Raw genomic sequence first — 41,696 nt, 5'->3', positions numbered from 1 at the left:
TGCTGCGCGCGGGCGCCTTGCATCCAGCCCCTTTGCGGGGCAACGCGACCCCTTGGATAGTGTGAACAGGCCCTAGTGCCCTCAGCCTGCGCCATAGGCCGGTTGCGGAAATTCCAGTTCGACGCGCCGGCACGCGCGCGGGAAGATCGTGGCCACCGAACGCCACGAAGGAGCCCGCGATGCACCTCTCCCCGCCATTCCCCCACCGCGCCCTGCGCGCGATGCTCCTCGCGGTCGCGTTCGCCGCGGCCGCCAGTGCCTCGGCGCGCGACACGGCCGTGGCGGTCACGCCCGAACAGCGCTTCCAGCTCGCGCTCGAGGCCCAGTCCGCGCGCGACTACCGTTCGATGATGTCGCTGCTGCGCGAGGCCGGCGCCTCGGGCCACCGCGAGGCGCAGGAGATGCTCGGCGTGGTGCTGCTGGCCGGGCCGCTGCTGTACGGCAACGGCGTGCCCGCCGACCGCTGCGAGGCCCGCCACTGGGCGCGCGAGGCGGCGCGCCAGGGCAGCGAGGTCGGCCAGCACCAGCTGCACCTGCTCAACCGCGCGCGCAACGCGCCCATGGGCAGGGAGGCCTGCGATGCGCAGCGTTCCTGAGTTCGCGCGCGGGCTGCTCGCGCGGCACGGCGCGGTGGGCCTGCTGCAGGCCTGGCGCATGCTGCTCGCGGCGGTCGCGGTGGCGGCCTTCGCGGCATCGGTCGATGCGGGCAGCGACGAAGCACCGGCCGCCACCTGCACGACGGGCGACTGCGTCCGGACCGCGGCCTGCGAGCATCCGTCGCGCTAGCGATCCGCGTCGAGGCACGGGGGCGACAATGGGGCACGCCCCACTCGCCGCCCCCGCATGTCCTCCACCACGATCCTCTCCGTCTTCGCCCACCGGCCGATCGACGGCCTGCTCGAGAACCACGCGGCCTATGCGGCGCGCTGGGGCTACGCGCACGAGGCCAGGGACAGCCTGCACGTGTTCGGCGACCGGCAGGCCGAGCTCTACAAGTACCACGCGATCTATGGCGCCCTGCTCGCGCTGCCCGAAGGCGGGCTGCTGCTGGTGCTCGACGAGTTCTCGGTGGTCTACGGCCGGCAGAAGCTCGAGGACGTGGCGCTGGGCCATGACTTCGTGGTCGTGTCGCAGGAACCCGGCGCCGGCCTGCCCACATCGAGCGGGATGATCCTGCGCAACACCGCCGAGGTCCGCGAGCGGCTGCGGCTGCTGGTGTTCCGTCTGTCGGTGAGCGTGGCGGGCGACCCGGACACGCTGGGCAAGTCCGCCGGCGAGCACCTGGGCGAGGCCTTCGCCGTGCATCCGCTCGAGAACCGCCTGGCCAACGGCTACTACAGCAGCATCCAGGCCGTCTGGGACGGCGGCGGCCGCGTCGCCATCGACCAGTTGCCGAAGGTGGTGCCGCTGGTCGCGCATGCCGCGCCGCGCTGGGAACGCCAGCATGGCGTGTGGCTGCCGACCTATGGCTACGACTTCCGCTACGTCAGCGTGCTGCTCGAGCAGGCGCGGGCCTTCGAGGAGGAACGGCCGCTCGACCTGCCGGCGCAGTGGGAGCAGGCCGCGCAGGAGGCACGGGGAGGCGAGTTGCACCTGAACCCGCAGGCGAAGATCGCCTTCGTCTCGTTCTACGACGCCAAGGTCGCGGGCTACGGCCGTATCCACGAAGACAACCTCGCGCGCTACTGCGAGCGCCACGGCTATGCCCATCACCTCTATCGCGAGCTGCCGGCCTTCGTGCCGGCGGGCGTGCAGGCCAACTGGGCCAAGATGCACCTGGTGCGCGAGCATCTGGCGCAGCACGAGCAGCTGTTCTGGATCGACGCCGACATCCTCGCGATCAACCAGCGTCTCGGCGTCGAGGACGTGCTCGGCGCGCGCGACTTCGTGATCGGCATGGACCACAGTGCCTGGCCCGCGAACTCGGGGCTGATGGGCTTCAGGCCCGGGCCGCGCATGCGGCAGTTCGTCGACCATGTCTGCGCGGCCATCGAAGCCGCGCCCGACAAGTCGAACGTCTATGCCGGCGGTGGCGACCAGGCCAGCGTGCTCGCGGGCATGCGCCATTTCGGGTTCGAGAACGCCGAGCACGTGATCGACGCGATCTCGCTCGCGCCGGCGCCGATCTACGCGACCCGCGACAGCCGCTTCGTGCACTTTCCGTCGCAGATCAATGCCTACCGGGCCGAGGCGATGCGGGCCTGGGACCGGTGGAGCCACGAACGCTGAAACCTCAGACGTTCTTCGCAAAGATGATGAAGCCCGTGCGGTCCGCGACCTTGTCGTAGAGCCGCTGCCCCGCGAGATTGGTCTCGTGCGTCTGCCAGTAGACGCGCTTCACGCCGGCCTGCCGTGCGCGCTCGTACACGCCCTCGATCAACTGCCGGCCCACGCCCTGCCCGCGCAGCGAGGGCAGCGTGAACAGGTCCTGCAGATAGCAGGTCGGCTCGATGCGCGTGGTGCTGCGGTGGAACAGGTAGTGCGTGAGGCCGACCAGCCGGCCCTCGTGCTCGGCCACGAGCGCATGCACGGGCTCGTAGGCGTCGAAGAAGCGCTGCCAGGTAGCCTGCGTGATCGCGTCAGGCAAGGCCGTCGGGCCCTCGCGCTCGTAGAAGGCGTTGTAGCCGTCCCACAGCGGCTTCCAGTCGGCGTAGTCGTCGCGCGTGGGCGGGCGGATCACGAGGGTCGGGTTCATGGCGTGTGCAATGGCGCGGGTGCGCGTCGGGCGAAAAGCCGGCATTGCAACACGAACGGGCTGGGGCGCGGCTAAGGATTCGCTGAAGACGTCACGCTCAGGAAGAATTCCTCGAGTGCCGCTGCCGGCAGGTGGCCGCGCAGCCCGATCGCGACCACCGCCGCGCCTTCGGCATCGAGCGGCGCGGCAGCCCGCCGCAGCATGCCGTGGCGGCCCGCGTACTGGACTTCGGACCAGGTCTCGACACCGCCCTCGGCCTCGATCTTCAGCAGGCCCTTGAGCCGCAGCACGCCGGGCGGCATCGCGCGCATCCAGGAGCGCAAGGCCTCGGGCGCGAACGTGGCCGAAGGCCGGGCGCTCCAGGTCGCGAACTGCGCACCGTGGTCGGCGTGATGGCCATGATCATGGTCGCAGCCCGGCACATCGCAATGCGCATGCGGCCTTGCCTGCCCATGCAACCCCGAGGCCAGCGCGAGCGGCAGCTCGGACTGCGTGGTCGCGACTCGCGGCGTGCCCGGCGCGGTCGCGTCGAGCCAGGCCGTGGCCGCGGCCAGCGCGGCATCGTCCGCGATGTCCGTCTTGTTGAGCACCACGAGGTCGGCCGACTTCGCCTGCCGCGCCAGCGTGTCGGCCAGCAGCGGATCGCGCGACTGCGCGGCGACCGCGCTCGCATCGACCAGCACCAGCACGGCCTGCAGGCTCAGCTCGGGCGCGGCCATGCCGATCTGCGCGATGCGCCAGGGGTCGGAGACGCCGCTGGCCTCGATCACCACCGCGTCGAACGGCGGCTGGGCGTCGATCGTGCCCTGCAGCGCGCGCCCGAGGTCGTCGCCGATCTGGCAGCAGACGCAGCCGTTGGTGAGCGCGACGGTGTCGCCATGGCGCGCGGCGATCAGGCCGGCATCGATGTTGAGCGCGCCGAAGTCGTTGACCAGCACCGCCATGCGCAGGCCCTCGGCCTCGGCCAGCCAGCGGTTGAGCAGCGTGGTCTTGCCGGCGCCGAGGAAGCCGCCGACGACCGTGAGCGGCAGGCGCTGCGCCGTCATCGCGGTCATCGCGCCCTCATGCCTCGAACACGCGGCCCGACAGCACCGTGCCCCAGACGCGCAGGTCCTTGAGCCGCATCGGGTCGATGGCCAGCGGATCCTCCTCGAGCACGCAGAAGTCGGCGCGCTTGCCGCATTCGATGCTGCCGATCTCGCCATCGAGCTTGAGGGTCCAGGCCGCGCCCAGCGTGATGGCGCGCAGTGCCTGTTCGACGGTGATGCGCTCGGCCGCGCCGAGCACGCGGCCCTTGGGCGTGACGCGGTTGACCGCGCACCAGGCGGTGAACAACGGCCCGAGCGGCGTGACCGGCGCGTCGGAATGGATCGCCAGCGGCACGCCCGCGGCGAGCGCGCTGCCGCAGGCATCGAGCCGGTTGGCGCGGTCGGGGCCCATGGTCATCTCGTAGTGCTGGTCGCCCCAGTACCAGATGTGGTTGGCGAACAGGTTGGCGCACAGGCCCAGCGCGGCCATGCGGCGGAACAGCGGCGCGTCGATCATCTGGCCGTGCTGCAGCGTGTGGCGGTGGTCGGGGCGCGGCGCGCGCGCGAGCACACGGCCGATGGCGTCGATCGCGACCTCGCTGGCCTCGTCGCCGTTGGTGTGGGTGTGGATGGTGAGGCCGGCGCGGTGGTAGGTCTCGAAGTCGGCCTCGTACTGCGCGGGCGCGGTCACCCAGATGCCGTTGGGCGCGCCGTTGAAATGGCCGGGCCAGCGCAGCCGCGCCGAGAAGCCCTGGATCGAGCCGTCGAGCATCATTTTCACGAGGCCATAGCGCAGCCGGTCGGTGTTGCGCGGCATCAGCGCCTTCACGTGCTCCGCGCCCTGCGCCGCGCCGTGCGTGCCGTGGAAGGCCTGGAACGCGGGCAGGATGCGCACCGCGAAATCCTCGGCGCCGGTGGCGCGCTCGAGCACGCCGCAGTCCTCCTCGGTGAGCTTGTTGACCAGGTCGGTGGCGGTGGTCACGCCCTGCATGCAGGCCAGCCGCGCGAAGGAGCGCACGCCGGCCTCGGTCATCGGCGCCAGCAGGCCTGCATTGCCGATCCTGCGCAGCACCAGGAACATCGCGGCCGGCTCCTGCAGCTCGCCGGTGGGCTCGCCCTCGGCCGGCCCGGCGGCGAACTTGACCACGCCCTCGACCTCGTTGTCGCGCGTGATGTCGGCGATGCGCAGCATCGCGCTGTTGACGTTCATCAGGTGGCCGTTGGCATGGCCGATGACGATCGGCCGCGTGGCGCTCGCGCGGTCGACGTGTTCCACCGTCATGCGCTCGCCGCCGAAGTAGATCGGATCGAAGCCCCAGGCCACCAGCGGCTCGGACTCGGGCCGGCCCTCGGCCTGCATGCGCGCGGCGATCTCGGCCAGCCGCGCGACCACGGCCTCCATCGAGCGCAGGCCGCTCCAGACCTTGCCCTGCGGATCGCGCCGGTCGAACCAGCCGAGATACGCCCAGTCCCACATGCTGCCTTCCTTGAGGTGGCAGTGGCCCTCGACCAGCCCCGGCATCAGCACCTTGGACGCGAAGCGCTCGTCGAGCGCGAAGTCGCCCCAGGCGCGCATGTCGTCGAGCGAGCCGACCGCGAGCACGCGCCCGTCGCGCACCGCGACATGGGTGGCCTCGGGCTGCATCGGGTTCATCGTGAGGATCTTGCGGGCGCTGTAGACGGTGGTGGCGGTCATGGGTTCGGGAAGGAGGATGGACGGGGCGCGACGCGATGTTCGCGCGGATTCAATCGGCTTGCAGGCGCAGGGGCGGCAGCGGCTGGCCGTCGGCCAGCCCGACGCGGCGGCAGCGCACCCAGTGGCCGGGCACCACCTCGCGCAGCGGCGGCGGCTCGGCCGCGCAGGCCGGCTCGGCCACCGGGCAGCGGCCGGCGAAGCGGCAGCCATGCGGCGGATCGATCGGGCTCGGCGGATCGCCCGTGAGCTTGATGCGGCCCGCGGCGCGGCGCCGGCCGCCGCCCACGGTGGGCACGGCCGACATCAGCGCCACGCTGTAGGGATGCAGCGGCTGCGCGAAGAAGGCGCGCCGCGGCGCGCGCTCCACGATCTGGCCCAGGTACATCACGGCGATGTCGTCGCAGATGTGCTCGACCACCGCCATGTCGTGCGAGATGAACAGGTAGGTCAGGCCCAGTTCGCGCTGCAGCCGCGCGAGCAGGTTGAGGATCTGGGCGCGGATCGCGATGTCGAGCGCCGACACCGGCTCGTCGCAGACCACGAGCTCGGGGTTGGTGGCGAGCGCGCGCGCGATGTTGATGCGCTGGCGCTGGCCGCCCGAGAACTGGTGCGGAAACAGCTGCTGCTGCTCGGGCCGCAGGCCCACGGCCTCGAACAGCTCGGCCACGCGGCGCGTGCGCTGCTCGGGCGTGCCCACCTGCATCAGGTCGAGCGGCGCGCGCACCGCAGCACCGGCGCGCTCGCGCGGGTTGAGCGAGGAGAACGGGTCCTGGAAGATGATCTGCATGCGCGTGCGCGAACGGCGCAGCGCCTCGCCCTCGAGCGCGCCGAGGTCGGTGTCGCCGAGCCGGATGCGGCCACCGGTCAGCGGCGACAGCCGCATCACGGCGAGCGCGGTGGTGGTCTTGCCCGAGCCAGACTCGCCGACCACGGCGAGCGTGCGGCCGCGGCGGATCTCGAAGGACACGCCGTCCACCGCCTTCACCACCTCGGGCTTGCGACCCCAGCCGGCCCTGGCGCGCGGGAAGTGCACCTGCAGGTCGTCGACCGCGAGCAGCGTGTCCGCCGGTTCGATCAGGCTCATGCCGCCTCCTCCGCCAGCGCCTCGGCATGCAGCCAGCAGGCCGCGCCGTGCGAGCTGCCGCCATCGCCCTCGCCGGCCAGCGCGAACATCGGCGGCACCTCGTGCGCGCAGCGCGGCATGGCATGGCGGCAGCGCTCGCGGAAGGCGCAGCCGCTGCCCAGTTCCCAGATCGAGGGCACGACGCCGGGGATCTCGGCCAGGTCCTCGCGCGTGTCGTCGTCGAAGGCCGCGCTGCTGCCGAGCTCGGGCAGGCAGTCGATCAGGCCGCGCGTGTAGGGATGGCCGGGCGCGGACAGCACCTGGTCGGCGCTGCCCTGCTCGATCACGCGGCCCGCGTACATCACCATCACGCGGTCGGCCATCTCGGCCACCGCGCCCATGTCGTGCGTGATCAGCAGGATCGCCGTGCCCTTCTCGCGCTGCAGCTCGCGCAGCAGGTCGAAGATCTGCGCCTGCACCGTCACGTCGAGCGCGGTGGTGGGCTCGTCGGCGATCAGGATGTCGGGCCGGCAGGCCAGCGCCATCGCGATCATCACGCGCTGGCGCATGCCGCCAGAGAGCTGGTGCGGATACTCGTCCACGCGCCGCTCGGGCGCCGGGATGCCGACCTGGCGCAGCATCTCGATGGCGCGTTCGCGCGCGGCCTGCGCATCGAGGCCCGCATGCAGCCGCAGCGATTCGCCGATCTGGTCGCCCACGCTGAACACCGGATTCAGCGAGGTCATCGGTTCCTGGAAGATCATCGAGATGCGGTTGCCGCGCACCTCGCGCATGCGCGCGTCGGTGGCGCGGACCAGGTCCTCGCCCTGGAACAGTACGCGGCCGTCGCGGATGCGCCCTGGCGGCGAGGGAATGAGCCGCAGCAGCGCGAGCGCGGTCATGCTCTTGCCGCAGCCCGACTCGCCGACCACGCACAGCGTCTCGCCGGCGCGCAGCTCGAAGTCCACGCCGTTGAGCACCAGCGCCTGGCCGCGCCGGGTCCGGAATTCGACGTGCAGGTCCTGCACGCGCAGCAGTGGCTCGCTCATCTCAGCGCTCCCTCAGCTTGGGGTTGAGGGCATCGTTGAGCCCGTCGCCGATCAGGCTGACCGCGAGCACGGTGACGAAGATCGCGGCGCCGGGAAAGGCCACGGCCCACCAGCACGACAGCACGTACTGGCGGCTCGAGCCGATCATCAGGCCCCAGCTCATCTGGTTCGGGTCGCCCAGGCCGAGGAAGGACAGGCCGGCCTCGAACAGGATCGCCGCGCCGATCGCCAGGGTGGCCGACACCACCAGCGGCGGCAGCGCATTGGGCAGGATCACCTTCCAGATGATGCGGGCGTCGCGCGCGCCGATGGCGCGCTCGGCGCGCACGAACTCCAGCCCCCGGTACTTGAGGAACTCGGCGCGCGTGAGCCGCGCGGTGCCGGTCCAGCTCACGACGCCGATGGCCAGCGTGACCGTGACCAGCGTGGGCGAGAACAGCGTCACCACCACCATCGCGAACAGCAGCGCGGGCAGCACCTGGAAGAACTCGGTGATCTTCATCAGCACCGCGTCGACCTTGCCGCCGTAGTAGCCGGCGAAGGCGCCCAGCGTGATGCCGATCAGCACCGACAGCAGCGCCGCCACCGCGCCCACCAGCAGGGTGGCGCGGCCGCCGTAGATCAGCGCGGTGAGCACGTCGCGCCCGAGGTAGTCGCTGCCGAGCCAGGCCTCCTCGCTGAACGGCGGCGTGAGCGGCGCGGCCTTGATCTCGAAGGGATCGGCCGGATAGAGCCAGGGCCCGGCGATCGCGACCGCGAGCACGATCAAGAGCAGCACCATGCCGGCGATGGCCGCGGGGTTGCGCAGGAACATGCGCGCGGCCTCGATGCCGGGGTGTTCGGCGCGCGGGCCGGCGGTGGCGCTCGTGCGCGCGGGCGCCACCGGCTTCGCGGCGGGCGCCGGGTCTGGGTCGAGGGTCATCGTGGAGGTCGCATTCATCGGGGAGGCGTCACGCGGTCTTGATGCGCGGATCGATCAGGCGGTAGCAGAGGTCCGTGAGCTGGTTCATCACCACCACCACGATGGAGGAGAACAGCAGCACGCCGAGGATGGTCGGGTAGTCGCGCCGCAGCACCGAGTCGAAGGCCAGGCGGCCGAGCCCCGGCCAGTTGAAGACGGTCTCGACCAGGATCGCGCCCGCGAGCACGTTGCCGAACTGCAGCCCCAGCACCGTCACCACCGGCAGCAGCGCGTTGCGCAGCGCATGCTTGTAAAGCACCACGCGCTCGGCCAGGCCCTTGGCGCGCGCGGTGCGGATGAAGTCGGAGCCGAGCACGTCGAGCATCGACGAACGCGCGAGCCGGCTGTACTGCGCGAGATAGACCAGGCTCAGCGTGATCGTGGGCAGCACCAGGTGGTGCGCGACGTCGAGCACGTCGGCCAGGCCGCCGCCGGTGGCGTCGATGGAGCGCATGCCGGCCACCGGCAGGATCGGGAATACCGAGGCCAGCAGGATCACCAGCATGATGCCGATCCAGAACACCGGCGCCGCGAAACCCACCAGCGACAGCACGGTGATGAACTGCGACAGCAGCCCGTTGGGCCGGCGCGAGGACAGCACGCCGAGCGCCGTGCCGACCACGAAGGCCAGCAGCACCGAACTCAGCACCAGCAGCAAGGTGGCGGGCACGCGCTCGGCGATCATCTGCGTGACCGGCAGGTTGAAGAAGTAGGAATAGCCGAGGTCGCCGCGCAGCACCTTGCCGAGGTAGACGCCGAGCTGCACCGGCAGCGGCCGGTCGAGGCCGTACTGCGTGCGCAGCTCGGCCATGAGCTCGGCCGACATGCCGCCGCTCGCGCCCGCGATGGTCTCGACCGGATCGCCCGGTGCCGCGTGCACCAGCACGAAGTTCAGCACCACCACCGCGAGCACCAGGGCGAGGCCCTGCAGCAGACGCGAGGCGGCGTAGCGAAGCATGCCCATGTGCGCCCTGCCTTACTTGATGTAGACCTCGTCGAGCGGCGACAGCGGTCCCCAGATGGTGGTGGGCACGTTGCCGACCTTCTTGCTGGTGATCGTGTGGTAGGGCACCTGGTTGATGAACTCGATCGGCAGCTCGTCGGTCACGATCTTCTGGAAGGTGGCGTAGTAGGCCTTGCGCTGCGTCGGGTCGGTCAGGCCGCCGGCGGTGTTGAGCAGCTCGTCGACCTTCGGATTGGCATAGGACTGGGTGTTGGTCCAGACGATGGGCTTGATGTTGGTCGACAGGTAGGTGCGGTGCACGCCGATGATCGGATCGCCCCAGTTGAAGACCGCGTCCATCGACATGTCGAAGTCGTGCGTGGCCAGCCGCTTGGCCCAGGCCGGGAAGTCGGCCGAGGCGCGCACCTCCACCGTGATGCCCACCTTCTTGAGCTGGCCGCGCACGTACTCGGCCACGTTCTTCTGCTGGTCGTCGCCGCCGGGCAGGTAGTCGATGGTGAGCTTGAAGCGCTCGCCGTTGGCGCCGGCCTTGTAGCCCGCGGCATCGAGCATCTCGCCGGCCTTCTTGAGGTCGAGCGGATAGCGCACCAGGTCGTTGACCGCGAACGGGCTGCTGGCCACCAGCGGGCCGTCGGACACGGTGGCGAAGCCGCCCATCAGCGCCTTGGTGATGAAGTTCTTGTCGATCGAGTGCGCGATGGCCTTGCGCACCTGCAGGTCCGACAGCGGCTTCTTCGCGGTGTTGAAGGCCAGCCAGTTGAGCGGGCCGATGCCGTCGTAGCCCTTGGGCGTGAGCGACACGCGCGGATCGCTGGCGAAGCGCTTGAGGTCGGTGGGCAGGGTCGCGAAGGGCAGCATCTGGATGTCGCCGCGCTCCACGCCGAGCACCAGGCTCGCCATGTCGGGCGTGATGCTCACGATGACCTTGTCGAGGTAGGGCTTGTTGGGCAGGAAGAACTTGTCGAAGCGCTCCATCACGATGCGCTGCGAGGGCTTGAACTCGGTGACGCGGAACGGGCCCGAGCCGACCACGTCGGTGCTGTTGCGCGGATGGTTCTTGAGGTCGGTGCCGTCGCCGTAGATGTGCTTGGGCAGGATCGGGCACAGCGCGGGCGACATCGCGAGCACGATCGCCGGATGCGGCGCGCTCATGCGGATGATGGCGGTGTAGGGATCGGGCGTGTCGACCTTCTCGACCGGGCCCAGCATGGTGGTGAAGGGATGGTTGGCCTTGATGGCCATGATCGAGAACGCGACGTCGGCCGAGGTGATGGGCTTGCCGTCGTGGAACACGGCGTTCTTGCGCAGGTTGAGCGTGAGCGACTTCGCGTCGTCGGCGAGCTTCCACGATTCGGCCAGGTAGGGCTGCGGGTTCCACTTGTCGTCGAAGCGCAGCGGGCTCGCGAAGATCTGCGCCGAGGGCAGCGCAGTGGCGATGCCCGACTGCACGGCGCCGTTGAGGTGGCGCGGCGTCTGCGTGCTGCCGATCACCAGCGTGCCGCCACGCTTGGGTTCTTGCGCGGCGGCGGGCAGGGAGCACAGCGCGAGCGCGGCCAGCGAGGCCGCCGACAACAGGGTGACACGGCGCGTGAAGCGGGAGAGCGGAAACGGCATGCGGGACCTCTGGATGGCTACTCGAAGATGAAGCGGCGCGCGGTGCGGCGCCGACGAGATCGACGATAGGCCCGCGAGCAGGTGCCACGAAGAGCCACGTGGCACCGATCCGCAGGGCCAGACGCTGCGGGTTTGCCCCGTTGTGCGGCGTGCGATGCGCCGTTTGCGGGAAGGCGCACCGGATGCGGGAGCGCGATGGCGCTCGCGCGCTACTTCTCGTCCTTGAGCCAGTACCACTTGTAGAGCATGCGCTGGCCCATGCGGCGGAACGGCGCGAAGGCCTGCGACTCGACCAGGCCCATCACGTTGGGGAAGGGCAGCGGCGAGTCGTAGATCGGCAGCTCGAACACCTCGCGGCCCGCATCGCGGCCCGCGATGCGCTCGGCCAGGCGCTTGCCGGCCCAGGTCGAGAACGAGACGCCATTGCCGCCATAGCCCACCGCGTACCAGATCTTCTTCGACGCATCGGGCTGCGTGATGCGCGGCATCATGTCGTGGCTCATGTCGACCCAGCCCCACCACGAGTGGTCGATGCGGATGTTGGCGAGCGGCGGGAACTTGCGCGCGATCGCGTCGGTGAGCAGCTTCAGGTGCACCGGTGCCTCGGCATCGGCGCCGCTGACCGAGCTGCGGCTGCCGATCTGCAGCCGGTTGCCCTCGAGCAGCCGGTAGTAGAAGCGCAGCGTGCGCGTGTCGGTGAGGAAGGTCTTGGAGCGGAAGTTGGTGGCCTTGAGCTCGGCCTCGGTGAGCTCGCGCGTGACCACCGAGTTCGAGAGGATCGGCATCACGCGGTTCTTCAGCAGCGGGCTCAGCGCCTGGCCCGTGTAGCCGCCGGTGCACACCGCCACGCGGCGCGCGCGCACCGTGCCGCCGGGCGTGCGCAGGTGGTGCACGCCGTCGATGGTCTGCCAGCCCTGCACCGGGCTCGAGGTGTGGACCTTCACGCCGAGCGCGCGTGCGCGCCGCAGCAGGCCGAAGGTGAACTTCAGCGGATGGATCCCCACGCCCTCGGCCTCGAACATCGCGCCCACGGTCTCGCGCTCGTCGCAGTAGTCGCTGCGCACTTCCTCGGCGCTCATCATGCGCGTGGCATAGCCGAAGGTGTCGCGCATCAGCGCGGCCTCGGCGGCGAGCACCGGCAGCTTCTCGCGGCGGTGCGCGAGGTAGAGATGGCCGCCGTCGAAGGCATCGCAGTCGATCTGCTGCGTGAGCGCCTTGAAGTTCTCGAAGCCCGCGCGGATCTCGGCGTCGAGCTTCTTCGCGGTATCGAGGCCCCAGCGCGCGATCCACTGCGAGCGCTTGAGGCGGCCGCTGGCGTTCTGGCCCTGGCCGCCGCTGCGGCTCGAGCAGCCCCAGGCCGCCTGGTTGGCCTCGAGCACGGTGGCGCGGATGCCGTGCTCCTGCGCGAGGTAGAGCGCGGTCGACATGCCGGTGGCGCCCGAGCCCACGATCGCCACGTCGACGTCGATGTCCTGCACCAGCGGGCCGTCGTCCTCGGGCGGCGTGCCCGCGCTCGCAACCCACCAGGTGGGCGCATAGGCGCGGCCGGCGCCGGGGTCGGGCGCGAGCAGCGGGTCGTAGCGCGGGTCGTAGGGCCGCGAGGGCGTGGCGGGCACGGGCTCGGCGGAAGCGAAGTGCGTGGCGGTACCGGTCGTCATGGCCTTGTCTACTTGGCCGCGGGCAGGTTCGGCCTTGCCTTGCGGAACACGTTCTTGAGCTGGATCTTCCCGTCCTTGAAGGTGAAGACGTCGATGCCATCGGTCTCGATGCGGCTGCCGTCGGCGGCGGTGCCGGTGAAGGTCCACTGCGAGGTGCCGAAGTCGCCGTGCACGAAATGCACGCCGTCGATCCACTGCGCGTCGGGCACGGCCTGCCAGGCGGCCGCGAAGGCCTTGCGCACGGCCTCGGTGCCCGTGTGGCGGGTGCCGCAGGCATCGGGGCCGGCGGCGGTCTGGAACACGCAGTCGTCGCTCATGAAGCTCATCAGCGCATCGATGTCGTGGCAGTTCCAGGCCGCGCTGAAGGCGGCGAGGGTGTCGGTGGTCACGGGCGGGAAAGAAGAGGACATGGCGCTCGGATTGAAGTCTTTGGGGAATGAATGGAGCCGAGGGTAGGCAGCGGGCGGGACGCGCGATAGGGCCAGATGCGGGGATTCGACCGAGCCAGAGCGCACCGGCATGCGCGCTCGCCAGAGGCCTGCCCTAAACTGCGGCGACCATGGCAAGCCATCCCCGAGCCACCCAGTGGGCGCAGCTCTTCGCGCTGCCCGACCAGCCCGCGCTGCCGCTGCAGGCGCGGCTGCGCGCCGCGGTGGTGCAGGCCATCCTCGAGGACCACCTGAGCCCGGGCGCGTCGCTGCCCTCCTCGCGCGAGCTCGCGGTGCTGCTGGGCCTGAGCCGCAACACCGTGACCTCGGCCTACCTGCAGCTGATCGACGAGGGCTTTCTCGAGGCGCGTCCGCGCAGTGGCGTGTTCGTGGCGCGCAATGCGCGCCCGCCCGCGGCGGCACCGGCCGAACCGCTGGTGGGGCGCAGCGGGCAGTCGGGCCAGCCGCCCGACTGGTCGCAGCGCGTGCTGCGCTCGCTGGTGGACCAGCCCACGCTGTCCAAGCCCGAGCGCTGGCGCGACTATCCCTATCCCTTCGTCTACGGCCAGCACGACCCGCTGCTGTTTCCGACCGAGGACTTCCGCGAGTGCTGCGCGCGCAGCCTGGCGCGCTCGCAGCTGCAGCACTGGACGCCCGACTTCGAGACCGACGACGTGCCCGACCTGATCGAGCAGATCCGCACGCGCCTGCTGCCCAAGCGCGGCGTGTTCGCGCTCAAGGAGGAGATCATCGTCACGCTCGGCGCGCAGCATGCCTACTACCTGCTGGCCGACACGCTGTTCGACACCCACACGCGCGTGGGCCTCGAGGAGCCCGGCCATCCGCATGCGCGCAACAGCTTCTCGCTGCGCCAGCCCAGGTGGGTGGAGGTGGCGGTGGATGAAGACGGGCTGGTGGTCGATGCGCTGCCCGCGGCCGACTACCTGTTCGTCACGCCTTCGCACCAGAGCCCGACCACCGCCACGCTGAGCCTGGAGCGCCGCCAATGGCTGCTGCGCAAGGCCGAGCTGCAGGACTTCGTGATCATCGAGGACGACTACGAGGCCGAGAACCTCTACGAGGGCACGCCGATGCCGGCGCTCAAGAGCCTGGACAAGACCGGGCGCGTGATCTACGTGGGCTCGGTGTCGAAGAGCCTGTCGCCCGCGTTGCGGCTGGGCTTCATCGTGGCGCCGCGCGCGCTGATCAAGGAGCTGCGCGCCATCCGCCATGCGATGGTGCGGCATCCGAGCGCGTTCCTGCAGCATGCCTATGCGCTGTTCCTCTCGCTGGGCCATCACGAGTCGCATGCGCGGCGCGTGAACCATGCGATGCAGGAACGGCTCGCGCTCGCGGCGCAGGCGCTGCGCGACCACCTGCCCGATTTCGAGTTCAGGCTGCCGCAGGGCGGCGCGTCGCTGTGGGTGCGCGCGCCGGCCTGGGTCGACGCGGGCGAGCTGTCGCTGATGGCGCGCAGCCACGGCGTGCTGATCGAGGCCGGCGACGTGTTCTTCGCGAAGCCGCCCTATCCGTGTCCGTTCTTCCGGCTGCGGCTGTCGTCGATCCCGGCGGCGCAGATCTCGGCCGGCATTCGCGCGCTGGGGCTGGCGGTGGAAGAACTCGCGGCCGCGCGCGGCGAGCGGCGCCCCGCGGGCGGACGCACGCACTGAGGAAGCGCCCATGAAAAAGGCCGCGACATGCGCGGCCCCGTTGCTGGGCGATCGGCAGCCGGTCAGCTCGGCTCGGGCGTCTTGAACAGCGCCGGGATCTTGCGCTTGCTCTTGATGTTGCTCGACACGCCGGTGCGCGCGGGCGCGGACTTGGCCGCGGCTTCCCAGGCCGGCGCGGCCTCGCTGTTGCTGTTGCCGGGCTCGTAGGGCTTGTCGAAGAAGGGATCGCGGGGCGCCGAGGGCGCGCGATGCGGGCGTCCGCCGCCGCGCCGCGCATCGCTGCCGTAGCCGCGTTCGCGCGGCTGGTCGAGCACGTCGCGCGCGTCGCCGGCCTCGCCCTCTTCGCGCCAGTGGCGGCGGCCGTCGTTGATGCGGCCGCGCGGGCGGTCTTCCTCGAACTCGACCGGCTCGAGCTCGATCTTCTTCTTGATCAGCTTCTCGATGTCGGCCACCAGGCGCGCATCGTTGCCGCCGCTCGCGAAGCTCACGGCCAGGCCCGAGGCGCCGGCGCGGCCCGTGCGGCCGATGCGGTGCACGTAGTCCTCGGCGTTGAACGGGATGTCGAAGTTGAAGACCGCGGGCACGTCCTTGATGTCGAGGCCGCGGGCCGCGACGTCGGTGCACACCAGCAGGTCGACCTCGCCGGCCTTGAAGGCGGCAAGCGCCTTCAGGCGCTCGTCCTGGCTCTTGTCGCCATGCAGCGCCGAGGTGCGCAGGCCGTCGCGCTCGAGCGTGCGCGCGAGCCGGGCGCAGCCCAGCTTGCTGTTGACGAACACGAAGGCCTGGGTGATGCCGCGCTGGCGCACGATCTGCTTGAGCGCGCGGCGCTTGTCGTCGTCGGACACGCTGTAGAAATGCTGCTCGACAGTGGAGGCGGTCTCGTTGGGACGCGCCACCTCGATGGTCACGGGGTTCTGCAGGTAGCTGCCGGCCAGGCGCTTGATCTCGGGCGAGAAGGTGGCCGAGAACAGCAGCGTGGTGCGCTGCTTGGGCAGGTAGCTGAGGATGCGCTGCAGGTCGGGCAGGAAGCCGATGTCGAGCATGCGGTCGGCCTCGTCGAGCACCACGTACTCGACCTGGTTGAGCACCGCGTTCTTGGCCTCGATGTGGTCGAGCAGCCGGCCCGGCGTGGCCACCAGCACCTCGACGCCCTTCTTCAACTCCAGCGTCTGCGGCTTCATGTCGATACCGCCGAACACCACCGTGCTGCGCAGGTTGGTGTACTTGGCATAGAGCTTGATCTGCTGCGCCACCTGGTCGGCGAGTTCGCGCGTGGGCAGCAGCACGAGGGCCCGCACCGGATGCCGCGCGGGCGAGGTGGAGGCGTTCTCGTGCTTGAGCATGCGCTGCAGCAGGGGCAGCGAGAACGCCGCGGTCTTGCCGGTGCCGGTCTGCGCTGCGCCCATCACGTCCTGGCCCGAAAGCACGACCGGAATGGCCTGCTCCTGGATCGGCGTCATGGTCTCGTAGCCCATTTCGGCCACGGCACGCGCCAGCGGAGCCGCCAGCGATAGGTTGGAGAAGGAACTTGTCATTGAGCCCGCTATTGTCGCACTGCCGCAAAAAACGGCAGTGACCGCGCGATGACAACGTCCGCTTTCACGGCATTGCTATTTATTCAATAGCAAACAACGGAGCACTGGCGCGCGGTCCAAGATGTCGCGCTGCCAGGCAATCGTGTGCAACCGTCAGAGGCTGCGCGCGTTGAAGGTGTCGCAGGCCTGCACGCTGCCCGTTTGATAGCCGGTTCCGAACCAGCGCTGGCGCTGCGCGCTGGTACCGTGCGTGAAGCTGTCGGGCACCACCGCGCGCCCCGCGGAGCGCTGCAGGGCGTCGTCGCCGATCTTCTGCGCGGCATTCATCGCGGACTCGATGTCGCCCGGGTCGAGCCACTTCTTCGACTCCTGCGAGTGGTGCGCCCAGATGCCCGCGAAGCAGTCGGCCTGCAGCTCGACGCGCACGCTCATCGCGTTGTTCTGGCTCTGGCTCAGGCGCCGGCGCATGCCGTCGACCTTGGCCGTGATGCCGAGCTCGTCCTGCACGTGATGGCCGACCTCGTGCGCGATCACGTAGGCCTGCGCGAACTCGCCCGGCGCGCCGAGCTGGTTCTTGAGCGTGTCGTAGAAGCCGAGGTCGATGTAGACCTTCTTGTCGCCCGGGCAGTAGAACGGCCCCATGGCCGATTCGCCGGTGCCGCAGGCCGTGGGCGTGGCGCCGCGGAACAGCACGAGGCGCGGCGCGTGGTAGGTACCGCCGTTCTTCTGGAAGATGTCGCTCCAGACCACCTCGGTGTTGCGCAGCACGGTGCTGACGAAGGCGGCCTCGCGGTCGTTGGCCGGCGGCTTGGGCGCCGGGCCCTGTTGCTGCTGCTGCACCGGTGCCGGGCCGCCGCCACCGCTGAGCAGGCTCAGCACGGTGAGCGGATTGATGCCGAAGACCCAGCCCGCGATCAGCGCGACGGCGATGGTGCCGATGCCGATCCCGCGGCCGCCGATGAAGCCGCCGCCACCACCGCCACCCTCGCCGCGGCGGTCTTCCACGTTGTCGGATTGCTCGTTGCCTTCCCATCTCATCGCACGCTCCTTGCCGGCCTCTTGCTGGGGTTTTGGCCGGTGATCGCCGGATGGTAGCGGCCCCGAGGCGCGCCGGGGTAACCGGGCGTCAGCGCAGGCCGCGTGCGCATGGCGGAGGCGCGCTCGAACGCCGGATCAGGTCTTGGGCAGCGTCACGCCGCGCTGGCCCTGGTACTTGCCGCCGCGGTCCTTGTAGCTGGTCTCGCAGACCTCGTCGCTCTCGAAGAACAGCACCTGGGCGCAGCCCTCGCCCGCATAGATCTTGGCCGGCAGCGGCGTGGTGTTGCTGAACTCGAGCGTCACGTAGCCTTCCCATTCGGGCTCGAAGGGCGTGACGTTGACGATGATGCCGCAGCGCGCATAGGTGCTCTTGCCCAGGCAGATGGTCAGCACGTTGCGCGGGATGCGGAAGTACTCGACGGTGCGCGCCAGCGCGAAGCTGTTGGGCGGGATGATGCAGTAGTCGCCGTGCATGTCGACGAAGCTCTTCTCGTCGAAGTTCTTCGGGTCGACCACCGTGCTGTGGATGTTGGTGAAGACCTTGAATTCGGGCGCGCAGCGGATGTCGTAGCCGTAGCTCGAGGTGCCGTAGCTGATGATCTTGTGGCCGTCGGACTCGCGCACCTGGCCGGGCTCGAAGGGCTCGATCATGCCGTGCTGCTCGGCCATGCGCCGGATCCATTTGTCGCTCTTGATGCTCATATGCGGTCGCTGCTGCGGGGGGAACGGGCGCGAATTGTGGCACGGCAGGCAGCGCCGCCCTGCCCCGCCTATCCGGCCTGCGAGATCACCGTGCGCTCGACCAGCCGGTCGTCGCCCAGCACGATCAGCGCGAACAGCAGCTCCTCGAGGCCGCTCGCCCGTGCGGTCTTGCGCTCCAGCAGCGGCGTGGCCTTGGGGTTCAGCACCAGGAAGTCGGCCTCGCAGCCCGGCTGCAGGTTGCCGACCACGCCGTCGAGCCCCAGCGCGCGCGCCGCGCCGCCGGTGTGGCGCCACCAGAGCTCCGAGGGCGCGATGCTCAGGCCGGCCTTGGTCTGGCCCTCGCGGCCCACGTAGTAGGCGGCCATCATGGTGTGGAAGGGGCTGAAGCTGGTGCCGCCGCCGACGTCGCTGGCCAGGCCGTAGGGGTGGCCCACCCGGTCGGCCTTCCCGAAGTCGAAGAAGCCGCTGCCCAGGAACAGGTTGCTGGTCGGGCTCACGGCCGCGGCGGTCTTCGTCTCGCGCAGCAGCGCGCGGTCGGTGTCGTCGAGGTAGATGCAGTGCGCGTAGACGGCGCGCTCGCGCATCAGGCCGAAGCCGGCATAGACGTCGAGGTAGGAACGCGCCTGCGGATACAGCTCGCGCACCCAGGCCACCTCGTCGCGGTTCTCGGCCACGTGCGACTGGATCCAGGTGTCGGCGTACTTCGCGGCCAGCTCGCCGGCGCCGCGCATCTGCGCGTCGGTGCTCGCGGGCGCGAAGCGCGGCGTGATGGCGTAGCCGAGCCGGTCGACGCCGTGCCACTTGCGGATCAGCGCCTCGGAATCGATCAGGCTCTGCTCGGTCCGGTCGCGCACGCCGTCGGGCGAGTTGCGGTCCTGCAGCACCTTGCCGGTGATCATGCGCAGGCCGCGGCGCCGGGCGTCCTCGAAGAAGGCATCGACCGAGGCCACGTGCGAGGTCGCGAAGGTCAGCGAGGTGGTGACGCCGTTGCGCAGCAGTTCGTCGAGGAAGAAGCCGGCCACTTCCTTCGAATGGGCCGGGTCGGCGAAGCGGCTTTCGGCCGGGAAGGTGTAGTTCTCGAGCCAGGGCAGGAGGCCCGGCGAGGGCGAACCGATGATGTCGGTCTGCGGGAAATGGATGTGCATGTCCACGAAGCCCGGCGCGAGGATGCGCCCCGGCAGGTGCGTGGTGTGGACCTCGGGATGGCGCGGCGCCACGGCGGCGTGGCTGCCCGCATCGAGCACGCGCTGGCGGCCGGCGGCATCGGGGCCGACGACCAGCAGGCCGTCTTCGTCAAACTGGGGAAGACCTGCGGCGTCGAAGCGCAGCAGGGAGGCGCGGTAGGCTTTTTTCATCGTGGAGACCGAGCGTAATGCAGCCTCGCGCCGCCGCAATTTCCATGCGCATATGAGCGCTATATGGCGCGCCGCCTGCGGGTTATCCCGAGGCCGGGGCCTGGAAACGGCGAAGCCGGGCCATGGCGGCCCGGCCGGAAAACCCCGATGCCCGCGGTCTCAGGACTTCGCGAGCACCTTGCCGAGCGCGAACACCGAGTTCGGCACGTTGGTCGGGCGGGCGACGCTGGGCGCGGCCTGGCGCGAGGTCGCGTGGCGGACCACCGCGGGCGCCTTGGCCTGGGTCGCGTTGCGCGCGAGCTGCTCGTCCATCAGGTGCTGCAGCGTGACCGAATCGAGGAACTCCACCATGCGGCTGTTGAGCGATGCCCAGAGCTCGTGCGCGGTGCAGCGCACGCCTTCTTCCTCGCTCGCGGAGGCCGAGGACGGCGCCGCTTCGGCGGCATCGACCGCGAACACGATGTCGGCCACCGTGATGCGGGCGGCCTTGCGGCCCAGCGAGTAGCCGCCGCCCGGGCCGCGCGTGGAGGCGACCAGTTCGTGCCGGCGCAGCTTGCTGAACATCTGCTCCAGATAGGACATCGAAATCTTCTGCCGCAGGCTGATGGCAGCCAGCGTGACCGGACCGGTGGTCTGGTGCAGGGCCAGATCGATCATGGCGGTGACCGCAAAGCGGCCCTTGGTGGTGAGACGCATCTCATCTCTCCTTCGTGCTTCTTGTAGACGTGAGGCCATTGCGGCCCCGGGGCGAAGCTTCCTTTGTTGTTATGCGTTCTTCCAGAAACTCGACGCCGGAGTATCGGGCCTCGCGGACCGACTACCGGCAGATCCCGCCATTGTCGGCGAAAGATCTGCCTTTTTGGCACCGGAAAAGCACTGAAGCCTTCCCGAACACCGGCATAGGCCTGTCCGACACGAAAAACGGCATTCGGTTCCCGAACCCGCCGACGGGCGTTCCGCTCAGCGCGCGATCCGCCCCTGCACGCCCTCGGCCAGCCAGTTCATCCGCAGGATCTGCTCGTCGGACAGCTGGCTGCCCTTGGCGATGACGGTGCGGCCCTCGTTGTCGCGCACCTCGGCCGCCACGGCGCGGAACGGCTGCAGCCGGCCGGCCGCGATGTCCTGCTGGCGCGCCAGCACCTCCTGCTGCACGGCCTGGGGCACCCTGGTGCCGAAATCGCCGACCCGGATCATTCCTTCCTTCACGCCGCCCCAGAGGTTGGCGCTCTTCCAGCTGCCGTCGAGCACCGCGCGGGCGCGCTGCGTGTAGTAGCCGCCCCACTGGTGCGTGACCGCGACCACCTGGGCGTCGGGCGCGATCCTGCGCATGTCGGAGTGGTAGGCGATCGCCAGCTTGCCGCGCTCCTGCGCGGCCGCCATCACCGCGGTCGAGCCGGTGTGGAAGGCGATCACGTCCACCGACTGGTTGAACAGGGTCATGGCCGCGTCGCGCTCCTTCGGCGGATCGAACCACTCATCGAGCCAGACCACGCGCACGGTCGCCTTCGGGTTCACCGAGCGCATGCCGAGCGTGAAGGCGTTGATGCCCTGCAGCACCTCGGGGATCGGGAAGCCCGCCACATAGCCCGCGACGTTGCTCTTCGTCATGCGCCCGGCCGCCACGCCGGCCAGGTAGCGGCCCTCGTAGTAGCGCGCGTTGGCGGTCGCCACGTTGGGCGCGGTCTTGTAGCCGGTGATCGACTCGAACTTCACCTCGGGGAAGTCGCGCGCCACCTTGAGCGTGGGCTCCATGTAGCCGAAGCTCGGCGTGAAGATCAGCCGGTGGCCCTGCTGCGCGAGGTCGCGGATCACGCGCTCGGCATCGGCGCCCTCGGCCACGTTCTCGACATAGGTGGTCTTGACGCGGGCGCCGAGCGCCGCTTCCACGGCCTTGCGGCCCTCGTCGTGCTGGCGCACCCAGCCGGCCTCGGTCAGCGGCGTGACGTAGACGAAGCCGATCTTCAGCGGCGGCGCGGGTTGGGGTTGGGAGTGGGCCCGGGAGTGGGCGGACAACAGAAAACAGGCGGTCAGCCACGCCACCAAGGCGCGGCCCGCGAGGTTTTTGTACATGGTGTTCCTCTACATGGCCCCGGAAAAAGAAATCCCCGCGCCGGCCGGGACGCCCGGCGCAGGGGCGGGCATTCTACTTGTCGAAGGCCGGGTCGACCGGCACCCGGTAGCCATTGACCAGCCGGTTGGTCTCGTTGGCCATGCCGACCACGGCCATCAGCTCGGCGAACATCGCCGGCGTCATGCCGGCCTTCTCGGCGCCCGCGTGGTGGCTCGCGATGCAGTAGTTGCAGCCGTTGCTGACGCTCACGGCCAGGTAGACCATCTCCTTGACCACCGGGTCGAGCGCGCCGGGCGCCATCACCTCCTTGAGGCTGGACCAGGTGCGCCGCAAGGTGGCGGGGTCGTTCGCGAGGTACTTCCAGAAGTTGTTGACGTCGGGCACGTTGCGCGTGGCCTTGATGTCGTCGAACACGGCGCGGACCTCGTCCGGGGCGTTCGCGTATTCGATGGGCTGGGGTTTCATGCGGTGTTCTCCTGGGTGTCTGTGGCCGGACGCCCATTAGAGCGAAAGCCGCGCGGCCGCGCCGCCAGCCGTGCACAGCCGCGATGGCTGCCGCCGCCAATCGGCAGGCGCCGGCGCGCGCGGGCGGCGGGACAATCCCGCCACCCCATGACGACCGACGCACAGCCCTCCTCCACCGCCGCGTTCACGCATTCCACCCACTGGCGACGCAACCTGGTCGTCTGCATGTTCGGCTCCTTCACCACCATCGTGGCGATGACGCTGCTGCTGCCCTTCCTGCCGCTGTACGTGGAGCAGCTCGGCGTGAAGGACCATGCGGCGATCGTGCAGTGGTCGGGCGCGGCCTATGGCGCGACCTTCCTCAGCGCGGCGCTGGTGGCGCCGCTGTGGGGCTGGCTGGCCGACCGCTACGGGCGCAAGCCGATGCTGATCCGCGCCAGCCTCGGCATGGCGGTGGCGATGGCGCTGATCGGCGTGGCCGGCAACGTCTGGCAGCTGGTCGGGCTGCGGCTGCTCGCGGGCCTGCTCGGCGGCTATGCCTCGGGCTCGATGGTGCTGGTCGCCACGCAGACGCCCAAGGACCGCACCGGCTGGGCACTGGGCACGATGTCCTCGGCGATCATGGCCGGCAACCTCGTGGGGCCGCTGGTCGGCGGCGCGCTGCCGCCGCTGATCGGCATCCGCGCCACCTTCTTCGCGGCCGGCGCGATCATCTTCGTGGCCTTCCTCGCCACGGCCTTCCTGATCCGCGAGGAGAAGAAACCGCGCGCCGCCACGGCCAAGGGTGGCGACGCCGGCGCCGGCTGGGCCGCGGTGCCCGACAAGGGACCGCTGGTCGCGATGCTGTTCACCGGCATGCTGCTGATGCTCGCCAACATGTCGATCGAGCCGATCATCACGGTCTACGTGGCGACGCTGGTCGAGGACCCGGACCGCGTGACCATGATGGCCGGCTTCGTGATGTCGGCCGCCGCGCTCGGCAGCATCCTGTCGGCCTCGCGGCTGGGCAAGCTGGCCGACCGGGTGGGCCACTGGAACGTGATCGTGGGCTGCCTCGCGGTGTCGGCGCTGCTGCTGATCCCGCAGGCCCTCGTGACCTCGGGCTGGCAGCTCGTGGTGCTGCGCTTCCTGATGGGGCTGTCGCTCGGCGGCCTCCTGCCTTGCATCGCGAGCGTGATCCGCCACAACGTGCCCGAGCGCGTGGCCGGCAACATGCTCGGCTATTCGACCTCGGCCCAGTACACGGGCCAGGTCGCGGGGCCGCTGCTCGGCGGCTTCGTGGGCGGCCACATCGGCATGCGCGCGGTGTTCCTCGGCACCTGCGTGCTGATGGCGGCGGGCGCGGCGTGGAACTGGGCCGCCAAGCGGCGCTGAGCGAGTGGCGATCGCGCGCCCATAAAAAAACCGAGGCGGGGCTTTGGGGCCCGCACCTCGGCAACGCAGTGAAGGTTGGGAGCGGGCCCGTTCGCCGAAGTTCAACCTTTCGTGGCTGTTCCGACGAACGGCGTTCCGCGCCTCACTCGCTCATTCGCTGATCGAACTGGTCTTCAGCGCCGCATCGCCCTGGATCTCGGCTTCGGAGAACGGCACCTTGAGCCACTGCCCGGCGCTGTAGGCACGGGTGTAGTCGGCGTTGTGCGCCGAGGCCGGGTCGTCCGACAGCGAGAAGGTCAGGAAGGTATGGGCTTCCACGCCGCCGGCCGGGAAACGCACGATCTGCATGTAGCTGTTGCCGTTCGGGTCGTTGTCCATGGTGTAGCCGCCCTTGTCGAGCCGGTTGTCCGAGCAGGCAATGGTGAAGTAACCCGGGCCGCCGCAGCCGCCGTACAGCGGGATCTTCTGGCCGCCGCGGGTGGCGAACAGCACGTCGCCGCGCTTGGCATCGGCCGCGAAACCGCTGGCCTGCACCCGCACCGCCGCGGCACCGAGGGCTTCGCGCAGCGCGACGGCGGCGCTGCTCTTGAGGTCGCGCGGCGTGTGGATCGGATCGGCCGGATCGAAGGGCACGTCGTAGAGCGTGGCGGCCGGCAGCAGCGAAGCACGGTTCCAGAACTCGTCCCAGACGTGCGCGCCGCGCGAGGCCACGGTGCCGGTGTTGTCCCAGGCACGCAGCGCGGCGCAGGCGGCACTGACGTCCACCGTCGGTCCGATCGCGTCGCCGGTCGCCGGGTCCTTCGACACCGACACCGTCGGGCCGGTGCACACCATCGCCAGCGCCTGGTCCTTGAACAGCTCGGCCGTCAGCGCGCGGCTGTTGAGCACCATGCGCTTGACCGTGTCGGCGGTCGCGCCCTTGGCGCCGTAGGCGTCGCCGCCGTCGATGCGTCCCTGCGCCAGCAGGTTGCCCATGCGGGTGCGGAAGCTCACGGGGCTGGTGCCGGCCGGGCCCATGATCGGCGGATAGCCGGTCATCGGCGCCTTCGGGTTGGCGAGCCAGTAGCTGTCGTTCATGTTGGCCACGTAGTCGTCGCGCTGCAGGTTCGGCAGGCGCGAGGCACCGATCACGCCCTTTTGCGGCGAGTCGGCGTCGGTCTGCCAGTCGCAGGCGCTGCGCGAGCCGTCGAACACCGGCACGCGCGCGAGCGAGGCCACGCCGGCATTGAGCATCTGGCCGGTGGGCGTGGTGCAGTCGGTCATCTGCGCGGGCGACACGTTCGGGATCGCGCCGATGTCGGCATACCAGGCCTTGGCCGCGCCACGGCCCACGGCCACGGTGTTGACCCAGGGGATCGCGACCTCCTCCTTCTGGATCGCGATGAACTCGTCGAGCGACTTGGCCGTGTTCCAGCGGTGCCAGTTGCGGAACAGCCGGAAGTTGTCGGCGTTGATGTCGCGGATCGCGTAGGCCGTGGTCTGGCTCCAGGCCAGCGCCGGACTGAGCGCGCCGAGGTTGATCAGCGGACCGTATTCCGACTTGTAGAGGGTGCGCGTGACCGGCACCACGCCACCGCCGTCCTGCTTCACCTGCACGGTGATGTTCGCGGCCTTCATCTTCACCGCGGCGCCGTCGCGCATGTAGCTGGTGGGGTCGCCCGAGGCGAGCTTGAGCTCGAAGAAGCCGAAGCGGGTGGCGGTCGAGACCGTGTGGCTCCAGGCGACGTCGTTGTTGAAGCCGATCAGGATCACCGGGATGCCGAGGAAGGAGGTGCCGCTGATGTTCACCTGGCCCGGGATCGTGAGCTGCGCCTGATAGAAGCGGTCGGGACCGCGCCAGTACCAGTGCGGGTTGCCGAACAGCAGCGGGCTGTCGCCGCCGGTGGCGCCCGTGCCGAAGCCGATCATGTTGCTGCCCACGCCCTCGTGGCCGCCGACCTGGAGTTCGGGCATGCGCACCGCGGCGAGGCGGGTGGCCGGCTCGCTCTTCGCGGCCTCGCGCCGGGCCATGGTGACCGAGGCGGCCGGCGCGGTGGCGCCCGCGATGTTCGGCAGGAAGTTGCTGAGCCCGGCCGCGAAGTTGGCCGCGTACATGCGGCGGAAGATGTCCTCGCGCGTGACCGGCTGCACCCAGGCCTCGTTGCGGCAGGCTGCGTTGGCGCCGGCGCTGCCGCCGGCCTTGATCTCGCGCACGTAGCGGTTGTAGCCCGCGGCGAAGCCCTCGACCAGCTTGATCAGCGTGTCGGGCTGCTGCTTGAGCATGGTCGCCACCACGTCGTCCGAGATCACGTGCTTGTGGAAGAAGTCGGAGTCGATGTTCTTCGGCCGGCCGATGGTGCTGCTGAACGGGATCTGCGCGTCGGCGCCGAAGTAGCGCGAGCGCTCGCCGCGGTAGGTGAGGAAGGAGTTGGCCATGGTGCACAGGTCGTCCTGCGCCTGCGCATAGCCGTAGCCGTAGCCCGCGCCGGCCCAGTTGTCCGCCTTGATGTGCGGCACGCCCATCGCGGTGCGGCGGATCTCGGCCTTGTAGGTGGCGTTCTCGGCCGGCGGCGGGCTGATCGGTCCGATCGGGAAGAAGCCGCCGCCGCCTCCACCGCCTCCACCGCCGCCGCAGGCGACCAGCAGCGTGGCCGCCGCGGCCAGCGAGGTGGCCGTGAATGCGAGGGCGAGCGGCCGCCTCCGGCCGCGCGGATTGTCTTGTCTCATGTCGGATGTCTCCTGTGAATGCTCTGGTGATGCTCTCTTGATGGAGCCTTGCCAGCTTAGGCAGCGCACCGGCCGCTGGCTTGAACGAAGCCGCTGTATTGCACCCGCGCGGGCGCCGCTTCAGCAGGCGCTCAGGAATGCATCGGGAGCGCGCCGTGGCCCCAGGCCTGCGAGGCCTGCTCGTCGGCCTTGACCTCGACCTTGCCCGCGAGGAACGAGGGCGCGAGGCCGAAGTAGCTCTTGAAGGTGCGGCTCATGTGGGCCGCGTCGGTGAAGCCGCTGGTCAGCGCGACGTCGGTCAGCGGGCGCTGGCCGGTGAACTGCTGCACCGTGCGCCGCACCTTGGTCCACAGCGCATAGCGCTTGATCGACACGCCCACCTGCTGCGCGAACAGGTGGGTGAGCCGGTCGGGCGAGAGGCAGGCCACGGCCGACAGCTCGCGCAGCGACACCGCGCCCGCGCGGTGGCGGATCGCGTCGAGCACGCGCTCGATGCGCGGATCGTTGGGCGTGCGGCGCTCGGGGCTGCCGGTGATGGTCTCCACCAGGCCGCGGCTCAGCGCCTGCAGCGCGGCATCGTCGAGCACGCCGGCCTGCGCGGGCTCGAAGCCCTCGCGCAGGCGGCCGAAGCGGCGCGCATCGAACACCTGGATGCCGTGCCCGCCGAGCTGGCGCGAGAGCATGCGGTAGGCGCCCGAGGCCGGATCGATGTTGAGCGACAACAACCCGCAACCCTCGACCGCGAGCCGGCGCGCCACGTGCGGCGCCACCACGGCGGCGGTGCAGTACGTGCGCGTGCCGTCGGCCGCCTCGAGCATGAACGGATGCCCGCTCACCGAGGCCAGCACCGTGGCCGAGGAGCGCGCGGTCAGGCCCGACTGGATCGCCGGTGTGATGTAGAGGAACCTGTCGTCCCACAGGTGCAGGAAGTTCTTCGGGATGGTCATGGACCCGCTTGTCTCGTCTCTTGTCTTCTGCGCCCCATTCTGGGGCGATCAACGCGCAGGCGATATGAGGCATTGCCCTCACTGGGCCGAAGGACGGTCGGTCCGACCCCGGGCTCAGTGCAGCACGCTCCCCTCGCCCTGCACATGCTCGCGCACCGCCTCCAGCAGCAGGGTGCCCAGCCGCGCGGCCGGCGCTTCCGCCTGCGCCTGCGCGCGGTAGAGCGACAGCGACATCTGCGGCAGCGCGGGCAAGCCGAGCAGCGTGCGGTCGATGGCCCGCACCTGGCGCGGCAGGCCGAAGGGCGTGCGCACCGAGAGGCCGAGGCCGGCCGAACTCGCGGCCCACAGCGCGGCCAGGCTGCTGCTCGCGAAGGCATGGCGCCAGGGCACGCCCGCGCGATCGAGGGCGTCGGTGACGATGGCGCGCAGCGGACAGGGCGCGTCGAGCAGCACCAGCGGCAGCGGCTCCCGCGTCTTGCGCGCGCCCGCCGCGCCGCGCTCGCGCTCCTTCCACCAGGGGGCATCGCACATCGCCGCGTCGACCGGGCCGATCCACTGCAGCGGCAGCCGCGCCACGCGCTGCGCATGCGCGGAGATCGGCTGCTCGCCCGCGTCCCAGGCCAGCGCGAGGTCGAGCTTGCCGAGCTCGAGCCGCTCGCGCAGGTCGCCGCTGCGCGCCACGCAGGCCTCGATGCGCACCTTGGGATGGGCGCGCGCGAAGCGGCCCAGCACCGCGGGCAGCAGCGTCTCGCCGAAGTCCTCCTGCAGCCCGAGCCGCACCCAGCCCTCGAGGTCGACGCCGCGCATCGCGGCGCCCGCCTCCTCGTTGAGCGCCAGCAGCCGGTGCGCGTAGGCCAGCAGGGTCTCGCCCGCGTCGGTCAGCTCCAGCCCGCGGCCGGCCTTGCGGAACAGCACCGTGCCGGCCTGCGACTCGAGCTTCTTGAGCTGGGCGCTGACCGCCGAGGTCGAGCGGCCCAGCCGGTCGGCCGCGCGCGCATAGCTGCCGAGCGCCACGCCGGTCGAGAAGCTGCGCAGCACGTCGAGATCGAACATCACCTGGGACATCGCAACCATCCTGTTTTTTCGAACGATGCGACGATTATTTTCTGATTTTCAAAACCTTCGCAAGCGCGGAGACTGCGGCCGCATATGACCCATTCCGCACCTTCCCCCTCCCCGCTCCCGCCGCGCCACCGCTGGAAAGTGCTGAGCGCGGGCGTCGCGGCCAACGCCGCCTTCTCGGTCGCCTTCAGCGGCATCCCGATGACCGCCGTGCTGATGCGCTCGGGCTACCAGCTCGACAACGCCACGCTCGGCCTGGTGCTCGGCCTCATGGGCCTGGGCATCGCGGTCAGCGAGCTGCCGTGGGGCCTGCTGACCGACCGCTGGGGCGACCGCCCGGTGCTCTTGCTGGGCCTGGGCGCCACCGCGCTCGCGCTGGCGGCGATGGCGCTGTGGGCCGCGCCCGCGGCCGGCCACGTCCCGGGCCTGGGCCTGCTCGGCGGCGGGCTGCTGCTGGTCGGGCTGCTCGGCGGCAGCGTCAACGGCGCCAGCGGCCGCGCGGTGATGACCTGGTTCGCGGCCGGCGAGCGCGGCCTCGCGATGAGCATCCGCCAGACCGCCGTGCCGCTGGGCGGCGCCGTCGGCGCGCTGGTGCTGCCGTGGCTGGCGCTGCACCTCGGCTTCGCGGCGCTCTACGGCGTGCTCGCGCTGCTGTGCGCGCTCAGCGCCTGGATGGCCTGGGCCTGGGTGCACGAGCCGCCGCCCGAGCGCGCCGCACGGCCCTCGGCCGCGCCGGCCGCTTCGGGCACCGGCCCGCTGCGCGATGCGCGCGTGTGGCGCATCGTCGCGGGCATCGGCATCCTTTGCGCGCCGCAGTTCGCGGTGCTGTCCTTCGGCACGGTGTTCCTGCACGACTTCGGCCATGCGGGCCTGGCGACCATCACCGCCGCCATGGTCACGCTGCAGGCCGGCGCGATGGCGATGCGCGTGTGGAGCGGGCGCTGGACCGACCGGCGCGGCAACCGGCCGGCCTACCTGCGCGCCTGCGCCAGCCTCAGCGTGGCGCTGTTCGCGCTGCTCGCGCTGCTGGTGTTCTGCACCGGCGCGCAGTTGGCCGCCGAATCGCAGGCGCTGCGCATCGCGCTGGTGGTGCTGCTGGGCGTGAGCGGCATCTGCGTCTCGGCCTGGCACGGCGTGGCCTACACCGAGCTCGCCACGCTGGCCGGCGCCGCGCGCGCCGGCACGGCGCTGGGCATGGCGAACACCAGCGTGTTCCTGGTCTGCTTCCTCACGCCGTTCTCGATCCCGCACCTGATGGCGGCGCAGGGCTGGCCGCTGGTGTGGCTCGCGGCGGCCGGTTGCGCGCTGGTCGCGGTGCCGCTGCTGGCGCCGCGCGCGCCTTCGACCTCCGCCGGAGCCTGTCAGGCGCCGAAGTCGGCGAAGACGGCGTTGAGCCGCTCCACGTAGGCGCGCTTGGCGGCCTCGTCGATGAAGCTGCCCTCGAAGCTGTTGGCCGCGAGCTGCCAGGCGTGGCGCGCGCCCAGGCCGGTGGCCTCGAAGGTCTGCGTGAAGTTCTGGTTCATGTAGCCGCCGAAGTAGGCCGGGTCGTCGGAGTTCACCGTGGCGACCAGGCCCGCGTCGAGCAGGGTGCCGAGGTTGTGCTGCGCGAGGTCGGGGAACACGCACAGCTTGAGGTTCGACAGCGGGCACACGGTCAGCGGGATGCGGTCCTGCGCCAGCCGCTGCATCAGCGCCGGGTCCTTCGCGCTCTGCACGCCGTGATCGACGCGCTCCACCTTGAGCACGTCGAGCGCGCTCCACACGTATTCGGGCGGGCCTTCCTCGCCCGCATGGGCCACGAGGTGCAGGCCCAGCTCGCGGCAGCGCGCGAACACGCGCGCGAACTTCTCGGGCGGATGGCCGACCTCGCTCGAGTCGAGCCCCACGCCGATGAACTTGTCGCGATGCGGCAGCGCCTGCTCCAGGGTCTCGAAGGCCTCCTCCTCGCTCAGGTGGCGCAGGAAGCACAGGATCAGCGAGGCGCTCACGCCCAGCTTCGATTTCGCCTCGACGCAGGCGCGGTGCAGGCCGTCGACCACGGTCTGCATCGCCACGCCGCGCGCGGTGTGGGTCTGCGGGTCGAAGAACATCTCGGTGTGGACCACGTGGTCGGCCGCGGCGCGCTCGAGGTAGGCCCAGGCCATGTCGTAGAAGTCCTGCTCCTCGAGCAGCACGCTCGCGCCCGCGTAGTAGATGTCGAGGAAGCTCTGCAGGTTGGTGAAGGCGTAGGCCTGGCGCAGCTCCTCGACGCTGGCGTAGGGAATCGCCACGCCGTTGCGCTGCGCGAGCGCGAAGATCAGCTCGGGCTCGAGCGAGCCCTCGATGTGCATGTGCAGCTCGGCCTTGGGCATGGCGCGCAGCAATTCGGGCAGGCGCCCGGCGGGAATGGCGTCGAAGCGCAGGTGGTCGGCGGCGGGACGGAAGTCGGTCATGGTGGGGTCTGGCGCATGGGGGGCGCCGTGGGGCATTGCGTTCGCGCGAGCATAAAGGCTGCCCGCGGCCGCGCAATGCGCGAAACCGTATGGCCTCAATCGAGGCTGCGCGCCGAGCTCGTGAGCGAGCGCGCGCACAAGAGCAAGGTGGGCGCCAGCTTGCGCACCGCCTCCTCCAGCGTCCAGCGGCTGGTGGGCGCGACCACGTGCACCGAGGCCACCGGCCGGCCCTGGCTGCCGAGCACCGGCGCGGCGATGGTCATGTCGCCGAGGAACAGCTCCTCGGCATTGGTCGCGAAGCCCTGCAGCCGTGCCTGGCGCAAGGTGGCCAGGATCGCCTCGACCTCGGTCAGCGTGTGGGTGGTGTGGGCCACCCGGTCCGAGGCCTCGATCAGCGCGCGCGCCTCGTCCTCGGGCAGCGCGCTCAGGAAGGCGCGGCCCGAGGCGGTGCAGTACATCGGGATGCGGCTGCCGATCGGCATGTGCACCGGCACGAACTGCGCGCTCACGAAGCGCGCCACGTAGACCATGTCCAGCCCGTCGGGCTCGGTGAGGCAGGAGGTCTCGGTCGTCACCTTGGTGAGTTCCGACAGGTAGGGATTCGCCACGTCGATCAGCGCATTGGCCGCGAGGTAGTTGAAGCCGATCTCCATCACGCGCGGCGTGAGCTGGTAGCGCCGCGTCTTCGGATGCTTGCGCAGGTAGCCGAGCTTCTCGAGCGTGAAGACCATGCGCTGGGCCGAGCTCTTGGTGATGTCGGTGGCCGCGGCCACGTCGGCCAGCGTCATGGTGCGCCGCCGCGCGCTGAAGGCGCGCAGCACGGCCAGCCCCTTCTCGAGCGACTGGTTGAAGAGAAGGCTCTGGCTGTCCTCGGGCGCCGCGTCGTCGGCGGTCCCGGTGGGGGCGGTCGTGGGGTCCATAGCGTCGAAGTATAGCTAGGGCCCGTCAAAATATCGAATATCGATACAACCAATTCGACTAGTGGTTTTCATTTATTGATTAAAGAGTCAATCGAATCGATTATTGGCATGCATGTTGCGTTGACCCTGCTTCCTTCCTTTCTCTGTCTCTTGTCCTGAGGAGTGCTTCCATGAATCGCATCGTTCGCCACCTCCGCCCGCTGCGCCGCCTCGCGCTCGGCCTCTGCATCGCCGGCGCCGCCTCGTTCGCGGCGGCCCAGGGCGCGGCCCCGGCCAGCTTCAACGTGGGCGCCACCGCCACCGGCGTGCCCTTCACCTTCCTCGACGTGAAGAGCAACAGCATCCAGGGAATGATGGTCGACACCGTCACCGCGGTCGGCAAGGCCGGCGGCTTCACGGTCAACGTGCAGCAGACCGTGTTCTCGGCGCTGATTCCCTCGCTCACGGCGCGCAAGATCGACATCGTCTCGGCCGCCATGCTCAAGACGCCCGCGCGCCAGGAGGTGGTCGACTTCAGCGACCCGGTCTATTCGTACGGCGAGGGCCTGATCGTCAAGGCCGACGACACCCGCGCCTACGCCACGCTCGACGAACTCAAGGGCGAGGTGGTGGGCGCGCAGGTCGGCACCGTGTTCCTCGACATGCTCAACAAGAAGGGCATCTTCAAGGAGGTGCGCAGCTACGACTCGGTGGCCGACATGACGCGCGACCTCTCGCTCGGCCGCATCAAGGCCGGCCTCGGCGACCAGCCCATCATGGCCTACCAGATCCGGCAGAACACCTTCCCGGGCGTGAAGCTGGTCGACAGCTACAAGCCGGTGAACGTGGGCGACGTCTGCCTGGTGGTGCGCAAGGGCGACACCGAGACGCTGGCGCGGCTGAACAAGGCCATCGCCGCGATCAAGGCCGACGGCACGCTGGCGAAGATCGTCCAGAAATGGGGCATCTGAGCGCGCGCTGAGCCATGGCCTCCTCGTTCCTCCAACACGCGCAGGACTTCCTGCCGATCCTGCTGCAGGGCGCGGTGGTCACGGTGCAGGTCACCGTGCTGTCGTTCCTGCTGAGCAGCGTGCTCGGCCTCGCGCTGGCGCTGATGAAGCTGTCGCCGGTGCGCGCCGTCTCGTGGACCGGCGCGGTGATCGTCAACGTGATCCGCGGGCTGCCGATCATCGTGCAGCTGTTCTACATCTACTTCGTGCTGCCCGAGTTCGGCGTGCAGCTCACGGCCTTCCAGGCCGGCGTGATCGGGCTGGGCATCGCCTACTCGGCCTACCAGGCCGAGAACTTCCGCGCCGGCATCGAGGCCGTCGACCCGGGCCAGCGCGAGGCCGCGCAGGCCATGGGCATGCGCTCGGCGCTGATCATGCGGCGCGTGATCCTGCCGCAGGCCTTCCGCATCGCGCTGCCGCCCTACGGCAACACGCTGGTGATGATGCTCAAGGACTCCTCGCTGGTCTCGACCATCACGGTGGCCGAGATGACGCGCGCGGGCCAGCTGATCGCCTCCTCCACCTTCCAGAACATGACGGTCTACACGCTGGTCGCGCTGCTCTACCTCCTGATGAGCCTGCCGCTGGTCTGGGGCCTGCGCCGGCTCGAGGCGCGCTTCGGCGCCGGAAGGAGGAAGCCATGATCCACGTCGAAGGCCTGGAGAAGCGCTTCGGCGCGCACCGCGTGCTGCAGGGCGTGAGCCTGCGCGTGGACAAGGGCGAGGTGGTGTGCCTGATCGGCCCCTCGGGTTCGGGCAAGTCGACGGTGCTGCGCTGCATCAACGGCCTCGAGTCGTACGAGGGCGGCGAGGTGCGCGCCTTCGGCGAGCGCGTGGACCGGAACTCACCCGCCATCCACCGGCTGCGCAGCCGCATGGGCATGGTGTTCCAGCGCTTCAACCTGTTCCCGCACCGCACCGTGATCGAGAACGTGATGGAGGGCCCGGTGCACGTGCTGCGCCAGAACCCGGCGCAGGCGCGCGAGGAGGCGCTCGTGCTGCTCGCCAAGGTCGGGCTGGCCGAGAAGGCGCAGGCCTGGCCGGCGCAGCTCTCGGGCGGCCAGCAGCAGCGCGTGGCGATCGCGCGCGCGCTCGCGATGAAGCCCGAGGCCATGCTGTTCGACGAGCCCACCTCGGCGCTCGATCCCGAGCTCGTGGGCGACGTGCTCGGCGTGATGCGCGCGCTGGCCGACGAGGGCATGACCATGATCGTGGTCACGCACGAGATGGGCTTCGCGCGCGAGGTGGCCGACCGCGTGTGCTTCCTGCACAGCGGCAGCATCGTCGAGGAGGGCCCGGCCGCGCAGGTGCTGGGCGCGCCGCGCCAGGCGCGCACGCAGGACTTCCTGCGCCGCGTGCTGCATCCGTCGGCGGAGGTGCGCGCGTGAGCATCGCCACATCGCCATCGACACTGCCTCCTTCGCTGTGGGCAGCCACCGCGCCGCCCGCGCCGTCGACGCCACCGTTGGCCGGCGCGCAGCGCGCCGATGTGCTGATCGTCGGCGCCGGTTTCACGGGCCTGTCGGCCGCGCTGCACCTGGCCGAGGCCGGCGCGAAGGTCTGCGTGCTCGAGGCGCACGAGCCGGGCTGGGGCGCCTCGGGGCGCAACGGCGGCCAGGTCAATCCCACGCTCAAGCACGATCCCGACGAGCTGGTGCGGCTCTACGGCGCCGCGCGCGCCGAGCCGCTGATCGACGCGGTCTCGCGCTCGGCCGACCTGGTGTTCGAGCTGATCGAACGCCACGGCATCGACTGCCAGCCGGTGCGCAAGGGCTGGCTGCAGGTGGCCTACTCGCCCAAGCACATCGCCGCCATGCATGCGCGCGCCGAGCAATGGGCGCGGCGCGGCGCCGCCACGCAGATGCTCGACCGCAACGAGGTCGCGGCGCGCCTGGGGACGGACGCCTTCGCGGGCGGCTGGCTCGACGGCCGCGCGGGTGGCATCCAGCCGCTGGCCTACACGCGCGGGCTGGTGCGCGCCGCGCAGGCGGCGGGCGCGTCGGTGCACGGGGGCAGCACGGTCACCGCGCTCGAACGCCGCGGTACGCAGTGGCACGCGACCACGGCCAGCGGCGCGAGCGTGGTCGCGGACCAGGTGCTGATCGCGACCAACGGCTACACCGGCGGCCTGTGGCCCGGCCTCTCCAGCACGGTGCTCGCGGCCAACAGCTTCATCGTGGCCACCGAGCCGCTGCAGGGCGCGGCCGCGCACGCCATCCTGCCGGGCGGCGAGACCGCCTCGACCTCGCAGCGCCTCTTGCTGTACTTCCGCAAGGACGCGCAGGGCCGGCTGCTGATGGGCGGGCGCGGCCACTTCGCCGATCCGGCGGGGCCGGCCGACTTCGCGCATCTCGAGCGCTCGCTCGCCCTGCTGTATCCGCAGCTGGGCCCGCTGCGCTACCAGTACCGCTGGGCCGGCCGCATCGCCGTCACGCGCGACTTCATGCCGCATGTGCACACGCCCGCGCCGGGCCTCACGATCGCGCTGGGCTACAACGGGCGCGGCATCGCGCTGGCCACCAGCATGGGCCGGCACGTGGCGGCGCGGCTGCTGCAGCCGGGCGCGGATTTCCCGTACCCGGTGACGCCGCTCCAGCCGATACCGCTGCATGGACTGCAGCGCTTCTACATCGCGGCCGGCGTGGCCTGGTACAGCCTGCTCGATCGATTCGCTTGATAAGCTGGGCCGCATGCACACCCTGATCGGCATCGCGGCGTATCTCCTGATCGGCATCGCCGTGGCGCCGCTGCTGCTGCTCGGGCTCTATGTGCTGGCCGACCGGCTCGGGCTCAAGGTAGCCGACCGCATGCTGTCGCTGACGGCGCGGCTGCTCCAGGTGCAGTGGCTCAGTGGCGGTGTGGTCAATATCGTCGGCGGCCTGCTCATCGCCGCGCTCGGGATCTGGGCCGCGCTGTCCCTGGAGCCGTCGTGGCATCGGCTGGCCGGCCTGCTGCTGGTGCCCTTCGGGCTCTGGCGGGCCTATCGGGGCGTGGCCGTGTTCAGGGCGCTCTCGAGCGTCGACCAATAGCACACGCAAGGCGGCCAGCCGATACCATGGCGTGCTCCATCCATCCACAGCATCGGACACACGACATGGCGATCGACACGCTTTCCACCTGGCACCAGCTCGTGAAGACGCACGACGCGGCGGGGCTCGACATCCTGCTCGACGAGAACGCCGTCTTCCATTCGCCGGTGGTGCACAAGCCGCAGGTCGGCAAGGAGATCACGCGCCGCTACCTGGCCGCGGCCTTCGAGGTCTTCTTCAACCCGAGCTTCCGCTACGTGCGCGAAGTGAAGGCCGAGCGCGACGCGGTTCTCGAGTTCGAGGTGGAGCTCGACGGCATCGTGGTCAACGGCGTCGACATGATCCGCTGGAACGACGCCGGCAAGATCACCGAGTTCAAGGTGATGCTGCGCCCGCTCAAGGCCGTGAACCTGATCCACCAGAAGATGGCGGCGCAGCTGCAGGCCGCGCAGCAGCAGCCCCGGGCCTAACGGATCAGAGCGGCTCGAAGCCGGGCGCCTGCGTCATCTCGGTGGGCTTGTAGATCTTGTGCGCGGCCGTGGTGGTCGCCACGTCGGACACCACCAGCAGGCGCCACAGCGGCTCGCCGACCGAGCTCAGCTGCTCCTCGCGCGTGAGGCGGAAGGTCGGGAAGCCCGAGGCCGTGCCCTTGACCGTGACCTTGAGCAGGGTCGCGCCCTTCGCGTTCGACACCACGATGTCGTAGCCGGTCTTCTGGCTGCGCACGTCCTCGGCGTTGTAGCCGTAGCCCTTGAAGTGGCGCATCACGTAGTCCATGGCGGCCTCCTGCACGGCCTCGGCCGAGCCCAGCTTCGCCGCGCCGTCGGCACCGGCCGCGGCCTCGTCGGGCACGTTGCCCTTGGCGCGGGCGGCCTGGATCGCGGCCTCGTCGGGCACCCAGCCGCGCGGACCGCGCACCAGCACCGCGAACTTGCGCTCGGGTTCCCAGCTCGCGACGTGCCATTCGGCGTCGTCGCGCACGCGCGTGGAGACCTTGGCGCTGCGGTTGGTCTCGATCTCGCCGATGGCGATGCGGTTGGTCTGCACCACGGCGCGGAAATCCTGGCCGGCGTCGAAGGTGCGCTTGAGCAGCGCGAGGCGGTCGGCGGCGCGCTGCGACTGGAACGCGGTGCGCGGGCCGCCGCCGGGGCGGAACTGCACGTCGAGCGACTCGAGGCAGAACCAGCGCCCGCCCTCGCCGAGGTTGACGTACTCGCCCCAGATGGTGGCGATCACGTTGTCGCCGGTGGCGAGCCAGGCGTGGTCCGAGGCCTTCTCGCGCGCGTCGAACACACCCATCTTGGCGACGATGTCGACCGGCGTGAGCCGGGGGCCGGAGAGACGCATCTCATCGATGACGGCGAGTACTTTGGGGTCGACTTCCTTGTCCATGCGGGGGTCTTGTGCGAGAGGCAGATTGGAGATTGCGGGGGGTGGCGAGTATGCCGCAACCGGAAGCCGGCCGCCCTCGAGCGCCCCCTCACCAGGCCGTGGCGACGCCCTCGAGCGCGCGCCGCGCCAGCAGGAAGGTGGCGGCATTCCAGCTCTGGCCCGCCATGCCCATCGGCGCCAGCGTGCGGCCATGGAACCACTCGGTGAAGCGCCAGCCGTCGAGCTCGTTGGCCCGCGCCAGCTTCGCGAGCTCGGCCCGGCCCTCGGCCTCGAGCCCCAGCTTCGCGAGCGCCATGGCCCAGAAGCCGCCCACGAAGGGCCAGATGCCGCCGTTGTGGTACTGGTGCACCAGGTTCTGCCGGTGCCGGCCCATGTAGGCGCGCCACAGATCGTGCTGCGGCGACAGCGGATGCAGCACCACGCGCACCGGGTAGGGATCGCTCGCGCGCGCGCCCTCGATGGTGTTGACGATGCGGTGCGCCATCGCCTCGTCGGCCAGCCCGGCCTGGATCGCCAGCACATTGCCGAACACATCGCCCTCGTCGCCCACCACTGCGAGGTTGACGAAGCTCAGGTACAGCCCCGGATCGCGCCGGCCGCGCCGTGCGTAGTGCTGCAGCAGCCGCGCGCGGTGGTATTCGGGCAGGTCGCGCTGGAACGGGTTGAACAGGTGGTTGAAGTGGTGCCGGGTCTCGTCGGCCTGCGCGATCGCGAAGCGGCGCTTGACGTCGAACCACAGCGCGTTGGTGTAGAGCACGTAGCCCGAGCGCGGCATGATGTCGGCCCAGTCGCTGGCCTCGTTCTGCTGCAGCAGCCGGAAGTGCTGGTGCTCCTGCGCCAGCAGCCAGCCGATCGCGCGCTGCACGCCATCGGCCCAGTGCGTGGCGCCCACCTTGCCGTGGCGGCGCACGTGGTCCACCGCGATCAGCCACCAGAGCGTGGCGTCGATGCAGCCCAGATACCAGAAGTCGGCGTCCTGGCCCTCGGGGTCGACGTACTTCGGGATCTGCCCGTTGGCCGCCTGCTGCGCCGCGAGCGCGTCGAGGCTCGCGACCGCGCCCTGCTCGAGCGCCGGCACGCCGCTGCCGCACATCGCCATCACGCAGATCGCCGCGTCGCGTCCGAAGATGCGCGTGTAGCGCCGCGCCACCGCGGCCTCGGTGCGGCTCGCGGCCAGGATGCCGTGCGGCGTGAGGTTGGCTTCGAGCAGCGCGAGCGAGGCCTGGGTGCAGGCGTCGACGAGCGCGAGGGAGGAGGTGTCGAGCGTCGTATCGGTCATGGGTCGGTGCGTTCGCTGGAGATCGTGGCTTCGGCCTCGGCCGCGCCATGGTGCAGGCCCACGCCGGCCCCGAGGCCCGCGCCCATGCCACCGCCGCCCATGCCGCCGCCTCCGCCCTTGCCACCACCACCGGCATTGCCGCCGCCACCGCCCGCGCGTTCGCCACGCGTGGCCGTGCCCTTGAGCCGCAGCGGCCCCTGCTTCGGAATGCCGAGCGTCGGCGGCACCGGATCGAGGTCGAGCACCGCGCGGATGAAGGTGCGCAGCGAGACCACGAGTTCGGCCGTCTCCACGCTGCGGCCCGCGACCATGTCGGCGGCGGCCTTCGCGGCCAGCCGCACCTGCTCCTCGGTACCGAGCAGGATCACGTCGGACAGCGCGGTCTCGACCGCGTCGCGGATACGGCGGCGCCGGTCCGAGGCAGGCAGTCCGCCGTCGGCGCCGCCTTCGGCCTCGGCCTGCAGGCCGCGCGTGCGCAGTTCGCGCAGATGGCTGGGGTCGACCGCGAGCTCGCCGGTGAACGACCCGCCGAGCACCTTGTAGGCCGCGATCAGCGTCTTGAGCCGCTCGTTGATCTGCCGGTTCTGGCGCTCGCGCCGCTGCTGCACGCTGAGCATCACGACGATGCGGATGCCGACCGCGACCAGCGACACGAGCACCAGGCCGAGCAGGGTCGAGAGCAGGCCTTGCCAGGATGTGAAGTCGAGTGAGTTGCGCATCGGGAAGCCGTGGCGTTCTGAAGAAAAGGCCCGCATCGCGCGCGGGCCGTGCGTCGGCTCACAGTATCCACAGGTGGGTGGCGCCCGGCTGTAGGTCGCGGCGCACGATGCGGCCCGCCCGAAAAAGCAGGCCGTCCCTCAGGGACACACCAGCTCCGTCTTCGCCACCGCGCACAGCCGCGCCTTCTCGGCCTCGGTCAGCGCCGGCCCCTTGACCATCCCGTCGAGCATCAGCACCGCGGGATAGAGCCGCCGGTCGCGCGGGTTCTTGCGGTAGGCCTGCATCACGCGTTGCTGGCTTTCGTCCTTGCAGACCTTGGCCATCTCCCGCTTCACCTCGCGGTCGCGCGCCGAGCCGTCGCCGCCGAATTCGCCGGCGAAGTGGAAGCACATCGCGGCATCCTCGACGGCCTGGCGCAGCGGCTGCTCGTCCTTCGAGAAACGCGGCGGCGCCCCGGCGGCCGCGGCGGCGGGCAGCGAGACCAGCGCCGCGAAGACGGCGGCAACGAAGGGGCGAAGACTGCTCAGCATCGAACGGATCCTCCATGAAAAAAGGCCGCCCCGAAGGCGGCCTTGCCTGCATCGCGACGCGAAGCAGCCTGCTTGTTTACTTCTTGTCGCCGCCCGGCACCTTGCCTTCGACGCCCTTGACGTAGAAGTTGATGCCGGTCAGGAACTTGTCGTCGGCGACCGCGTCCTTGGCGACCACTTCCTTGCCGTCCTGACCGAGGATCGGGCCCTTCCAGATCGAGAAGCTGCCGTCCTTCAGGCCCTTCTTGACTTCGTCGACCTTGGCCTTGGCTTCGGCCGGCACGTCCTCGGCGATCGACACGAGGTCGATGGCGCCTTCCTTGACGCCCCACCAGGCCTGGCCGGTGGCCCACTTGCCGTCGAGCGCGTCCTGCGTGGCCTTGATGTAGTACGGCGCCCAGTTGATGGTGGCCGAGCCCAGGTGGGCCTTGGGACCGTAGGCGGTCATGTCGGAGTCCCAGCCGAAGGCGCGCTTGCCCTTTTCCTGCGCGGTCTTGAGCACGGCCGGCGAGTCGGTGTTCTGGAACAGGATGTCGGCGCCGCCGTTGATGAGGGCGGTGGCGGCCTCGGTTTCCTTCGGCGGGCTGAACCACTCGTTGACCCACACGACCTTGGTCGTGATCTTCGGGTTGACCGACTGGGCGCCGAGCGTGAAGCTGTTGATGTTGCGCAGCACCTCGGGGATCGGCACCGAGCCGACGACGCCGAGCGTGTTCGACTTGGTCATGGCGCCCGCGATGATGCCGGCCATGTACGCACCTTCGTAGGTGCGGCTGTCGTAGGTGCGCATGTTCTCGGCGGTCTTGTAGCCGGTGGCATGCTCGAACTTGACGTCCTTGCTGTCGTTGGCCACCTTGAGCATGGGCTCCATGTAGCCGAAGGTGGTGCCGAAGATCAGCTTGTTGCCCTGGCCGACCATGTCGCGGAACACGCGCTCGGCGTCGGCGCCCTCGGGCACGCTTTCCACGAAGGTGGTCTTGATCTTGTCGCCGAATTCCTTCTCGAGCGCCTTGCGGCCGTTGTCGTGCGCGAAGGTCCAGCCGCCGTCGCCCACGGGTCCGATGTATGCGAATGCGATGTTGAGCGGCGCTGCCGGAGCCGGCGCTGCGGCGGCGGGTGCCGGAGCCGGTGCGGGCGCGGCGGCCGGTGCTGCCGCTTCTTCTTTCTTGCCGCAGCCGATCAAGGCTGCCGAAGCGACCGCCGTGAGGGCGGCGAGCTTGAGCAGGGAGCGCTTGTTCAGATCATTCATTGTCGGAAATCCTCAAAAAGGACGGGTTGGCGGAAAAACGAAAACCGCGATTATGAGCCGGGGTAGAACGGTTTCCCGATCGAAGCCGGCATGTTGACGCGAATGAATGCGGGGTTGCGCGAGATCAGGGCCAGCACCACGATGGGCGCGATGTACTGCAGCATGCTGAGGAACTGCGAGGGCACGTCGACGCCGCTGCTCTGCAGGTGGAAGCCCAGCATCGAGACGCCGCCGAACAGGTAGGCGCCCAGCAGCACGCGCATCGGCCGCCAGGTGGCGAAGGTGGTGAGCGCCAGCGCGATCCAGCCGCGGCCCGCGACCATGCCCTCGACCCACAGCGGGGTGTAGACGGTCGAGAGATACGCGCCCGAAAGGCCGCACAGCGCCCCGCCCGCGATCACGGCCATGAGGCGGATGCGCCGCACCGGATAGCCCAGCGCATGCGCCGATTCGGGCGACTCGCCGACCGAGCGCAGCACGAGGCCGGCGCGCGTGCGGTAGAGAAACCAGATCAGGCCCACGGTCAGCAGCACGGCGACGTAGACCATCGGGTGATGGCGGAACAGCGCCGGGCCGAGCAGCGGAATGTCGGCCAGCACGGGAATCGCATAGCTCGCGCTCTCGGGCAGCTTGGCCTGCACGAAGTTGATGCCGGCGAAGGCCGAGAAGCCGACGCCGAACAGGCTCAGCGCGAGGCCGGTGGCGTACTGGTTGGTGTTGAGCCAGATGACGAGCACGCCGAAGAAGGCGGCCAGCAAGGCCCCGGCGGCCATGCCGGCGAGCAGGCCGAGCCAGGGGTTGTGGGTGGTCACCACGGTGGCGAAACCGGCGATGGCGGCGCACAGCATCATGCCCTCGGCGCCGAGGTTGACGATGCCGGCCTTCTCGTTGATGAGGAGGCCGAGCGCGGCGATGGCCAGGACGGTGCCGGCGCTCAGGGTGGAGCCGAGCAGGAGTGCGTAGCTGTCCATTTTTTTAGTGGCTCTCGTTGCTTGGGTTGCTCGGGGTGCAGAGGGGACGGTCGGGGCGCGTGCACAGGACAGCGGGTACTTCCCTCCGCGAATGTCCCCCGCCTT

Annotated in this window: 40 protein-coding genes; 12 read left to right on the top strand and 28 right to left on the bottom strand. The window is 70.2% G+C overall.

Annotated features, from left to right (window positions below):
- Nucleotides 1-179: 179 nt before the first annotated feature.
- The 3 genes from ACODT0_RS39430 to ACODT0_RS39420 are packed head-to-tail and all read left to right on the top strand — an operon-like array spanning nt 180 to nt 2,229.
- Entirely contained in the window at nt 180-596 is a 417-nt protein-coding gene (locus tag ACODT0_RS39430) for an SEL1-like repeat protein (RefSeq protein WP_261210834.1), read from the top strand.
- Nucleotides 580-786 carry a hypothetical protein gene (locus ACODT0_RS39425; protein ID WP_479670562.1) on the top strand — a complete coding sequence of 69 codons (207 nt, stop codon included), beginning with the start codon at nt 580-582 and terminating at the stop codon, nt 784-786. Before ACODT0_RS39430 ends, ACODT0_RS39425 begins: the two co-directional genes overlap by 17 nt.
- Nucleotides 787-843: 57 nt before the next feature.
- Nucleotides 844-2,229 (top strand): glycosyltransferase family protein, encoded by a 1,386-nt coding sequence (locus tag ACODT0_RS39420; protein ID WP_489043806.1) that lies wholly within the window; start codon nt 844-846, stop codon nt 2,227-2,229.
- A 4-nt stretch (nt 2,230-2,233) separates the two neighbouring features.
- On the opposite strand, the gene ACODT0_RS39415 is transcribed toward ACODT0_RS39420, so the two are convergent.
- From ACODT0_RS39415 to ACODT0_RS39370, 10 genes are all read right to left on the bottom strand, one after another.
- Entirely contained in the window at nt 2,234-2,695 is a 462-nt protein-coding gene (locus ACODT0_RS39415; RefSeq protein WP_422096194.1) for a GNAT family N-acetyltransferase, read from the bottom strand.
- Nucleotides 2,696-2,766: 71 nt separating this feature from the next.
- Nucleotides 2,767-3,741, bottom strand: coding sequence for a CobW family GTP-binding protein (locus ACODT0_RS39410; RefSeq protein WP_489043807.1), 975 nt, complete (start codon nt 3,739-3,741; stop codon nt 2,767-2,769).
- A 16-nt stretch (nt 3,742-3,757) separates the two neighbouring features.
- The gene (locus ACODT0_RS39405; protein WP_489043805.1) at nt 3,758-5,419 is read right to left on the bottom strand and encodes an amidohydrolase; all 1,662 of its coding nucleotides are present in this window, start codon (nt 5,417-5,419) and stop codon (nt 3,758-3,760) included.
- Nucleotides 5,420-5,468: 49 nt separating this feature from the next.
- Nucleotides 5,469-6,503, bottom strand: coding sequence for an ABC transporter ATP-binding protein (locus tag ACODT0_RS39400; protein WP_057591949.1), 1,035 nt, complete (start codon nt 6,501-6,503; stop codon nt 5,469-5,471).
- Entirely contained in the window at nt 6,500-7,531 is a 1,032-nt protein-coding gene (locus ACODT0_RS39395) for an ABC transporter ATP-binding protein (protein ID WP_489043804.1), read from the bottom strand. The genes ACODT0_RS39400 and ACODT0_RS39395 overlap by 4 nt, the downstream gene beginning before the upstream one ends.
- A 1-nt stretch (nt 7,532) precedes the next feature.
- Nucleotides 7,533-8,453: an ABC transporter permease gene (locus ACODT0_RS39390; protein ID WP_057592025.1), complete on the bottom strand. Its 921-nt coding sequence runs from the start codon at nt 8,451-8,453 to the stop codon at nt 7,533-7,535.
- Nucleotides 8,454-8,481: 28 nt separating this feature from the next.
- Nucleotides 8,482-9,456: an ABC transporter permease gene (locus ACODT0_RS39385; RefSeq protein ID WP_208512633.1), complete on the bottom strand. Its 975-nt coding sequence runs from the start codon at nt 9,454-9,456 to the stop codon at nt 8,482-8,484.
- Nucleotides 9,457-9,468: 12 nt separating this feature from the next.
- Nucleotides 9,469-11,070 carry an ABC transporter substrate-binding protein gene (locus tag ACODT0_RS39380; protein WP_489043803.1) on the bottom strand — a complete coding sequence of 534 codons (1,602 nt, stop codon included), beginning with the start codon at nt 11,068-11,070 and terminating at the stop codon, nt 9,469-9,471.
- 209 nt (nt 11,071-11,279) lie between these two features.
- A complete protein-coding gene (locus tag ACODT0_RS39375; protein ID WP_057591953.1) occupies nt 11,280-12,728 on the bottom strand; it encodes an NAD(P)/FAD-dependent oxidoreductase in 1,449 nt (482 codons plus the stop codon).
- Nucleotides 12,729-12,736: 8 nt separating this feature from the next.
- A complete protein-coding gene (locus ACODT0_RS39370) occupies nt 12,737-13,138 on the bottom strand; it encodes a nuclear transport factor 2 family protein (protein WP_489043802.1) in 402 nt (133 codons plus the stop codon).
- A 149-nt stretch (nt 13,139-13,287) separates the two neighbouring features.
- Between ACODT0_RS39370 and pdxR the strand changes: the two genes are divergently transcribed.
- Complete coding sequence (gene pdxR / locus ACODT0_RS39365) at nt 13,288-14,826, top strand: MocR-like pyridoxine biosynthesis transcription factor PdxR (RefSeq protein ID WP_057591955.1); 1,539 nt, start codon at nt 13,288-13,290, stop codon at nt 14,824-14,826.
- 62 nt (nt 14,827-14,888) lie between these two features.
- Here the strand turns inward: pdxR and ACODT0_RS39360 are convergent, their stop codons facing one another.
- The 7 genes from ACODT0_RS39360 to ACODT0_RS39330 form a co-directional block, all read right to left on the bottom strand.
- Nucleotides 14,889-16,361 (bottom strand): DEAD/DEAH box helicase, encoded by a 1,473-nt coding sequence (locus ACODT0_RS39360; RefSeq protein ID WP_261210825.1) that lies wholly within the window; start codon nt 16,359-16,361, stop codon nt 14,889-14,891.
- A gap of 153 nt (nt 16,362-16,514) precedes the next feature.
- The gene (ypfJ, locus tag ACODT0_RS39355) at nt 16,515-17,399 is read right to left on the bottom strand and encodes a KPN_02809 family neutral zinc metallopeptidase (RefSeq protein ID WP_489043801.1); all 885 of its coding nucleotides are present in this window, start codon (nt 17,397-17,399) and stop codon (nt 16,515-16,517) included.
- Nucleotides 17,400-17,534: 135 nt separating this feature from the next.
- A complete protein-coding gene (dcd, locus tag ACODT0_RS39350; protein ID WP_057591958.1) occupies nt 17,535-18,101 on the bottom strand; it encodes a dCTP deaminase in 567 nt (188 codons plus the stop codon).
- A 68-nt stretch (nt 18,102-18,169) separates the two neighbouring features.
- Entirely contained in the window at nt 18,170-19,456 is a 1,287-nt protein-coding gene (gene guaD / locus ACODT0_RS39345) for a guanine deaminase (protein WP_489043800.1), read from the bottom strand.
- Nucleotides 19,457-19,615: 159 nt separating this feature from the next.
- A complete protein-coding gene (locus ACODT0_RS39340; protein WP_057591960.1) occupies nt 19,616-20,152 on the bottom strand; it encodes an Rrf2 family transcriptional regulator in 537 nt (178 codons plus the stop codon).
- 264 nt (nt 20,153-20,416) lie between these two features.
- Nucleotides 20,417-21,526 (bottom strand): BMP family ABC transporter substrate-binding protein, encoded by a 1,110-nt coding sequence (locus ACODT0_RS39335; protein ID WP_422096187.1) that lies wholly within the window; start codon nt 21,524-21,526, stop codon nt 20,417-20,419.
- A gap of 73 nt (nt 21,527-21,599) precedes the next feature.
- Nucleotides 21,600-21,992, bottom strand: a complete 393-nt coding sequence (locus tag ACODT0_RS39330) for a carboxymuconolactone decarboxylase family protein (protein WP_057591963.1) — start codon at nt 21,990-21,992, stop codon at nt 21,600-21,602.
- Between the two features lie 147 nt (nt 21,993-22,139).
- Here ACODT0_RS39330 and ACODT0_RS39325 point away from each other — a divergent pair, with 147 nt between their 5' ends.
- Nucleotides 22,140-23,366: an MFS transporter gene (locus ACODT0_RS39325; RefSeq protein ID WP_489043799.1), complete on the top strand. Its 1,227-nt coding sequence runs from the start codon at nt 22,140-22,142 to the stop codon at nt 23,364-23,366.
- A 150-nt stretch (nt 23,367-23,516) separates the two neighbouring features.
- Here the strand turns inward: ACODT0_RS39325 and ACODT0_RS39320 are convergent, their stop codons facing one another.
- The 3 genes from ACODT0_RS39320 to ACODT0_RS39310 all read right to left on the bottom strand — a co-directional run bounded on the left by ACODT0_RS39320 (nt 23,517) and on the right by ACODT0_RS39310 (nt 28,084).
- Nucleotides 23,517-26,072 (bottom strand): penicillin acylase family protein, encoded by a 2,556-nt coding sequence (locus tag ACODT0_RS39320; RefSeq protein ID WP_489043798.1) that lies wholly within the window; start codon nt 26,070-26,072, stop codon nt 23,517-23,519.
- A gap of 131 nt (nt 26,073-26,203) precedes the next feature.
- A complete protein-coding gene (locus ACODT0_RS39315) occupies nt 26,204-27,019 on the bottom strand; it encodes a helix-turn-helix domain-containing protein (protein ID WP_261210819.1) in 816 nt (271 codons plus the stop codon).
- Nucleotides 27,020-27,133: 114 nt separating this feature from the next.
- Nucleotides 27,134-28,084: a LysR substrate-binding domain-containing protein gene (locus tag ACODT0_RS39310; RefSeq protein WP_489043797.1), complete on the bottom strand. Its 951-nt coding sequence runs from the start codon at nt 28,082-28,084 to the stop codon at nt 27,134-27,136.
- An 84-nt stretch (nt 28,085-28,168) separates the two neighbouring features.
- Here ACODT0_RS39310 and ACODT0_RS39305 point away from each other — a divergent pair, with 84 nt between their 5' ends.
- Nucleotides 28,169-29,488 (top strand): MFS transporter, encoded by a 1,320-nt coding sequence (locus tag ACODT0_RS39305; protein ID WP_489043796.1) that lies wholly within the window; start codon nt 28,169-28,171, stop codon nt 29,486-29,488.
- Here the strand turns inward: ACODT0_RS39305 and ACODT0_RS39300 are convergent.
- Nucleotides 29,443-30,513: an adenosine deaminase gene (locus ACODT0_RS39300; protein WP_489043795.1), complete on the bottom strand. Its 1,071-nt coding sequence runs from the start codon at nt 30,511-30,513 to the stop codon at nt 29,443-29,445. The genes ACODT0_RS39305 and ACODT0_RS39300 overlap by 46 nt on opposite strands.
- 95 nt (nt 30,514-30,608) lie before the next feature.
- The gene (locus ACODT0_RS39295) at nt 30,609-31,433 is read right to left on the bottom strand and encodes an IclR family transcriptional regulator (protein WP_093340419.1); all 825 of its coding nucleotides are present in this window, start codon (nt 31,431-31,433) and stop codon (nt 30,609-30,611) included.
- A gap of 170 nt (nt 31,434-31,603) precedes the next feature.
- Between ACODT0_RS39295 and ACODT0_RS39290 the strand changes: the two genes are divergently transcribed.
- The 6 genes from ACODT0_RS39290 to ACODT0_RS39265 all read left to right on the top strand — a co-directional run bounded on the left by ACODT0_RS39290 (nt 31,604) and on the right by ACODT0_RS39265 (nt 35,920).
- Nucleotides 31,604-32,383, top strand: coding sequence for an ABC transporter substrate-binding protein (locus ACODT0_RS39290; protein WP_057591976.1), 780 nt, complete (start codon nt 31,604-31,606; stop codon nt 32,381-32,383).
- 14 nt (nt 32,384-32,397) lie between these two features.
- Nucleotides 32,398-33,066 carry an ectoine/hydroxyectoine ABC transporter permease subunit EhuD gene (ehuD, locus tag ACODT0_RS39285; protein ID WP_057591978.1) on the top strand — a complete coding sequence of 223 codons (669 nt, stop codon included), beginning with the start codon at nt 32,398-32,400 and terminating at the stop codon, nt 33,064-33,066.
- Entirely contained in the window at nt 33,063-33,809 is a 747-nt protein-coding gene (locus ACODT0_RS39280; protein ID WP_422096182.1) for an amino acid ABC transporter ATP-binding protein, read from the top strand. The genes ehuD and ACODT0_RS39280 overlap by 4 nt, the downstream gene beginning before the upstream one ends.
- Nucleotides 33,806-35,098 carry an NAD(P)/FAD-dependent oxidoreductase gene (locus ACODT0_RS39275; RefSeq protein WP_489043794.1) on the top strand — a complete coding sequence of 431 codons (1,293 nt, stop codon included), beginning with the start codon at nt 33,806-33,808 and terminating at the stop codon, nt 35,096-35,098. Before ACODT0_RS39280 ends, ACODT0_RS39275 begins: the two co-directional genes overlap by 4 nt.
- A gap of 13 nt (nt 35,099-35,111) precedes the next feature.
- Nucleotides 35,112-35,450 carry a hypothetical protein gene (locus ACODT0_RS39270; protein ID WP_489043793.1) on the top strand — a complete coding sequence of 113 codons (339 nt, stop codon included), beginning with the start codon at nt 35,112-35,114 and terminating at the stop codon, nt 35,448-35,450.
- A gap of 65 nt (nt 35,451-35,515) precedes the next feature.
- Nucleotides 35,516-35,920, top strand: a complete 405-nt coding sequence (locus tag ACODT0_RS39265; protein ID WP_057591984.1) for a nuclear transport factor 2 family protein — start codon at nt 35,516-35,518, stop codon at nt 35,918-35,920.
- A 4-nt stretch (nt 35,921-35,924) separates the two neighbouring features.
- Here ACODT0_RS39265 and ACODT0_RS39260 read toward each other — a convergent pair whose 3' ends face one another.
- The 6 genes from ACODT0_RS39260 to ACODT0_RS39235 form a co-directional block, all read right to left on the bottom strand.
- Nucleotides 35,925-36,842 carry a protein NO VEIN domain-containing protein gene (locus ACODT0_RS39260; protein WP_413762645.1) on the bottom strand — a complete coding sequence of 306 codons (918 nt, stop codon included), beginning with the start codon at nt 36,840-36,842 and terminating at the stop codon, nt 35,925-35,927.
- Between the two features lie 88 nt (nt 36,843-36,930).
- The gene (locus ACODT0_RS39255; protein WP_489043792.1) at nt 36,931-38,121 is read right to left on the bottom strand and encodes a glycoside hydrolase 100 family protein; all 1,191 of its coding nucleotides are present in this window, start codon (nt 38,119-38,121) and stop codon (nt 36,931-36,933) included.
- A complete protein-coding gene (locus tag ACODT0_RS39250; protein WP_489043791.1) occupies nt 38,118-38,840 on the bottom strand; it encodes a hypothetical protein in 723 nt (240 codons plus the stop codon). Before ACODT0_RS39250 ends, ACODT0_RS39255 begins: the two co-directional genes overlap by 4 nt.
- A gap of 138 nt (nt 38,841-38,978) precedes the next feature.
- Complete coding sequence (locus ACODT0_RS39245) at nt 38,979-39,371, bottom strand: hypothetical protein (protein WP_489043790.1); 393 nt, start codon at nt 39,369-39,371, stop codon at nt 38,979-38,981.
- A gap of 76 nt (nt 39,372-39,447) precedes the next feature.
- On the bottom strand, nt 39,448-40,620 hold the full coding sequence (locus ACODT0_RS39240) for a BMP family ABC transporter substrate-binding protein (RefSeq protein ID WP_057591996.1): 1,173 nt from the start codon (nt 40,618-40,620) through the stop codon (nt 39,448-39,450).
- 50 nt (nt 40,621-40,670) lie between these two features.
- On the bottom strand, nt 40,671-41,591 hold the full coding sequence (locus ACODT0_RS39235; protein WP_057591998.1) for an ABC transporter permease: 921 nt from the start codon (nt 41,589-41,591) through the stop codon (nt 40,671-40,673).
- Nucleotides 41,592-41,696 lie beyond the last annotated feature (105 nt).

The sequence above is a fragment of the Variovorax sp. FG153 genome, assembly GCF_057809595.1.
The sequence above is the reverse complement of the archived record's forward strand: the minus strand, read 5'-3'. Positions and strand labels throughout refer to the sequence as shown.

Excerpts from the sequence above, each read along its gene's own strand:
- ACODT0_RS39410 (WP_489043807.1), bottom strand. The coding sequence starts at position 3,741 with ATGACGGCGCAGCGCCTGCCGCTCACGGTCGTCGGCGGCTTCCTCGGC.
- ACODT0_RS39280 (WP_422096182.1), top strand. The coding sequence starts at position 33,063 with ATGATCCACGTCGAAGGCCTGGAGAAGCGCTTCGGCGCGCACCGCGTG.
- ACODT0_RS39400 (WP_057591949.1), bottom strand. The coding sequence starts at position 6,503 with ATGAGCCTGATCGAACCGGCGGACACGCTGCTCGCGGTCGACGACCTG.
- ACODT0_RS39265 (WP_057591984.1), top strand. The coding sequence starts at position 35,516 with ATGGCGATCGACACGCTTTCCACCTGGCACCAGCTCGTGAAGACGCAC.
- ehuD (WP_057591978.1), top strand. The coding sequence starts at position 32,398 with ATGGCCTCCTCGTTCCTCCAACACGCGCAGGACTTCCTGCCGATCCTG.
- ACODT0_RS39320 (WP_489043798.1), bottom strand. The coding sequence starts at position 26,072 with ATGAGACAAGACAATCCGCGCGGCCGGAGGCGGCCGCTCGCCCTCGCA.
- ACODT0_RS39420 (WP_489043806.1), top strand. The coding sequence starts at position 844 with ATGTCCTCCACCACGATCCTCTCCGTCTTCGCCCACCGGCCGATCGAC.
- ypfJ (WP_489043801.1), bottom strand. The coding sequence starts at position 17,399 with ATGAGATGGGAAGGCAACGAGCAATCCGACAACGTGGAAGACCGCCGC.
- ACODT0_RS39260 (WP_413762645.1), bottom strand. The coding sequence starts at position 36,842 with ATGGACAAGGAAGTCGACCCCAAAGTACTCGCCGTCATCGATGAGATG.
- pdxR (WP_057591955.1), top strand. The coding sequence starts at position 13,288 with ATGGCAAGCCATCCCCGAGCCACCCAGTGGGCGCAGCTCTTCGCGCTG.
- ACODT0_RS39255 (WP_489043792.1), bottom strand. The coding sequence starts at position 38,121 with ATGACCGATACGACGCTCGACACCTCCTCCCTCGCGCTCGTCGACGCC.
- ACODT0_RS39335 (WP_422096187.1), bottom strand. The coding sequence starts at position 21,526 with ATGTACAAAAACCTCGCGGGCCGCGCCTTGGTGGCGTGGCTGACCGCC.
- ACODT0_RS39330 (WP_057591963.1), bottom strand. The coding sequence starts at position 21,992 with ATGAAACCCCAGCCCATCGAATACGCGAACGCCCCGGACGAGGTCCGC.
- ACODT0_RS39235 (WP_057591998.1), bottom strand. The coding sequence starts at position 41,591 with ATGGACAGCTACGCACTCCTGCTCGGCTCCACCCTGAGCGCCGGCACC.
- dcd (WP_057591958.1), bottom strand. The coding sequence starts at position 18,101 with ATGAGCATCAAGAGCGACAAATGGATCCGGCGCATGGCCGAGCAGCAC.
- ACODT0_RS39295 (WP_093340419.1), bottom strand. The coding sequence starts at position 31,433 with ATGGACCCCACGACCGCCCCCACCGGGACCGCCGACGACGCGGCGCCC.
- ACODT0_RS39250 (WP_489043791.1), bottom strand. The coding sequence starts at position 38,840 with ATGCGCAACTCACTCGACTTCACATCCTGGCAAGGCCTGCTCTCGACC.
- ACODT0_RS39300 (WP_489043795.1), bottom strand. The coding sequence starts at position 30,513 with ATGACCGACTTCCGTCCCGCCGCCGACCACCTGCGCTTCGACGCCATT.
- ACODT0_RS39310 (WP_489043797.1), bottom strand. The coding sequence starts at position 28,084 with ATGTCCCAGGTGATGTTCGATCTCGACGTGCTGCGCAGCTTCTCGACC.
- ACODT0_RS39360 (WP_261210825.1), bottom strand. The coding sequence starts at position 16,361 with ATGACAAGTTCCTTCTCCAACCTATCGCTGGCGGCTCCGCTGGCGCGT.
- ACODT0_RS39240 (WP_057591996.1), bottom strand. The coding sequence starts at position 40,620 with ATGAATGATCTGAACAAGCGCTCCCTGCTCAAGCTCGCCGCCCTCACG.
- guaD (WP_489043800.1), bottom strand. The coding sequence starts at position 19,456 with ATGAAAAAAGCCTACCGCGCCTCCCTGCTGCGCTTCGACGCCGCAGGT.
- ACODT0_RS39430 (WP_261210834.1), top strand. The coding sequence starts at position 180 with ATGCACCTCTCCCCGCCATTCCCCCACCGCGCCCTGCGCGCGATGCTC.
- ACODT0_RS39325 (WP_489043799.1), top strand. The coding sequence starts at position 22,140 with ATGACGACCGACGCACAGCCCTCCTCCACCGCCGCGTTCACGCATTCC.
- ACODT0_RS39315 (WP_261210819.1), bottom strand. The coding sequence starts at position 27,019 with ATGACCATCCCGAAGAACTTCCTGCACCTGTGGGACGACAGGTTCCTC.
- ACODT0_RS39395 (WP_489043804.1), bottom strand. The coding sequence starts at position 7,531 with ATGAGCGAGCCACTGCTGCGCGTGCAGGACCTGCACGTCGAATTCCGG.
- ACODT0_RS39375 (WP_057591953.1), bottom strand. The coding sequence starts at position 12,728 with ATGACGACCGGTACCGCCACGCACTTCGCTTCCGCCGAGCCCGTGCCC.
- ACODT0_RS39370 (WP_489043802.1), bottom strand. The coding sequence starts at position 13,138 with ATGTCCTCTTCTTTCCCGCCCGTGACCACCGACACCCTCGCCGCCTTC.
- ACODT0_RS39290 (WP_057591976.1), top strand. The coding sequence starts at position 31,604 with ATGAATCGCATCGTTCGCCACCTCCGCCCGCTGCGCCGCCTCGCGCTC.
- ACODT0_RS39415 (WP_422096194.1), bottom strand. The coding sequence starts at position 2,695 with ATGAACCCGACCCTCGTGATCCGCCCGCCCACGCGCGACGACTACGCC.
- ACODT0_RS39245 (WP_489043790.1), bottom strand. The coding sequence starts at position 39,371 with ATGCTGAGCAGTCTTCGCCCCTTCGTTGCCGCCGTCTTCGCGGCGCTG.
- ACODT0_RS39270 (WP_489043793.1), top strand. The coding sequence starts at position 35,112 with ATGCACACCCTGATCGGCATCGCGGCGTATCTCCTGATCGGCATCGCC.
- ACODT0_RS39380 (WP_489043803.1), bottom strand. The coding sequence starts at position 11,070 with ATGCCGTTTCCGCTCTCCCGCTTCACGCGCCGTGTCACCCTGTTGTCG.
- ACODT0_RS39425 (WP_479670562.1), top strand. The coding sequence starts at position 580 with ATGCGCAGCGTTCCTGAGTTCGCGCGCGGGCTGCTCGCGCGGCACGGC.
- ACODT0_RS39405 (WP_489043805.1), bottom strand. The coding sequence starts at position 5,419 with ATGACCGCCACCACCGTCTACAGCGCCCGCAAGATCCTCACGATGAAC.
- ACODT0_RS39390 (WP_057592025.1), bottom strand. The coding sequence starts at position 8,453 with ATGACCCTCGACCCAGACCCGGCGCCCGCCGCGAAGCCGGTGGCGCCC.
- ACODT0_RS39340 (WP_057591960.1), bottom strand. The coding sequence starts at position 20,152 with ATGCGTCTCACCACCAAGGGCCGCTTTGCGGTCACCGCCATGATCGAT.
- ACODT0_RS39385 (WP_208512633.1), bottom strand. The coding sequence starts at position 9,456 with ATGGGCATGCTTCGCTACGCCGCCTCGCGTCTGCTGCAGGGCCTCGCC.
- ACODT0_RS39305 (WP_489043796.1), top strand. The coding sequence starts at position 28,169 with ATGACCCATTCCGCACCTTCCCCCTCCCCGCTCCCGCCGCGCCACCGC.